The organism is Bradyrhizobium sp. Ai1a-2 (assembly GCF_000426245.1).
Lineage (GTDB): Bacteria > Pseudomonadota > Alphaproteobacteria > Rhizobiales > Xanthobacteraceae > Bradyrhizobium.
The window spans coordinates 15,001-71,422 of sequence record NZ_AUEZ01000020.1 but is presented as its reverse complement, the minus strand read 5'-3'; the positions used below and the strand labels follow the sequence as shown (position 1 = coordinate 71,422).

General features: G+C 62.0%; 57 protein-coding genes and 1 tRNA gene (2 of these 58 running past the window's edge). 21 read left to right on the top strand and 37 right to left on the bottom strand.

The window, feature by feature from the left end:
• The 9 genes from K288_RS0115995 to K288_RS0115950 all read right to left on the bottom strand — a co-directional run.
• Positions 1-53, bottom strand: partial view of a GTP-binding protein gene (locus K288_RS0115995; protein WP_027580471.1) — the 5' portion only. 1,000 nt of this gene lie to the left of the window's left edge; 53 of the gene's 1,053 nt are visible here — the first part of the coding sequence; the start codon lies at positions 51-53; its stop codon lies beyond the left edge, outside the window.
• Between the two features lie 61 nt (positions 54-114).
• Positions 115-987, bottom strand: coding sequence for a zinc ABC transporter substrate-binding protein (locus tag K288_RS0115990; protein ID WP_027580470.1), 873 nt, complete (start codon positions 985-987; stop codon positions 115-117).
• A gap of 5 nt (positions 988-992) precedes the next feature.
• The gene (locus K288_RS0115985; protein ID WP_027580469.1) at positions 993-1,862 is read right to left on the bottom strand and encodes a metal ABC transporter permease; all 870 of its coding nucleotides are present in this window, start codon (positions 1,860-1,862) and stop codon (positions 993-995) included.
• 175 nt (positions 1,863-2,037) lie between these two features.
• Positions 2,038-2,790 carry an ABC transporter ATP-binding protein gene (locus tag K288_RS0115980; protein WP_027580468.1) on the bottom strand — a complete coding sequence of 251 codons (753 nt, stop codon included), beginning with the start codon at positions 2,788-2,790 and terminating at the stop codon, positions 2,038-2,040.
• 3 nt (positions 2,791-2,793) lie between these two features.
• Positions 2,794-3,003: a hypothetical protein gene (locus K288_RS45605; RefSeq protein ID WP_043159961.1), complete on the bottom strand. Its 210-nt coding sequence runs from the start codon at positions 3,001-3,003 to the stop codon at positions 2,794-2,796.
• A 51-nt stretch (positions 3,004-3,054) separates the two neighbouring features.
• Positions 3,055-3,555, bottom strand: coding sequence for a hypothetical protein (locus K288_RS0115965; protein ID WP_027580467.1), 501 nt, complete (start codon positions 3,553-3,555; stop codon positions 3,055-3,057).
• Entirely contained in the window at positions 3,552-4,154 is a 603-nt protein-coding gene (locus K288_RS0115960; RefSeq protein WP_027580466.1) for a permease, read from the bottom strand. Before K288_RS0115960 ends, K288_RS0115965 begins: the two co-directional genes overlap by 4 nt.
• Before the next feature lie 238 nt (positions 4,155-4,392).
• Entirely contained in the window at positions 4,393-4,779 is a 387-nt protein-coding gene (gene crcB / locus K288_RS0115955) for a fluoride efflux transporter CrcB (protein WP_027580465.1), read from the bottom strand.
• A gap of 250 nt (positions 4,780-5,029) precedes the next feature.
• The gene (locus K288_RS0115950; protein ID WP_027580464.1) at positions 5,030-5,626 is read right to left on the bottom strand and encodes a superoxide dismutase; all 597 of its coding nucleotides are present in this window, start codon (positions 5,624-5,626) and stop codon (positions 5,030-5,032) included.
• Between the two features lie 273 nt (positions 5,627-5,899).
• Here K288_RS0115950 and K288_RS0115945 point away from each other — a divergent pair, with 273 nt between their 5' ends.
• Together K288_RS0115945 and K288_RS0115940 are read left to right on the top strand one after the other, a co-directional pair.
• Positions 5,900-6,427: a GNAT family N-acetyltransferase gene (locus K288_RS0115945; protein WP_027580463.1), complete on the top strand. Its 528-nt coding sequence runs from the start codon at positions 5,900-5,902 to the stop codon at positions 6,425-6,427.
• Between the two features lie 199 nt (positions 6,428-6,626).
• Positions 6,627-7,070 (top strand): DUF2147 domain-containing protein, encoded by a 444-nt coding sequence (locus K288_RS0115940; protein WP_027580462.1) that lies wholly within the window; start codon positions 6,627-6,629, stop codon positions 7,068-7,070.
• Positions 7,071-7,313: 243 nt separating this feature from the next.
• Here the strand turns inward: K288_RS0115940 and K288_RS0115935 are convergent, their stop codons facing one another.
• From K288_RS0115935 to rnk, 6 genes are all read right to left on the bottom strand, one after another.
• The gene (locus K288_RS0115935; protein WP_027580461.1) at positions 7,314-8,486 is read right to left on the bottom strand and encodes a DUF3095 domain-containing protein; all 1,173 of its coding nucleotides are present in this window, start codon (positions 8,484-8,486) and stop codon (positions 7,314-7,316) included.
• Positions 8,487-8,603: 117 nt separating this feature from the next.
• Entirely contained in the window at positions 8,604-10,466 is a 1,863-nt protein-coding gene (gene htpG, locus K288_RS0115930) for a molecular chaperone HtpG (protein ID WP_027580460.1), read from the bottom strand.
• Positions 10,467-10,602: 136 nt separating this feature from the next.
• Positions 10,603-11,406, bottom strand: a complete 804-nt coding sequence (locus tag K288_RS0115925; RefSeq protein ID WP_027580459.1) for an MBL fold metallo-hydrolase — start codon at positions 11,404-11,406, stop codon at positions 10,603-10,605.
• A gap of 153 nt (positions 11,407-11,559) precedes the next feature.
• Entirely contained in the window at positions 11,560-11,850 is a 291-nt protein-coding gene (locus K288_RS0115920; RefSeq protein ID WP_027580458.1) for a hypothetical protein, read from the bottom strand.
• Positions 11,851-12,132: 282 nt separating this feature from the next.
• Positions 12,133-12,318, bottom strand: coding sequence for a hypothetical protein (locus K288_RS0115915; protein WP_043159980.1), 186 nt, complete (start codon positions 12,316-12,318; stop codon positions 12,133-12,135).
• Positions 12,319-12,537: 219 nt separating this feature from the next.
• A complete protein-coding gene (gene rnk, locus K288_RS0115905; protein WP_027580456.1) occupies positions 12,538-12,936 on the bottom strand; it encodes a nucleoside diphosphate kinase regulator in 399 nt (132 codons plus the stop codon).
• A gap of 668 nt (positions 12,937-13,604) precedes the next feature.
• On the opposite strand from rnk, the gene zigA reads away from it, so the two are divergent.
• Complete coding sequence (zigA, locus tag K288_RS0115900) at positions 13,605-14,810, top strand: zinc metallochaperone GTPase ZigA (protein ID WP_027580455.1); 1,206 nt, start codon at positions 13,605-13,607, stop codon at positions 14,808-14,810.
• Between the two features lie 23 nt (positions 14,811-14,833).
• On the opposite strand, the gene K288_RS0115895 is transcribed toward zigA, so the two are convergent.
• From K288_RS0115895 to K288_RS50600, 11 genes are all read right to left on the bottom strand, one after another.
• Entirely contained in the window at positions 14,834-15,343 is a 510-nt protein-coding gene (locus K288_RS0115895) for a methylated-DNA--[protein]-cysteine S-methyltransferase (protein ID WP_027580454.1), read from the bottom strand.
• 132 nt (positions 15,344-15,475) lie between these two features.
• On the bottom strand, positions 15,476-15,961 hold the full coding sequence (locus tag K288_RS0115885; protein WP_152535535.1) for a hypothetical protein: 486 nt from the start codon (positions 15,959-15,961) through the stop codon (positions 15,476-15,478).
• A 39-nt stretch (positions 15,962-16,000) separates the two neighbouring features.
• Entirely contained in the window at positions 16,001-16,750 is a 750-nt protein-coding gene (locus tag K288_RS0115880) for a 2OG-Fe(II) oxygenase (RefSeq protein ID WP_027580452.1), read from the bottom strand.
• Positions 16,747-17,304: a methylated-DNA--[protein]-cysteine S-methyltransferase gene (locus K288_RS0115875; protein WP_043159959.1), complete on the bottom strand. Its 558-nt coding sequence runs from the start codon at positions 17,302-17,304 to the stop codon at positions 16,747-16,749. The genes K288_RS0115880 and K288_RS0115875 overlap by 4 nt, the downstream gene beginning before the upstream one ends.
• Positions 17,305-17,475: 171 nt before the next feature.
• Positions 17,476-17,922 (bottom strand): hypothetical protein, encoded by a 447-nt coding sequence (locus K288_RS45600; protein WP_043159957.1) that lies wholly within the window; start codon positions 17,920-17,922, stop codon positions 17,476-17,478.
• Entirely contained in the window at positions 17,919-19,010 is a 1,092-nt protein-coding gene (gene ada / locus K288_RS0115865) for a bifunctional DNA-binding transcriptional regulator/O6-methylguanine-DNA methyltransferase Ada (protein ID WP_027580449.1), read from the bottom strand. Before ada ends, K288_RS45600 begins: the two co-directional genes overlap by 4 nt.
• Before the next feature lie 197 nt (positions 19,011-19,207).
• Positions 19,208-19,657, bottom strand: a complete 450-nt coding sequence (locus K288_RS0115860) for an ester cyclase (RefSeq protein ID WP_027580448.1) — start codon at positions 19,655-19,657, stop codon at positions 19,208-19,210.
• A gap of 210 nt (positions 19,658-19,867) precedes the next feature.
• Entirely contained in the window at positions 19,868-20,845 is a 978-nt protein-coding gene (locus K288_RS0115855) for a nitrilase-related carbon-nitrogen hydrolase (protein ID WP_027580447.1), read from the bottom strand.
• A 71-nt stretch (positions 20,846-20,916) separates the two neighbouring features.
• Positions 20,917-21,342 (bottom strand): MarR family transcriptional regulator, encoded by a 426-nt coding sequence (locus tag K288_RS0115850; protein ID WP_027580446.1) that lies wholly within the window; start codon positions 21,340-21,342, stop codon positions 20,917-20,919.
• A gap of 126 nt (positions 21,343-21,468) precedes the next feature.
• Entirely contained in the window at positions 21,469-21,882 is a 414-nt protein-coding gene (locus tag K288_RS0115845) for a cupin domain-containing protein (RefSeq protein WP_027580445.1), read from the bottom strand.
• 304 nt (positions 21,883-22,186) lie between these two features.
• The gene (locus K288_RS50600) at positions 22,187-23,080 is read right to left on the bottom strand and encodes a helix-turn-helix transcriptional regulator (protein WP_160168974.1); all 894 of its coding nucleotides are present in this window, start codon (positions 23,078-23,080) and stop codon (positions 22,187-22,189) included.
• A gap of 441 nt (positions 23,081-23,521) precedes the next feature.
• On the opposite strand from K288_RS50600, the gene K288_RS0115830 reads away from it, so the two are divergent.
• From K288_RS0115830 to K288_RS45590, 3 genes are all read left to right on the top strand, one after another.
• A complete protein-coding gene (locus K288_RS0115830; protein ID WP_152535533.1) occupies positions 23,522-24,925 on the top strand; it encodes a hypothetical protein in 1,404 nt (467 codons plus the stop codon).
• 37 nt (positions 24,926-24,962) lie between these two features.
• The gene (locus tag K288_RS54710; RefSeq protein WP_244443153.1) at positions 24,963-26,072 is read left to right on the top strand and encodes an HD domain-containing phosphohydrolase; all 1,110 of its coding nucleotides are present in this window, start codon (positions 24,963-24,965) and stop codon (positions 26,070-26,072) included.
• A 193-nt stretch (positions 26,073-26,265) separates the two neighbouring features.
• Positions 26,266-32,265 (top strand): DUF4082 domain-containing protein, encoded by a 6,000-nt coding sequence (locus K288_RS45590; protein ID WP_244443155.1) that lies wholly within the window; start codon positions 26,266-26,268, stop codon positions 32,263-32,265.
• Positions 32,266-32,352: 87 nt separating this feature from the next.
• Here K288_RS45590 and K288_RS0115815 read toward each other — a convergent pair whose 3' ends face one another.
• From K288_RS0115815 to K288_RS0115795, 5 genes are all read right to left on the bottom strand, one after another.
• Positions 32,353-32,754 carry a cytochrome C oxidase subunit IV family protein gene (locus K288_RS0115815; RefSeq protein ID WP_027580441.1) on the bottom strand — a complete coding sequence of 134 codons (402 nt, stop codon included), beginning with the start codon at positions 32,752-32,754 and terminating at the stop codon, positions 32,353-32,355.
• 9 nt (positions 32,755-32,763) lie between these two features.
• Positions 32,764-33,486 (bottom strand): heme-copper oxidase subunit III family protein, encoded by a 723-nt coding sequence (locus K288_RS0115810; protein WP_027580440.1) that lies wholly within the window; start codon positions 33,484-33,486, stop codon positions 32,764-32,766.
• A gap of 14 nt (positions 33,487-33,500) precedes the next feature.
• On the bottom strand, positions 33,501-34,205 hold the full coding sequence (locus tag K288_RS0115805; protein ID WP_027580439.1) for a cytochrome c oxidase subunit 3: 705 nt from the start codon (positions 34,203-34,205) through the stop codon (positions 33,501-33,503).
• The gene (ctaD, locus tag K288_RS0115800; RefSeq protein WP_027580438.1) at positions 34,202-35,977 is read right to left on the bottom strand and encodes a cytochrome c oxidase subunit I; all 1,776 of its coding nucleotides are present in this window, start codon (positions 35,975-35,977) and stop codon (positions 34,202-34,204) included. The genes K288_RS0115805 and ctaD overlap by 4 nt, the downstream gene beginning before the upstream one ends.
• Positions 35,978-36,051: 74 nt before the next feature.
• Positions 36,052-36,885 (bottom strand): cytochrome c oxidase subunit II, encoded by an 834-nt coding sequence (locus K288_RS0115795; RefSeq protein WP_027580437.1) that lies wholly within the window; start codon positions 36,883-36,885, stop codon positions 36,052-36,054.
• 543 nt (positions 36,886-37,428) lie between these two features.
• Between K288_RS0115795 and K288_RS0115790 the strand changes: the two genes are divergently transcribed.
• Together K288_RS0115790 and K288_RS49565 are read left to right on the top strand one after the other, a co-directional pair.
• A complete protein-coding gene (locus K288_RS0115790; protein ID WP_027580436.1) occupies positions 37,429-38,328 on the top strand; it encodes a DUF2189 domain-containing protein in 900 nt (299 codons plus the stop codon).
• 263 nt (positions 38,329-38,591) lie between these two features.
• Positions 38,592-39,407, top strand: a complete 816-nt coding sequence (locus K288_RS49565; protein WP_051334550.1) for a 4'-phosphopantetheinyl transferase superfamily protein — start codon at positions 38,592-38,594, stop codon at positions 39,405-39,407.
• 214 nt (positions 39,408-39,621) lie between these two features.
• Here the strand turns inward: K288_RS49565 and K288_RS0115775 are convergent.
• Positions 39,622-39,698: transfer RNA gene (locus K288_RS0115775), tRNA-Met, on the bottom strand.
• A 615-nt stretch (positions 39,699-40,313) separates the two neighbouring features.
• On the bottom strand, positions 40,314-41,075 hold the full coding sequence (locus tag K288_RS0115765; RefSeq protein WP_027580435.1) for an SDR family NAD(P)-dependent oxidoreductase: 762 nt from the start codon (positions 41,073-41,075) through the stop codon (positions 40,314-40,316).
• Positions 41,076-41,159: 84 nt separating this feature from the next.
• Here K288_RS0115765 and K288_RS53635 point away from each other — a divergent pair, with 84 nt between their 5' ends.
• Genes K288_RS53635 through K288_RS0115755 form a run of 3 tightly spaced genes read left to right on the top strand, consistent with a single transcriptional unit; the run spans position 41,160 to position 43,096 of the window.
• Positions 41,160-41,309, top strand: a complete 150-nt coding sequence (locus K288_RS53635; protein ID WP_160168973.1) for a hypothetical protein — start codon at positions 41,160-41,162, stop codon at positions 41,307-41,309.
• Positions 41,310-41,327: 18 nt separating this feature from the next.
• Positions 41,328-42,110, top strand: a complete 783-nt coding sequence (locus tag K288_RS0115760; RefSeq protein ID WP_027580434.1) for an SDR family oxidoreductase — start codon at positions 41,328-41,330, stop codon at positions 42,108-42,110.
• On the top strand, positions 42,107-43,096 hold the full coding sequence (locus K288_RS0115755; protein ID WP_027580433.1) for an NADPH:quinone reductase: 990 nt from the start codon (positions 42,107-42,109) through the stop codon (positions 43,094-43,096). Before K288_RS0115760 ends, K288_RS0115755 begins: the two co-directional genes overlap by 4 nt.
• A gap of 35 nt (positions 43,097-43,131) precedes the next feature.
• Here K288_RS0115755 and K288_RS0115750 read toward each other — a convergent pair whose 3' ends face one another.
• The gene (locus K288_RS0115750; RefSeq protein ID WP_027580432.1) at positions 43,132-43,560 is read right to left on the bottom strand and encodes a DUF3775 domain-containing protein; all 429 of its coding nucleotides are present in this window, start codon (positions 43,558-43,560) and stop codon (positions 43,132-43,134) included.
• Positions 43,561-43,676: 116 nt separating this feature from the next.
• Here K288_RS0115750 and K288_RS0115745 point away from each other — a divergent pair, with 116 nt between their 5' ends.
• The 4 genes from K288_RS0115745 (at position 43,677) to K288_RS0115730 (ending at position 47,205) form a co-directional block, all read left to right on the top strand.
• Positions 43,677-44,531 (top strand): MBL fold metallo-hydrolase, encoded by an 855-nt coding sequence (locus K288_RS0115745; protein WP_027580431.1) that lies wholly within the window; start codon positions 43,677-43,679, stop codon positions 44,529-44,531.
• A 194-nt stretch (positions 44,532-44,725) separates the two neighbouring features.
• Positions 44,726-45,568: a fumarylacetoacetate hydrolase family protein gene (locus K288_RS0115740; RefSeq protein WP_027580430.1), complete on the top strand. Its 843-nt coding sequence runs from the start codon at positions 44,726-44,728 to the stop codon at positions 45,566-45,568.
• 139 nt (positions 45,569-45,707) lie between these two features.
• Complete coding sequence (locus tag K288_RS0115735; protein ID WP_027580429.1) at positions 45,708-46,322, top strand: glutathione S-transferase; 615 nt, start codon at positions 45,708-45,710, stop codon at positions 46,320-46,322.
• A gap of 13 nt (positions 46,323-46,335) precedes the next feature.
• Positions 46,336-47,205: an MBL fold metallo-hydrolase gene (locus K288_RS0115730; RefSeq protein ID WP_027580428.1), complete on the top strand. Its 870-nt coding sequence runs from the start codon at positions 46,336-46,338 to the stop codon at positions 47,203-47,205.
• Positions 47,206-47,388: 183 nt separating this feature from the next.
• On the opposite strand, the gene K288_RS0115725 is transcribed toward K288_RS0115730, so the two are convergent.
• Positions 47,389-47,931 carry a methylated-DNA--[protein]-cysteine S-methyltransferase gene (locus K288_RS0115725; RefSeq protein ID WP_027580427.1) on the bottom strand — a complete coding sequence of 181 codons (543 nt, stop codon included), beginning with the start codon at positions 47,929-47,931 and terminating at the stop codon, positions 47,389-47,391.
• Between the two features lie 113 nt (positions 47,932-48,044).
• On the opposite strand from K288_RS0115725, the gene K288_RS0115720 reads away from it, so the two are divergent.
• Positions 48,045-48,854, top strand: coding sequence for an alpha/beta hydrolase (locus K288_RS0115720; protein WP_027580426.1), 810 nt, complete (start codon positions 48,045-48,047; stop codon positions 48,852-48,854).
• A gap of 117 nt (positions 48,855-48,971) precedes the next feature.
• On the opposite strand, the gene K288_RS0115715 is transcribed toward K288_RS0115720, so the two are convergent.
• Together K288_RS0115715 and K288_RS0115710 are read right to left on the bottom strand one after the other, a co-directional pair.
• A complete protein-coding gene (locus K288_RS0115715) occupies positions 48,972-50,705 on the bottom strand; it encodes an adenylate/guanylate cyclase domain-containing protein (RefSeq protein WP_043159952.1) in 1,734 nt (577 codons plus the stop codon).
• Positions 50,706-51,033: 328 nt separating this feature from the next.
• The gene (locus K288_RS0115710) at positions 51,034-51,489 is read right to left on the bottom strand and encodes a carboxymuconolactone decarboxylase family protein (RefSeq protein ID WP_027580424.1); all 456 of its coding nucleotides are present in this window, start codon (positions 51,487-51,489) and stop codon (positions 51,034-51,036) included.
• A gap of 110 nt (positions 51,490-51,599) precedes the next feature.
• Here K288_RS0115710 and K288_RS0115705 point away from each other — a divergent pair, with 110 nt between their 5' ends.
• From K288_RS0115705 to K288_RS0115685, 5 genes are all read left to right on the top strand, one after another.
• The gene (locus tag K288_RS0115705) at positions 51,600-52,466 is read left to right on the top strand and encodes a sigma-70 family RNA polymerase sigma factor (RefSeq protein ID WP_027580423.1); all 867 of its coding nucleotides are present in this window, start codon (positions 51,600-51,602) and stop codon (positions 52,464-52,466) included.
• A 93-nt stretch (positions 52,467-52,559) separates the two neighbouring features.
• Entirely contained in the window at positions 52,560-53,234 is a 675-nt protein-coding gene (locus K288_RS0115700; protein WP_027580422.1) for a GntR family transcriptional regulator, read from the top strand.
• Positions 53,235-53,273: 39 nt separating this feature from the next.
• Positions 53,274-54,074 carry a phytanoyl-CoA dioxygenase family protein gene (locus tag K288_RS0115695; RefSeq protein ID WP_027580421.1) on the top strand — a complete coding sequence of 267 codons (801 nt, stop codon included), beginning with the start codon at positions 53,274-53,276 and terminating at the stop codon, positions 54,072-54,074.
• Between the two features lie 141 nt (positions 54,075-54,215).
• Positions 54,216-55,556: a Gfo/Idh/MocA family oxidoreductase gene (locus K288_RS0115690; RefSeq protein ID WP_027580420.1), complete on the top strand. Its 1,341-nt coding sequence runs from the start codon at positions 54,216-54,218 to the stop codon at positions 55,554-55,556.
• Between the two features lie 233 nt (positions 55,557-55,789).
• On the top strand, positions 55,790-56,422 hold the 5' portion of the coding sequence (locus K288_RS0115685; RefSeq protein WP_027580419.1) for an ABC transporter substrate-binding protein. Its footprint extends 456 nt past the window's final position; 633 of the gene's 1,089 nt are visible here — the first part of the coding sequence; its start codon is at positions 55,790-55,792; its stop codon lies off the right edge, out of view.

The window sequence follows — 56,422 nt, the reverse complement described above, 5'->3', positions numbered from 1 at the left end:
AGATAGCCCGTCAGCACGGTCACAGGGATCTTTTGCGAAGAAGGCTCTGGCATGGCAACTCCGGGGGCAAAACTAAAAAATGCGCTGCCCGGGCCGGCAGGGAGGGCCCCCGCCCTAGTGGCCGAGCGCGCTGGTCAGGGCCTTTATATTGTGCCTTACCATCGCAATGTAAGTGGGTGCCTCGCCCTTTTCGGCAGTAAGGCTGTCCGAATAGAGGGTCCCGCCGATGCTGGCCCCGGTCTCCTCCGCGACCCGCTGGATCAGGCGGGGATCGCTGATATTTTCGAGAAAAATCGCCGGAATTTGCGCCTTTTTGATCTGGGTGATGATTGCAGCGATATCGCGGGCGCTGGGCTCGGATTCGGTCGAGACCCCCACCGGGGCAATGAACTCGACGCCATAGGCGGCCGCGAAATAGCCGAAGGCACGGTGGGTTGAGATCACCTTGCGGTGCGCTTCCGGGATGGCGGCGACGGCCTGCCGCACGTCGCTGTCCAGCGCGTCGAGCTCAGCCAGATAGCTTTCCGCATTGGCGCGGAACGCAGCCGCGTTCGCAGGGCTCGCGGCCGCAAGCGCATCGCGGATATTGGCGATATAGATCTTTACATTGGCAACGGACTGCCAGGCGTGGGGATCGGGGGCCGCGCCGAGCTTGAGCGGCGTAATCCCGTCTGTCGCGGTGACGATGGTCGCCTTGCCACCGGCGGATTGGACCAGCCGGGGCAGCCAGCCCTCCAGCCCGAACCCGTTGATGAAGAGCAGCTTCGCTTCCGCGACCTTCCTGGCGTCCGCCGGCGTCGGCCGGTACACATGGGCATCGCCCTCAGGGCCAACCAGCATCGCCAAGTTGACGCTGTCGCCGCCGACATTGCGCACGAGGTCGGCGAGGATCGAGAAGCTCGCGACCACGTTGAGGCGCTCCTGCGCGCGCGCCGGACCGACAAGCGCGACGAGCGCGAGCAGCGCGAGCCAGAACCACCGTCGCATCGCCGCTACGCCTCCAGATGCCGGCCGGGGAACATCTGGCGGACCAGCCCACCGACAGTGCCGAACAGGAGCGAGGCCAGATAGAGGCCGGCGGCGACCAGGATGATCGCGGGGCCCGAGGGAATCCGCGTCTGGAACGACAGCACCAGCCCGGCATAGCCTGAAAAGATCGCGCTTGCGACTGCGATGCAGATCATGCCGGTGATGTCGCGCGACCAGAACCGCGCGATGCCGGCCGGCAGGATCATCAGTCCGACGCCGAGCAGCGTGCCGAGCGCATGAAAGCCGTTGACGAGGTTGACCACGACCAGCGCCAGGAACGCCAGATGCGCCGGCGCGCCGGCGCGGCTGACGGTGCGCAGGAACACCGGATCGACGCATTCGATCACCAATGGCCGATAGATCACCGCGAGTACCAGCAGCGTGATGGTGGCGTTGAAGGTGATCACCAGAAGCGTCTGGTTGTCCATCGCGAGAATGTCGCCGAACAGCACGTGCAGGAGGTCGATATTGGTGCCCTTGATCGAGACGATGGTGACGCCGAGCGCCAGCGAGACCAGGTAGAAGGTGGCGAGCGAAGCGTCCTCCTTCAGCTCGGTGTTGCGTGCGACCAGGCCCGCGAGCAGCGCCACCGCAAAGCCCGCGACCAGGCCGCCAATCGTCATCGCGAACAGATTGAGCCCGGAGAGGAGGAAGCCGATCGCCGCCCCCGGCAGGATCGCATGCGCCATGGCGTCGCCGACCAGGCTCATCCGCCGCAGCATCAGGAACACGCCGATCGGCGCCGCGCCAAGCGACAGCGCCACCACGGCGGCGAGCGCGCGTCGCATGAACTCGAACTCGGTGAAGGGCGCGATCAGTGCGTCAGTCAGCATGGCTTCACTTCACCTCTCCCGCTTGCGGGGGAGGTCGGCGCGCTAGCGCCGGGTGGGGGCTCTCTCCCCACGGATAATCCCATCGTGGAGACACCCTCACCCCGGCCCTCTCCCGCAAGCGGGAGAGGGGGCGCAGCGTGCATTGCGGATGCAATTTGACTGATCTCATCATGCTCTAGGCGGCGCGCGAGGTGTCCACGGCGCAGGCGGCGGCGCGGTCGTCGAAGGCTTCGCACATCCGCATCGCCACCGTCAGATTCTCCGGCGTCAGCACCTCGGCGGTCGGCCCCCATGCCACCGGCCCGCGCGCGAGCAGCAGCGTTTCCGGGAAATTGGCGCGCACCATGTCGAGGTCGTGCAGCGCCGCCAGCACCGTACGCCCCTCGCCATGCCAGCGCTGGACCAGCGCCAGCAGGTCGGCGGTAGTCTTGGCGTCGATGGCGTTGAAGGGCTCGTCGAGCACGATCAATCGCGCGTTCTGCAGCAGCACGCGTGCGAACAGCATGCGCTGCATCTGGCCGCCGGAGAGCGTGCCGATCGGACGGTTCTCGAAGCCATTGAGGCCGACCGCGGCGATCGCAGCAAGGATCTTCTCGCGCGCGTCCTTGCCGATGCCGCCGAACAGGCCGATGCCGCGCCACAGGCCGGTGCCGACGAAATCGAACACCGAGATCGGGAAGCTGCGGTCGATCTCGGCCGACTGCGGCAGGTAGGCGATGTCTCTGTGGTCGAGGCCGCCGACGCCGATCGAGCCGGAGAGCGGCTTCAGGATGCCGGTGATGCCTCGCAAGAGCGTCGACTTGCCGGCCCCGTTCGGGCCGATCACCGCGAGCAGCGCGCCCGAGGCCACTTCGCCATTGAGGTGATGCACCGCCGGGTGGCGGTCATAGCCGAGCGTGACGTTGCGGAATTGCAGTTGCGCCGGCATGGCTCACCTCATCGCGAGCAGCACGAAGGCCCACAGGCCGGCACAGACCGCGAGCGCCGCGACAAGGCGGGCAGCGACGGTCATGCGCAGGATCGACCAGGTCGCTGCCTGCGCCGGATGCGGCGTTGCCGCACCATGGCTGTGGGCGTGCTCATGGGCATGTCCATCGACGTGGTCGTGGTGGCCGTGGGTATGGGGGTGTGCAAGAGACATTTGTCGTGAACGTTACATTATAACATTACGCGAGTCCACCTTCGCAGCGGTTCACGGTTTGCCGATCGCCATCGCGATCGCGGCGGCCAGGAACGGAAACGGCACCGAGACCGCGGCGCGGAACCAGACGAAGCGGGCCGGCATGAACGGGATTTCCCACAGGATCACCCGCTGGAAGGCGAACAGCGCCCAGGCGACCACATAGGCGGTCACCTGGGGCGGACCGCCGCCGGCCTTCAGCGCCACCGCGCCGATGGAAAAGCCGACCACCGGCCCGCCCGGCGTCGCCGCGCCCGCCACGACGGCAGTCAGCACACCGAGCCAGCCGCTGTCGGGCCTGAGCCAGCCGGTGATGATCTCCTGCGGGATCACCGCGGCGATATAGCCGGACCCGACCACGCCGATCGCGATCCGCGGCATGATGTTGGCGAATTCGAGCGAGCCTTCGCGCAAGGACGACACCAGCACCGTGCGCCCGCGCCGCCAGGCGATGAAGCCCACGCCGGCGACCGAGCCCCACAGCAGGATATCGATCAGGAGCGCCGCGCTCATTCCGGCGCACCGTCCGGATAGACACGGGCATAGACGAAGCGGCCGAGGGCGCCGGCGAGCACCGGCAGCGGCAACGAGATCACGATCCGCCACAGCGTGAACTCCGTGCCCATGATCGGCAACTCCCACGCCACCGCGCGGCCGTAACCGATCAGGGTCCAACTCACCACCATCGCGATCGTCGCGCCGAAGTCCGCGCCGACGGTCAGCAGTGCCGCGGCCACCGGATAGGCGGTGAAGGGACCGCCCGGCAGGATCGCGCCGAAGGCGGTGCCGATCAGCAGGCCCTTCAACCCGGACTTCGGTCCGAGCGCGCGCGAGACTTTTTCGTGCGGCAGAATTTCCGCGATGAACGCACCCAGCAGGCAGCCTGCGAGCACGCGCGGCAGGATGCCGCCGAACAGCGAGAGGTCGTGGCTGAGGATCTCGATCACACCGTCGGCGCCGTCGCGCCGATAGACCAGGCCGGCGCTGATGAGGACCAGCACGAGGATTGAGATCATCGACCAGCCGATCGGCTTGCGCACACGGCCGGGAGGCAACTCCGCCTCCGCGGCGTCATCGGCCGACGGCGGGTCTTTCAGCGGTGCATCTGACAAGGCAATGGAGCCGGGGCGGGATGAGAATGTCCATCCTGCTTAGTCCCGTCACAAAGGCGACGCAAACGGAAGCTGGTCATGCATCCATGCGCGCGCAGGCTATGGCCATGCGTCGATGCGGCAATGGCACGGGACGTAGGATGGGTAGAGCGAAGCGAAACCCATCACCTTCGCAGCCAGGCCCCGAATGATGGGTTTCGCTGCGCGCTACCCATCCTACGATTCCGATTCACAATGCTCACGTCAGGTGACGGACCAGCGCCAGTCCGGCGAACAGGCCGGCGATCGAGAGCACGACCGAGCCGAGCACGTAGAGGGCTGCAAGCCCGAGTTCACCGCGTTCGTAGAGCAGCGCGGCGTCGAGCGAGAACGCGGAGAAGGTGGTGTAGCCGCCGAGGATGCCGGTCATCAGGAACAGCCGCCACGGCTGCGACGCCTCGCCCTTGAAGGCGAGATAGCCCGCAATCAGGCCCATCACGGTCGAACCGGTGATGTTGATGACGAAGGTACCGTAAGGAAAATCGGTGCCGAGGCTGCGGCCGCAGGCGAGATTGACGAAGTGGCGCAGCATCGCGCCCAGGCCGCCGCCGAAGAAGACCAGAAAATAACTTGCTGCCGTTCCCACCACTGCCCCGCGAGGTAGGTCGAGGGGACCGCGCCCCTTACCTGGATTGCTTGCTCATCCTCCCCTGAAAGGGGAGGGCCGGCGCGAATGAAATGAGCGACGGGGCAGGGTCAGGTCTCTCCGCTGAGACGGTGCCCGAGTGGAGAGACTTGACCCCTCCCCGGTTCGCATTCCGCTTCGCTGAATGCGAACCGACCCTCCCCTTTCGGGGGAGGGTCGAGAAGCCCGTGCATGATTGACGCGCGGAAGATCACGCCTTGCCGAACAGCTCGTCGACATAGTCCCAGTTGATGAGGTTCTCGACGAACGCTTTCAGATAATCGGGACGGCGGTTGCGGTAGTCGATGTAGTAGGAGTGCTCCCAGACGTCGACGCCCAGGATCGGCACCGCGCCATGGACCAGCGGGTTCTCGCCGTTCGGCGTCTTGGCGATCTCGAGCTTGCCACCCTTGACCTGCAGCCAGGCCCAGCCGGAGCCGAACTGGCCGGCGCCGGCGGCGGCGAAATCGGTCTTGAACTTCTCGAAGCCGCCGAGGTCCTCGTTGATCTTCTTCTCGAGACGGCCCGGCAGCTTGCTGCCGCCGCCATTCGGCTTCATCCATTTCCAGAAGTGAATGTGGTTGTAGTGCTGGCCGGCATTGTTGAAGACGGCCGCGTTCTTGTTGTACGAGCCCTTCACGATCTCCTCGAGGGACTTACCCTCGAATTCGGTCCCTTTGATCGCGTTGTTGCCGTTGGTCACGTAAGCCTGATGATGCTTGTCGTGATGGTACTCCAGCGTTTCCTTCGACATGTAGGGCGCGAGGGCGTCGTGGGCGTAGGGAAGGTCGGGTAGCGTGAAAGTCATGGTGTGATGTCCAACATGAGGGGAGACGACACTAACGGAGACCTCTTATAGAAGGTTCCATCACAGTTAAACACCGCATTTTCGGCGCAGGCATGCAGGCCGTGCAGGCGAGTTGCAAAACGTCAGCGCAACGAACCAACTCCAAAATATTGTTGGGAATGAAATGCTTAAGATCAACCCGGAGCGTCAGGGCGTGACCCCAGGTGCGTTTCCCCGTTTGTGCGAGTAAGATCGCGCCAACGAATGCAAGGACCCAGCCAAGGACCCGCCAAAGTGAGCGTCGAGATCGAAGTCCTCAACGGCGATGCTTCCTGGAAGACGGTCGAGCCGCTGTTGCAGGCGGTCTGGCCGCGCGACGCGGTTGCGAAATTGCCATGGGGTCACGTCAAGTGGGCCAACCCCGACCTTCGCGTCCTGGTCGACGTGCCGGAGGGCGGCGTCGGCTGCCATGTCGGCATCTATTTCCGCACCATCATCTGGAACGGACACCAGATTCATATTGGCGGCATCGGCGGCGTTGCGACCCGCGACGACTGCCGCCGCCGCGGCTATGCCTCGATTGCGCTCAACGCCGCGGTGGAGACCGTACGCGCCAATGAAGCGGCCCGCTTCGTGCTGTTATTCTGCGAGCCGCACAATTTCGCGTTCTACCAGGCGCGTGGCTGGCGGCCGTTCACCGGCGAGGTCTATTGCGAGCAGCCCGGCGGACGCGTCCGCTTCGAGGCGATGGCGCCGTTCGTGTTCGACATCAAGCGCGCGCCCGATACGGGGACCATGGACCTATGCGGCCTGCCATGGTGACCGCCTGCATGAGCTGCGCTTAGCCTGCCGCGCGCAGCGTAAGATGTCGGATATCATCTAGCGACCTCCAGGACGACCACGCAGCGACGCATAACGCGCGTCACGAAGTGGGGCAAATGATCGCGCGTGAACGCGCGGAAGTGAGATTGCACAAAACCGATTTGTTGCTATGCAGGCCTGCTTTTTTGGGGAACGAATCATGGCTTGCAGATCGGCTCTCATCGCAGCGATGCTGGCGGTATTACTGGCCGCACCGACGGCGCGCGCGCAAGGTGCGGCCGATCCATCCGGCACCTGGCAGACGCAGGCAGGTGATGCCCGCGTCAAGATCAGTAAATGCAGCGGCGGGATTTGCGGCGTGATCGTCTCCCTGCGCGAGCCGATCGATCCCGCGACCGGCAGGCCGCAGGTCGACAACAAGAATCCGAATCCGGCGCTGACCACCCGTCCGATCATCGGGCTGCCACTGTTCTCGGGCATGCGGCCGACCGACGGCAGCAAGTGGGCGGGCCAGATCTACAACGCCGATGACGGAGGCACCTACGCGAGCAGCATTTCGCTCGCCGGCCCGGATACGCTACGGGTCGAAGGCTGCGTCGGCGCGCTCTGCGGCGGCGAAACCTGGACGCGCGTGGGACGCTAAAGCTCTTTGTTTGAGCATGATCTTCTCGGAAAACCGGTCTCCACTTTTCCGGATCATGCTCTGACGGGAGGCAATGGATTTCAGGCGGAGATTCATCCGCTCGGAGTCATATCTCAGCACGCTCACTTCTCCTTCCCCCTGAAAGGGGGAAGGTCGGGATGGGGGTCAGACCACGAGCACAGGTGCTCATGGAGAGAGATCCCCGCCCGGTTTGCGCTGGCGCGCAAGCCCACCTCCCGTTTTTCAAGGGGAGGTGGATAGCAAGCCAGCCATCGCCTTCATGGTTGATGCCGCGGAGGCGTAGCCGCCGCGGGCGCCGTCGATGAAATGCACGTGGTCGCTGCGCATCGCCGACGGCGTGAAGCAGGTCATCATCGCGGCATCCTGCCGGTGCAAGCCGTAACGCGCGACGCCGTTGGTCGAGGCCCGCGCGAGACGTTCGGCGAGCGCCTCCGCGAGTTCCTCGCTGCAGTCGAGGACCATGCGCAAGCCGTCGTCATATTTGCGGAAGTCTGAATTATCGACCACCTGCTGCATGTAGTCCTTCGCCGCGAACTTGCCGATCCTGAGACCGAAGTGGATGACCGCGTAGGCCCACAGCGTGCTCGCGAACACCAGGGCGCGCCGCGCGAACAGCGGACCGCTGCGCTTGGTGCGTGCCTCGAAGTCCAGCCCCTGCGGCGGCCAGCGCAGCGCCGGTCCACCTGCCGGCACCGGGCGGCCCGCGTCGGGACTCTGTTCGGCGAGCGCGATGATCTCCTCGATCACCTTGCGGAAGGCATCGGGATCGCCGCCCTTCGCCGGCATCACCAGCAGGGACAGGATGACGCCGCGCGCGGATGGCATTTCCTCAAAGCGACAGGAGAGCCCGCTGAGATCGGGCTGCGTGCCAGGCGACGCCGGCGCAACCGCAAACTCATCCCGCTTCATCGCGGCTTCTGCGAAGCCAAGCCCGCCGCCCGAGAACATCGCGTAGGAAAGATTGGCTGACGGTCCGAAGCGCGCAACGCGAACGTCAAGGCCTTGCGCACGGATTGCTTTGATCGGCACCAGCGCCACGCGCATGATGAGATCGAGATCGTCCTTCACCCAGGTCGCGGTCGCCGCCAGCGCCTCGCGCGCGGCGTCGAGATCGGCGGGCGCGACCGCAAAGCTCGCGCCGTCACCGCCGAACACGAAGGGGAATTCACGGCCACCGAGCGCATTGGTGACGGCGGCGATGACCGCCGCGCCCGCCATGTTCACCGCCTTGTAGCGCTTCGCGGCAATAGCCTTCGTCGACTCCACTATATCGGCGACGCCGATGGTCCAATCATCAGGCAAAGGGGAATACAGCGACGGCTCCATCAGGCGTGCGAAGCCGCGGAACACCGGAATGCCGCCGTAGAAGATATCGCTGCCGCCTGCCGCCGCCATGAACCGCTCCGCTTTCGGCGTCTGTTTAGCAGATACGAGTGACTTAGGGATCGGTTGCATGGGAACCCGTAGCCCGGATGGAGCGCAGCGCAATCCGGGCTACGGAAGGGAGCGCGCTTACGCTTTCGCGAGCCCGCGCAATACGAGCTGGTTGAGACGGCCGGCAAAGGCCGCCGGGTCTTCCGGCAGTTCGCCCTCGAGGATCTGCGCCTGCTCGAGCAGGAGCAGCGACAAATCCCTCGCCGCATCCTTTTCACGTACGATCGCGGCGACCAAAGGATGGCGCAGATTGACCTCGAGGATCGGCTTGGTCACCGAACCGCGGTTCTGCTGCGCAAGGAGGCGCTCCAGCATGCGGTCGCGGCCACCACCGACGAGGCACGAAGCGCTCGATGTTAGCCGCTGCGAGGCGCGGACATCGGCGACGCGCTCGCCGAGTGCTTCCTTGATCGCGGCGATCGTCGTGGCTTCATCCGCGGCCGGCTCGTCCTTTTTCTCATCCGCCTTGTCGTCCACGAGCGGGATCAGGCTGAAATCGACGTCGCCCTGGCTCAGCGACTTCAGCGGCTTGCCGCCGAAATCGATTGGCGCCGAAGTCCAGAACGCATCCACGGGATCGGTGAGCAGAAGCACCTCGACGCCGCGTGCTTGCGCGGCCTCCAGCTTCGGGTTCGACTTCAGCCGCTCGATGCTTTCGCCGGTGAGATAGTAGATGTCGGTCTGGTTCGGCCTGATGGCCTCGACATATTGCTTGAGCGAACGGTTCTCGCCCACCGTCGTCGTGAAGCGCGCCAGGCCCAGCAGTTTCTCGCGCCGCTCGTAATCTTCCCACAGGCCCTCCTTGAGGACCGGACCGAACGCGTCCCAGATCTTGGCGAAGGTCTCCGGCTCCTTATCCGCCAATCGCTCGAATTCGCCGATGACGCGGCCGGTCACGGCGTTGCGGATTTGCGTGAGCTGCGGATTGTTCTGCAGCATCTCGCGCGAGATGTTGAGCGGCAGGTCCTCGCTGTCGATCACGCCGCGAATGAAGCGCAGATAAGCGGGCAGAAGATCGGCATCGTCGGCGATGAAGACACGGCGAACATAGAGCTTCACCCTGCCCTTGCGCGCCGGCTCGAACAGGTCGAACGGTTTCGTCGACGGCGCGAACAGCAGCACGGCATAGGACTGCCGGCCCTCGGCGCGATAGTGCAGGATCATCGCCGGCTCATCGAAGGCGCCAGCGATCGATTTATAGGCTTCGTTGTAATCCTCCGCCGACAGTTCCGATTTCGACCGCTGCCACAGCGCGCTCGCGGAATTGATCTGGCTTGGCTCGCCCTCTTCCGGCACCAGCTCGATCGGGAACTGGATGTTGTCCGAATAGGCGCGGACGATGCGCTCGATCTCGTAGGTCTCGAGATATTTCGCGGCGTCCTTCTTCAGATGCAGCACGATCTCGGTGCCGCGGGTGACGCGCTTGGCATCCTCCTCGCCGGCCGGAGCGATCTCGAAGCCGCTGCCGCCCGACGAGGTCCAGGTCCAGGCCTCATCGCTTCCGGCGCGGCGGCTGATCACGACGATCTTCTCGGCGACCATGAAGGCGGCATAGAAGCCGACGCCGAACTGACCGATCAGGTTGGTGCCGTCCTTGGCTTCGGTGAGCCGCGCGAGGAACGACTTGGTGCCGGAGCGCGCGATGGTGCCGAGATTGTCGATCAGCTCCTGCCGGTCCATCCCGATGCCGCTGTCGATCACAGATAACGTATCGGCCTTCTTGTCCGGCCTGATCCAGATTTTCGGCGGCGCGCCGTCGGCGATCAGGTCCGGCGCGGCAATCGCCTCGTAACGCAGCTTGTCGCAGGCATCGGAGGCGTTCGAGATCAGCTCGCGCAGGAAGATATCGGTCTCCGAATAGACCGAGTGCACCATCAAGTGCAGGAGTTCGGCAACCTCGGCCTGGAATGGCTGGGATTCAGGGGCGGTCGTGGTGGTCATGGCAAATCGTGTGGCTGACGGGTCAACGAAAGGATGGGAAGCCACTGATATAGCAATGCGGCTTCAGCCGGCAAGGGACCTGTGCAACGGTCGCGGACCGGAATGAGAAGGCGAGATCGGCCGGTCCCCGGCGTCGTCAGGCGATCGCCGCAAGATAGCGCCTGACCGACACATTGAACGCAGCCTTCGCGTCGTGCGCGATGTTGCGTCCCCACCAGGCGCCATAGATTCGATCGAACGCAAATGGCACGATGGCCTCGGCGATGCGGCGCACGGCGACGGCATTCAGCGGCATGTAGTTCGGATAGGAGTACATGAAGCTGAGATGACGGCGATCCATCGCCACCTGCGCGACATCCCCGGTCAGGAGCGCGCCGCGGCCGTCCGCACCCGCGCGCCAATGCAGCACGGTCGCGCCGGTGAAATGCCCGCCGGCGCGGATCAGCCGGAGATCGTCCGATATCGCGAGTTCCTCGCCTCGCCACGGCACGATCGACGGATGCGGCCGCGTGATCCATGGCGCATCGTCGCCATGCAGGTAAACCGGCGCATTGCCGAATGCCTCGCTCCAATCGGCCACCGCGCCGTAATAATGTGGATGCGATATCGCGATCGCTTTCAGCCCGCCGCGCGACTTGACGTAGTCGATCGCCTCGCGCGTCGCGAGCGGGATGCAGTCCCACATCACGAGAGCGTCGCCGTCCGGCACCAGCAACGCACGCTGGCCGATGGCAAAACTCGGATCGAGCGCAATGCCCGTGAGCCCTAGGTCGTCGCGCCAGACGAGATGATGGCGCTTCGCCAGCTCCTCGCGGCTGAGCCAGGCTTGTCCATTCCAGTTCACGAACTGCCGCTCGTCCTCGCAGATCGGGCAGGATGGCGGGGGATTGGCGCTATCGGGAAACTGCGCGCCGCATTGTTCGCAGGTCCAGAAGGGCATAGGGGGCACTCCATTTGGGGCGCAAGTTAGCACGTGTTGGACGCTGGCGGCGCTCTACGTGTCCATATCGGCCTGGATCCAAAGTACCCTGATGATCGCGGCAAAACAAAAGCCCGCCAGAGGCGGGCTTTCACGATAATCAATCGGGAACGATCAGTGCTTGGAGCCAAGACTGACGATGACGCCGGTCGGTTCAGGCTCGTGCGGCATCAAATTCGTCAGGGTGTCGTCACTCCAATGGGCGAGGTTCACGATCTTGCCGATCTGTGTGTCCGTCTCCGTGGATTCGCTGGGCTCGAGAACGTTGAGCCCGTTGGTGTCAAGGAAGTAGGTGTGATCGCCGAACAAGCGGTTCAGCTGGGCGACCGCCGGATGATCGTCGGGGAGGCAGTGGGCATCGAATTGGCTCAAGGCCCGCTCGACCTGCGCTGAGTTCAGTCTCATGTTCCTCGCTCCTCTGGATTGGAGGGTTGCACCGCGCAACGACCTAAGCCGGTCGCGGCCGCCTGCATTCGCGGGACAGCAATCCCGCCAATACAACGACGCACTGGAGCTTCACTTGTGCCGTCGCTGGATGATTTTCTTCGAATTGCCATCCTGTCGCCAGCTCTTCGCCAAACACGATCCGTTTCGAGCGTGGTTCAACGAACGTGAAGTGCGGGACATTGGGTCCGAGCCCGTCTATTCAACCCCGCACTCGCATTAAATTCGCGGGTTCCCCAAGGTTCATTCCTCGGGAACAGGATGCAACCTCGCCAATTCGTCGAGCGAGAGCGCCGCTTCGCGTTCCGTCAGCGTAAAGCGCACGATCACGTCCTGACGATTGACCTGCCCCCAAAGTCCCTCGGTGGACCACTTTTGTGGCGCAGGCCCTCGCGGACCTTCGACCCAGACGAAGTACCACTGCGTCATGACAAGCGCCTCGCCCAAAGCGAGATGACTTTTCTTCGAAGAGCCGTCCCGGATGGGCAATTATAGCGTGTTCCGTTGCAAGAGCGAACCTGCCTCACATGAACAGCCGCGCGAGGTAAGCCAGACCGCCGACAAGCCCGATCAGCCCGATGGTGATGCAGATCACGATCAGCCCCGCTTGCTCAAACACACGGTCGCGCATGGTCGCAAAGCTCCTGTTCAGTGCGAAACCCGCAACACGGTCAGCGCTCGCGTTCGACGATCCGGCGTCTGGAATTCGATGGTCTGGCCGACTGACAGGCCGATCAGCGCGGCGCCGACCGGAGTCAGCACCGAGATGCGCTTGCGCGAGATGTCGGCTTCGTGCGGATAGACCAGCACCACTTCCCTCGCCTCGCCGGTACTGTCGTCGCGATAATCGACCTGGGAGCCCATGCGGACCACGTCTCGCAAATCGGCATCGTCAGGCGCGATGGTCGCGCGCTCCATCTCGCGCGCAAGGAAATAGGCCACGCGTGGAAAACGCTCCATGCTGGAGTTCGCAAGCCCGCTTAACCGCTGCTTCTCCTCTGTTGTCACCAGGATCGGCGGCAGATCGGGTTCAGTCTTCTTGCTCATTGCTGTCACCTTGGCGTTCAGGCGGCGGTTGGGCCGGGGTCGTCGTCAATCGCGTCATCTTTCGTGACCGCAGGGACACGGAACAATGGCACGACATTCGACTCGGTTTGCTTCACGCTTTCGCACGTACGCTCGAGGCGCCGATGATCGGATGCGGTGTGAGCGGTCTTTGATGGAGGCAACACGGCACGTTCCTTCTGCTCAAAGTAAATCAGGCCCCTGCACGGAAGCCACGAACTCGAACTTTCAATTTTCGATGAGAACAGAACCCGGACGGCTCGATCGGCCGTCCGGCTAAGTGCCTGCGTGCAGGCGGCCGGCGTGCAGACAGAAGCGCGCGATGCGCGGATCGATGTCGACGACATAGGTCATGATGGACTCAGCATAGCCGCACAGGGCACCATCGCCATTGCGGCGAAAGCGCGCATTGGAACCATGCCGAGACGCAGAGGCTGCAGATCAACGCAGCCGATAAAATTTTATCGTTTCCGATCAGGAAATGCCGTGCCCGGGAATCGAAGCAGAGCCGGCACGGCGCGGCCCACAGTGAGTGCAGCTTGACAATCGAAAACGGCTCCGTTTATGTAATGTTATAACATTACACAAGGATGCCTCGATGCCCACTGCCGGGCGGAAATTCCTCAAGCTGCAAAGGCTGTTCGACCTCCATGCAAAAACTGCCCGTCACCGTCTTGTCCGGCTTCCTCGGGGCTGGAAAGACCACTTTGCTGAACCACGTGCTCAACAACCGCCACGGCCTGAAGGTGGCCGTGATTGTGAACGACATGAGCGAGGTGAACATCGATGCGGATCTGGTTCGCGATGGCGGTGCGAATCTTTCCCGGACGAACGAGAAGCTGGTTGAAATGACCAACGGGTGCATCTGCTGCACCCTGCGCGACGACCTGCTCAGGGAAGTGCGCGCGCTGGCCGAAGGCGGAAGCTTCGATTACCTGCTGATCGAATCGACCGGCATCTCCGAGCCGCTGCCGATTGCGGCCACATTCGATTTCCGGACCGAGCAAGGCGAGAGCCTGTCCGACGTTGCAAGACTCGACACGATGGTCACGGTCGTCGATGCGGTGAACCTGTTGAAGGACTATTCCTCCACCGACTTCCTTAGCGAGCGCGGCGAGGCCCTCGACAATGATCGGCGCACATTGGTCGATCTGCTTGTCGAGCAGATCGAGTTTGCCGATGTCGTCGTGCTGAACAAGGTGGATGATGCTGCGCCCGCGCAGCGCGATGCTGCGCGCAAGATCATCCGCGCGCTCAATCCTGAAGCCGAGATCCTGGAGGCCAATCACAGCAAGGTCCCGTTCGACCGGATCCTCGACACCGGGCGCTTCGATTTTCAGAAGGCGCAACAGCATCCGCTGTGGTTCAAGGAATTGTACGGCTTTGCCGACCATGTGCCGGAGAGCGACGAATACGGCATCAAGAGCTTCGTCTATCGCGCGCAGCGGCCGTTCGAACCCACGAAATTTCATCACTTCCTTCATGACGCCTGGCCGGGGGTCATTCGTGCCAAGGGACATTTCTGGATTGCCACGCGTCCGCAATGGGTTGGCGAAATGAGCCAGGCCGGCGCCATCACCAAGACCGAGGCGTTGGGATTCTGGTGGGCGGCTATACCGCGCGAACGGTGGCCACAGGATCCCGAGTGGCAACGAATATTGAAGAAGAGCTGGAACGATCTCTATGGCGACCGCCGGCAGGAACTCGTCTTCATCGGCACGAACATGGATGAGACTGCGATCCGTGCGCGGCTTGATGCGTGCCTGGTGAAGGGAAAGCCCGGCATGAACGCGCAGGCCTGGGCCAGCCTTCCCGATCCGTTTCCGGTCTGGAAGCGCGCCGACGAAGCGGCCTGACGCGCCGCCGCCCTCCACAGAGTTCAGGATGCCCCGGAACGTCTTTCGCGTGCCAATAGCTCGCGCTTGCGCTTGACGCCCCATCGATAGCCGGAGATCGAGCCGTCCTTCTTGACGACGCGGTGGCACGGCACCAGGACCGCGACAGGATTGCAGGCGATCGCCTCGGTCACCTCGCGTGCATCACGGGTACCGAATTTGGCCGCCAGCGCGCCGTAGTTCGTCGTTTCGCCGACGGGTATCGCACGCAGCATCGACCAGACTTCGACTTCATACGGCGTCCCGCGCAAGTCGAGTGGAATTGCGGGATCGAACCCCGGCGCTTCGATCACGCGCTGCACCTTCGACAGGACATCGGTTAATTCCGGCTCGCTGCCGATGATGTCGGCCTCCGGAAAACGGACGCGCAATGCGTCCTCCGCCGCTGAGCGATCCGAGCTGAATTCGAGGGCCACGAGCCCCTTGTCGGACATGGCCACGATGAAATCGCCGAGGGAACTGCTTCCCCAGGCAAAGCGGATGATTTCGCGCATCTTGCGCTCCTTTGAATCTGTTTCTGACGAGAAGATAGAGACCCGTGATGGCGCGGCCGATCCGGTCCTTGCTTTCAAATCGAAAAATGGAAAGTGACGGGCGACCGCTATCCCTCCAGCGGCACCTCGAAGTCAGGCATCGCCCATCTGTTTGTGATGCGAGAAGTCAATGACCTGCGCGGCTCCCGCTGTCGGAGGCGCATCGCGCCCGATCTTGTTCTCGTGAAGCTCGCTGAACTGTCGCGCCATGGCGCGCCGGCCCGTTGGATCCTGCCCTTCGAGGGGTTCAGTGTCAGTTATATCGATTGCAACAATCTGATCGACAGCATCGTCGATTTGAAATTGTTCCTTGAACGGCCGCATGGCCAAGCGCGAATGATCTGGACTTGCTGCAGCGAGGTTCGCCAGCCTTTTGAGCGGCGATCGCAAGTGGGCCCAATGCTTGACGATCAGCGACCAGTCGCAACCACCTTTCAACGCGCCGTTCAGAACACCGTTCGACAGGGGATCATGAGGCGCAAATACACCCAGACTGTCCGCGATGTCGATGACATGTAGGCCGCTCGGAAGAGGCACCAGGAGGCCGACTTTCCGCTCGCTCATCCTGACCAGTTTCATGGTCTTCTCCATTCGGCAGGCGCACGTCTGCCCCCGCCGCTAGGTCGCATCGTGAAAAATAATCCCGACGGTGTGCCGCATGCCGGAACGCACGCGGCTCACACCGTGACGAAGGTTCACGCGGTAATTACCTTTCGATCCCTGCACCGGCCGGTTATGGACCGCGAAGGCCACAGCGTCGCCCTGCCGGAGCGGCACGACTTCGACGCGGCTCTGCATGCGCGGCCGCTGCTCGGTCAGAACGAACTCGCCACCTGTGAAGTCCGTGCCGGGCTGCGAGAGCAGAATCGCGACCTGGATCGGGAATGCGAGATCGCCGTAGAGATCCTGGTGGAGGCAGTTGAAGTCACCCGGGACATATTGCAGCAGAAGCGGCGTCGGGCGCATCTGGCCGGCGCCGTGGCATTGCTTGAGGAATGACGCGTGGTCGCCCGGATAGCGCTCGCTGATGCCCATCCGCGCGTTCCATTCGTTGGCGACGCCCGCGAGGCGCGGGTAAAGCGCCGTTCGCAGAGAGCCTATGAGGTCCGGCAGCGGATATTTGAAGTAGCGGTACTCGCCCTTGCCGAAGCCGTGCCGCGCCATGTGGATATGACTTCGGAAATGGCTCTCGTCCGGATACAGGCCCGCAATGGTGCGGCACTCTTCGGGCATGAGCAGCTTTGGCAAGACGGCGCAGCCGTAATTGTCGAGCTCGACTGCGAGCGCCTGCCAGTCGTAAGCGGCAACCCGTGCCTCTGCGGGCGTAACCGCCGAGGCACGGGAGATGATGGACGAACGAGTTGTCATGCGATGGCTTCCTTCCTGATCAGTTCACGCTTGCGTTCGATGCCCCAGCGATAATCCGCCAGATCGCCGTCAGTGCGAATGACGCGGTGGCAGGGAATAGCGAGTGCGATCGGATTGGCGGCGCAGGCACCCGCGATCACGCGGGCCGAGGCCACGGGGCTGATCCAGCGAGCAAGTTGCATGTAGGTCACCGTCCTGCCGACAGGAATCGAGCGCATCTTCTCCCAGACGCGGCGCTGCAGCGGGGTCCCGCGCATATCGAGCACAAGATGAAGCCCTTTGGTGGGCTTGTCCACGAAACGGATCACCTTCGCCAGGTCATCGCGGACGGTGACCTCGTTCGCGACCAGCATGACATCGGGGAAACGGGCGGCGAGATCCGCTTCCAGTTCGTCGGAGCCCGCGCCAAGCAGAATGGCGCAGACACCCCTGGCGCTGCGGGCCACCAGAACCTTACCCAGGCCGCACTCGCCGATCGCATGGAAAAGAATCTCACCGGCCGCATCGGTACGCTTTGCCATCAGTGCAAGCCGCAAGGCGGCTTCGGAAATCATGAGGTTCACGGTTCAACTCCTGATCTGTCCTCATGATCGAAACTATTCGGCGGCGTGCTTGTCTGAACTCCGGTGCTTGCTCTCAAATCGAGAAAGCTTTCAATTGCTGCTTGCTGACACGAAAGAGCTGGACGCTCGGCGCAAATCAAGTCCATCAGAATTTCGGCCTGATCACGCGATGCGGATGATCGTCGTACTTGCGAGAAGATAGGTCTCGCCGGTGCGAAACCGCAGGCGGATGTCTCCGTTCTCGAGCATCTGCCATTCTGCATAGCCGTCGGCCACGAGCCGGCGGAAATAGGCCATCACCCGAGCCTTCGCCGGATCGGTGTGAACGAGGCCTGCGATCGCATCGGGAATTATCCTGGTGCGGCGGCGCTTCTCGCGCTTGGTCCTTGCGTCCAATGCACCCCGAGGAAACATCGTCTGAAGCGTTCCTTCCGCCAGTCGATCGGCGTCGGCGATCACCAGCGAGTTCAATAGGCACGCATCGACCACCTGAATGATCGAATAAGTGCACGAGACCGCAACCCGGACACTCCGAATATTGCTTTCAAACTCGCAGACACCGGCCGGGGAATGCGCTCCGGGGGCCGCTTTGGCGGCGGCGATGTTCATTTGCCTCGCGGGGATTCCCGCTCGAGCAGTGCACGCCTGCGTTCGACGCCCCAGGCATAGCCCGAGAGCGAGCCGTCTTTCCGGACGACGCGATGGCAGGGAATGGCGACAGCGAGCTTGTTCGCCGCGCATGCGCCGGCCACCGCGCGCACCGCGTTCGGGGAGCCGATACGCTGCGCGATTTCGGCATAGGAAACCGCTTCGCCGACGGGAATCTCCTGCAGCGCCCGCCACACGCGTTGCTGGAAGGCGGTGCCGCGGACGTCGAGCGGAAGGTCCAGGCCGATCCCCGGCGCTTCAACAAAGCCGACGACTCGGGCAACCAGCGCCTCATAGTCGCGATCACCGCCAATGAGATGCGCTTTCGGGAAACGATCCTGGAGATCGCGGACGAGCTCGTCCGGATCGTCGCCCAAGAGGATCGCGGCCACGCCCTTTGTGCTCGAGGCGACCAGGATCGCGCCGAGAGAGGTCTGCCCGACGGCGAACTTGATCTCCTCGTTCGTACCCCCGGCGCGGTACCGCGACGGCGTCATGCCGAGCATGTCCGTCGACTTCTCATAGAAGCGTCCGCTGGAATTGAAGCCGGCGTCGTAGATCGCCTCGGTGACCGAGTTGCCGGCGGCCAACCCCTGACGAACCTTCCTGGCGCGGCGGGCAGCGGCGTATTCCTTCGGTGTCAGGCCGGTCGTGGCCTTGAACATGCGATGAAAATAACTCGGACTCCGGCCGATCGCCGCCGCCAATTGCTCCAGCGAAGGCTCTTCTTCACTCTCCTCGATGATCCGGCACACCTTCGACACCAGCGCCGCGTTCTCGGCTTCAGTCGAAAGGCCGTCCGGATTGCAACGCCTGCAAGGGCGGAAACCTGTTGCCCGGGCGCTTTCCAGGCTGTCGTGGAACTGCACATTCCTGGGGTTCGGGATCCGGGAGGGACAGGAGGGCCGGCAATAGACGCCCGTCGTTGCGACCGAGTACCAAAGATGGCCGTCGGCCGTCTTGTCACGCGCAACAACGCGTGCCCATCGAGGATCATCCACCACCGACGGGCGCGTTGACTTCGGGATATTGGCCGGCGTCGCAGTCATCTTGTTTCTCATATGGTGCTGGATCGATCGTGCCGCCAATTCCCGCTTGATGCACTCCGATCCTTGCTTTTGAATTCGATTGCGTGTGCCGACAGCCGAATCATCATCGGCTTGACGGGTTCCGCGGCGGCAGGGCCCAAAGCAAATAAGGCCCGCACGGCCGTGCGGGCCTTATTCAATGGCCGGGCGTGAGCCACCTAGGCCGCCTTGAGAAGCCCGAGCTGGGTCAACGCGGTCACGCCGTCGTCGAGGCCGACCTCCTGGACAATCTTGCCGTCGATCACCTTCAGCACCGTGGTGCCGGTGAAATGCATCTTGCGGCCCGTCGCGGCCGGCAGGCCGCCGACCAGGAAGTCATTGAAGGCCGGCCCGGTATGGGTGCCCCCACCTTCCCATTGGCCGACGACGTAGTCACCCTCGGCGATCAGATCCGCCGTGCCCCAGAAATTGAGATCGGGGAACGCAGCACGGAAATCGGTCATGAATGCCTTGATGTCGGCGCGGCCACGCCGGGGTTCATGCAGCGAGTATTTGAGCAGCATATCGGACGCGGCGATCTCGTCGATGACCGCAAGATTGACGTCCTTGCCCCAGAACTCCGTAAACCAGCGACCGACAACGGCCTTGTTATCTTCTTCCTTGCTCATTGGAATGGCTCCTGTGTCTCGAAGGGATCGCCGACATCGATCGGCGACCTGAACGAAGACCTACGCTTGACTGAAGGAAGCCAAACTCCGGTTCTTGCCCTGAAATCGAAAGCGGAGACGGCGCAGCTGCCGGCGCGATGCGGACAGACATCACGGCCTGCGCGAGGTTGGAAAGATGCGGCGGCCCGAGCCTGACCTCGTTGGGCCGTGCTACGCCTCAACGATCTCCTGAACGACGGGCACGCGCGTATGCATGCCACGTTCATGGAGATGCTGCGTTGGGGTGCGGTCCACAAGCAGGCTGAGCAGTTCCGGCCGGCTGTAGTGACCGCGGGAATCCATCAGGCGTTTTCGCTGACCGATCAGCGCGAAGTCGAGATCCGCGATCACCTCACCCTCGCCCGAGCGAAGCGGTTCTCCGATCAATTGCCCATCCGGAGCCACAATTGCGGTGAAGCAGCCACCCGAGATCGGCCCGATGCTGCAGCCGGTATCCTCCATGATTCGTGCCTGCTGATCCGGGCTGAGCCAGGCGGTCGCATTTACCACGAAGCATGCGGATTCCAGCGCATGTTGCCGGACATTGATCTGCGTTTGTTCGGAGAACAGGTCGCCCGCAAACGAGCCGGGGTACATCGAAGAGTGGATTTGCTCGCCATCGGCTATCAAGGCATAGCGCGCGAGCGGATTGTAATGCTCCCAACAAGCGAGCTGTCCGATACGACCCACTGCGCTGTCGACGGCACGCAGCCCCGACCCGTCGCCCTGTCCCCAGATCATACGCTCATGGTAGGTTGGGGTAATTTTTCGGCGGCGTTGAATCAGCGTTCCGTCGGAGTCAAACAATAGTTGCGTGTTGTACAGGCTTCCTCCGTCACGCTCGTTGACGCCGATCGACGCCACCAAACCCGCCTGCCGGCACGCCTCGCTGATCGCGCTTGTAACTTCCGAGGGAACGGTGACCGCCTGGTCGATCAAGCGAAGGTGTTCCTTACCGACATTGAGCTGAAAAGCCGACTGCACGAACGAGAAGTACGGATAGTAAGGAACGACCGTTTCGGGAAACGTCGCGAACTGTACACCTCGACGTCCGAGCTCGGCGATTTTCCCGATGACTTTTTCGACCGTGCCCGCACGGCTATATAGGACCGGGCTGATTTGCACTGCGGCAGCTCTTACTTTTCTCATGGTCTGGTTCCTTATATTGTATATACAACATCAACTGGTAGAAGCTTGCCTAGTATACGCTTCGCACGTCGTCAGAGCGCCTTGGCAATGCTCTTGACAGCCGCCACGCCACTCTCGCCCAGCAGGTCCTTTCCGAGCTTTTGCGCAGCACGCCATGCTGGCGCGGCGTCGCTCAACAGCTTTCTGCCCGCCTTGGTTATCGCAATAGCCCGGCTGCGCCCCCGAGAATTGGGCGCCGTTTCCGTGATCCAGCCCTCCGACAGCATCAACTGAAGATTTCGCGTTAGCGTCGATCTTTCCTGATGATTTTGCCGTCCGATCTCGGCGCGGCTCGCCTCGCCAAGCCGTGCGATCACAACCAGAAGCGAAAACTGAGGTGCGTTGATGCCGAATGGCCGAAGCTCCTGATCATAGATACTGGTGATGACCCGTGAAATCTGCCGCGTCCGCGTCAGAAGGCACTCCCGGTTTATCTCGTTTGTCAAAGCGTCGATCATTAGTGTTCCAGCTTGCTACGTCCTAAGTATAGTGTATATGCAACATGACGCAACGATTGTTCTCCGCCTTATGAAGATGTTGTCGCAGTCGTCGCAACTCATTGGAATCCTGAAGCCGCTGGTCGATCATTTGCGGACCTCGATGTTTTTCTGCCCTTTTTCAACCTGGTCAATGACAAGCAACTTGACCGGCGCCGACCCCTCAGCCTTGCCTGTGTGCCATTGTCCCACCGCCTCAATGACAAACGCGCCAGGTCCGTACAGATCGCTTCTGCCGGTTGCGGTGTAGGTTACACGAAGCTTCCCGGACAACACATAGCCATATCGCGGGTACATGTGCCGATGTTCCGGCAGAACGGTGCCTGGAGCGATCTCGTACACGGACACATTTACCTGCGGGTCGGTGAGCGACAGGACCAGCGGTTGGCCAATCGCGGTTGCCGATGTCGCCAAGATCGGCTTCTCCACGACGCCGCCCTCAGCTGCTTGCGATGGCGCGGCTAACATCATTAAGACCGAACTTAGCTGTGCGAATTTCATCGTGTTCTCCCGTCGGCGTTTCGTCGACGCATATTGTTGCATCTACAACATTGCAGCGTAACGTCGACGCCATGCATTCCCACCCGGCCCCTTTCGATAACGTGGATTATGTGTTGTATCTACAACATCGTGTCAATACTCTTGAGGATTTCTGCAATCACCATTCAGTGTAGCCGAAGATGCTGTGCGCCAAGCGCTTGTTACGACCCGCAGGCGAACCCGGACGGCCGCGTGCACACGGCGTGAAACTTCCGGCGGCCAACAGCATGCTCAGACCGATGGACCCTCTTTGGTTCGGCACAGATCAGCCATTGCGCCTTCGCACTCCGGCAAGCTGGGATGGAAGAAGACCGTAGGTCTTGCGATATATCTCCGCAAAACGTCCCATATGCGTGAAGCCCCATTTCAGGGCGACTTCAGAGACAGGCAGAATGTTGTCCGAAGACGTAAGCTCCAGATGCGCGGCCTCGAGCCGGATGCGACGCAAGTAGGCGACCGGTGTTGCACCGTAGTGCGCCTGGAAAGCCGTCTGCAACGTCCGTACGCTAATACCCGCTGCGGCTGCAGCGTCGCTCATGGTAAAGGGTCGATGAATGTTGGAATGCATGTAATCGACCGCCCGCCGAAGGTGGCGCATGGTTGGTTCAGATGGCTCCCGCAATTTGCCGGACGTCAGTCTCTCGAGCACCAGCAAGAGCAAGGACTCGCTCAGCAGCGCCATCGCGATGGGAGAGCGCCCCTGAAGATCTTCATCAAGAACGGCGGACACTACCGCTTGCGCGGAGTGATAAAGTGATTGCGTCATCGTCTCCGTCAGATGATGGAGCATCAGCGGAGTGAGGTCCTGAAAAGAGAGCTTTTCGTCGAATGTCGAAAGAGCCTGCATCAATTCCGGGCGCTCGAACCGTAGCGCTCTCATTGCATGAGTCCCCTCGGTGGAAATTCGGCTTGGCGCATCCGTCAGATGCGTAAATAGAGATCCTGGAAACGCTCGGCAGGCACCGTGCCTACCAATTGCAGCAACAGTGCCAATGACCGGCTGCGAGACGTGCAAGGTCTCCGCGGAGTAATTGAGTGTTATGGAGTAGCCGTGGCTACCCTGCACTCGCCAGCAGGTCAGGCCGTTGACCGTGGCGAAGTTGGCTCGCCACGAGAATTGCCGCCCGGCCTTCTCCGGCTCGGCCGAAATTTCAGGCAAGAATATCGAGAGACAGTCTAGATATGTATCGAAACCAACCCCACGCTTGTCTTGGGAACCAACACGCGAAAACGAACTCATAATTGCAAACAGGCCATACCGTAATTGTTTCGCGATTAGTTGAAATTCTCCGGTTAAGCAACGCGGTGCCACGAGCTGTCAATTTTAACGGTGGCTATCCAATTCACGCGAGATATGGCCAAAACGCGCAGCGCCCGCGCGTTGGTAACATCTCATTTAGTAACGCTGCGTACGGAGGCTCTGCATACGTGGCAGCTGACGTAAATGGCGGCCCCTGCTTACGTTCGCCGACAACCCGGGAAATGTTGGCATCATCAAGATCACAAGCAAACGGATGCATCTTGAACAGGGACGCGACTCTCTGTTCGTCTCGAGTCGACAGGCCATCAAACGATCGATGGCGGCAGCAGGAGAAATGAGGTGAATGTTCGCAATATTGTGAAAGCAGTTGCCTCCCTGTTTGGAAACGAATCCGAGGAACGAAGCGCTCGCGAAGGACATCTTCGTCGAAGCGATCAACAACATCTGCATCCGCCGGCCACGGCTCGGGAGAAGGTGGCCCGGCAAGGACAAGAATCCGCTGACGATGAAAACGTCAGGTTTGATGAAGCTCTCTCGGCTCTGGTCGACGCGCGACAGAGTCTTGTTGCCGGTTCCCTTGAACTCATCGGACTTGATGACGTTCGCGATGCTCTCGGGACGCAATGGACGTTATTCCAGGATATCGTGATCGAGCTGGCGCAGGAGGAGCTTCGCCGGTCTCTCGATCCTTCCGACACTTTTCGCAAGCACGGCGACGCCAGCTTTCTCATTCACTTCGGCCGCCTCGACAGGGAGGCCGCGGAGGAGCGGTCGAGGTACATTGTCAGCCAGGTAAAACGACGCATTGTCGAGATGATACCGGAACTTGCTCAATCCATTTCAATTCGATCGTTCGTTGCGGCTATCGATCCATCAGAGATTGATCAATCAGGAGTCGGGCTGGCTGACGCGCTGTTCGCGCGGCTCACAAATATGCGTTTTGACGTCATTGCCGATCTTCGACGGCGCAGAAGGTCTCTCGATCAGAACACAACGATTCTGTTCTCGCCCATCTGGAGCGTGCAACGAGAATTGGCGCTCCTGCATCACTGCCGCGCGAATGTATTGCGGCAGAGCCATGTATCGGCACGCTGGCAGGAATTGGTGGATCCCCAGGAAGCTGCAAGCATCGTGGCAGAGATCGACTATCTGGCGTTCACGAAGTCGGTGGAGGTTCTGCACGGGCTACAACGGTACAATCGCCCCACTCCTCTCCTCATCCCCGTGGACATGCGGACTGTCCTGTCCGACACGACCGGCCACGAATATTTCAGGCTATTGAGTGTCGTTCCAGACGCCTACCGGAAATACGTCTTACTGGAGGTGTGCAAGGTCGACGCAGACAAGACCATTGGCGATATCTACGACATCATCAAAAGGTTCCAAGCACATGTAAACGGTGTCGTGGTCCGTCTCCCGCTCGACGACAGACGGATAACCGAAATCGCAGCGAGCGGGGCCTGGGGACTATCAACCAGTATTGCTGATGTGGACGTCCTGGACCGATCTTCAATCGATCTATTAGAACGATTTGCAACAGCAGACGGCGTCAAGGGCGTGAACGCGATCGCCTGTGGCGCAAATTCCATTGGACTCACGGTGGCAGCCCTCAATGCCGGCTTCGCTTTCATCGAGGGAGCCGCCGTGAGCCCTCCTGCCAAGGAGCCCCGGGCCACATTCCGTTTGCGCGCACAATCGCTGTCGCTCGCTCAGGTAAGAGCACACCAAAAGACGGCTGGATAATTTAAGAACAGGCGAAATCGCCAGGAAAATGAATTTCATGATCGAGGCAGCGACAACTGACCGACAACTTCATATTGCCCTCATTACCGAGACCCCTGAACGGACAAGACCGCTCGCATCCATACTGAGCCAAACCTGCGACGTTCACTTGCTGCCGCCGGCGATTGATCCTCTTGTCATCGATAATTTCGCTTCTTGCGTCGTCCTCGACGTTGATCTTTCGTCAACGCAGGTCATCCGAGAGCTTCAACCTGCTCGCTCGGCAATTCTTGCACGTTCGCTGCCCAGCGTCCTCGTTATCGACAAGAGCATCGGAGAACGCGCTCTTGCCGAAAAGATACGTCTCGCAAAGACGTTCGGCGTACGCAATTACATCGATCATCCATTCGATGCCGATCAAGTTCGACGGATATTTGCTCCAATACATGACGCGCACGCCAGGTCCGAAGCGGCGTCGCGAAACAAGATCGTGCTACGAGGCGTTTTCGCTGCTCAGAATGAGCTGGCGCGGATAATGGAGGCGCCGCACAACAAGAGCTCGTTTTCATTCGGAACTCTCGAAGCCAACACTCCGCTTATCCTGGAGGCGCTCGATGCCTGGGGAATTGGTTCTTGGATCGAAACTGTGCGGAGGCATCACGGCGGCACCTACAGACACAGCCTGTTAGTGACCGGATTTGCCGTTGCGTTCGCGCAGAAGCTGAAGATGCGCCCCAAAGACCAACAACGGATCGCGCACGCAGCGCTGCTGCACGATGTCGGAAAATCGTTCATTCCAATTGATATTCTCGACAAGCCGGGAAAACTGACCGACGACGAGATGGAGCTGATAAGGAAGCATCCCCGATACGGATATGACCTGCTCACGCAACAGGGCGGTTTCCCGGTCGAGATCCTTGATTGCGTGCTCCATCACCATGAGTTGCTCGATGGATCCGGTTATCCGGATCATCTTCGCGCCGCGCAGATTGCAGATCTCGTACGCATCATCACGATTGCCGATATTTTTTCTGCACTGGTGGAAGATCGACCCTACCGCCAATCGCTGCCGCCAATGAAGGCCTTCGGCATCATGGAGGATATGGGAAACAAGCTCGACGGTGATCTACTCAACGCATTCCGTCCCGTTGTCGAGGATACGGCGTGATCTGGCCGTAGATTGCGCGCACAAGCCTCCACCCGGGGGCGCCGATCGGAGACCTTGCGGGCTCCTAACATCGTCCCTTTTTTGTGATCGACAACATTTAAATGTTTAATTGACGTTCTAATTAAACAACTTAAATATTTTAAATAAATATCACTCCGGATGTTACTTAATCGATTTTTCGCGGGTGATTGCCATGCTCCCAGAGAAGCCGAGCGTTTCATCTGTGAAGGCCCAGCCGCACCTCGCGGAGACCAATTATAGCCTTCATGATCTCACCGCTACAGTGGCCGGCCTTCCGACCGCCGGGATTGTCCTGAAAGCCGATCAATTCACGGCCGCGGAAACCGCGGCGCTGAGCTTCGCGCCGATACCGCAGCTGTCCGGAGACGCGTCGCCCTGGAACGGGGTGGTGTTTTACGTTCCGCAAGACTGCGGTCGGCTGCCGATCGCGCCGCTTGCCGACCTACCTGCCGGCTTGACCGGGGACACGCCTGTGGCGATCACGGAGCTGCCCTCTAACGGGTCAGTATTCCTGGCCAATGCAAAGATCGCCGTCGCCCGCGGTCAGGTCATCACCGCTGCGCAACTATGCGGTTTGACGTTCAGCCCGGCTGCGGACGCGGTCGGACAGATTTCTCGGCTGCGCTATTGCAGCGCGGACCAGGGATTCACGGGAGAAGTTCTGCTGGTTGTTGGTCCCGATGCGGCCACTGCCAGTCGAACGAAGGCCGATACGGCGGGCGGCAGCAACTCGGTCGCGCCGCTGGCTCTTGCTCTGCTGCTGGAGACAGGTCTTTCGTCCCTGAGCTCGACGCAAGCTGCGGCTGCGGTCGATCCTAACGACCGCTTGCCACCGGCTTCCCCGGCGCCCTCGGGCCGGTCGGCCGAGTTGGCGGGTCAAGTCTTTCATCAAGCGGCAGCTCCCGTGCCCGGCCACAGCGTCGGTGCGGCATCCGCAATCCTGGCGCAGTCGGCGACAACAGACACGACGAGTTCGACCGGAACGAATGCGTCCCCGCCCGACCAGACACCCCACCATCGTATCGGTTCGAGCACTCCTCCAGATTCCGGCAGCCTTACATTGGCGCCGCTGCCGTCGAGCGATCTGCCGAAGACGACGTTGCTTAACCCACCGACGGCAACGACGACGTCAGCGTCGACGTTCAATCCCGCTGCGGCAGTAACGGCGAGCCTCCTGAATCAAGACCCGAAGATCGGTCCGATGTTGTCCGCAGCGTCGGCGCGCACCCCTGCGAGTACAACCACGCATTGGACCAATTCCGGCGGCGGGTCCTGGAATGTCGCGACGAACTGGAGTGCCGGTGTCCCTCGGCTTGCCGATAACGTGGTGATGGATGCGGCTGGAGCTTATACCGTCACGAGCACGGGCAATGTCGACATAAATAGCCTGGTCGTCGATGCGGGTGTGACTTTGTCGTCCAATCCCGGCGCGCAATTCACTGTCGAAGGCAGCGTAGTCGACAACGGGATCATCCAGGCCGGCCCGTTCAATGGAAATCAAATTTCCCACGTAGATATCAAAGGCAATATCAGTGGCACCGGATCGTTCGATATTTCAAACCAGGCTGTCCTCGAGATCGGAGGTGCTGTTTCCGGACAACTAACAAACGGATCGTTTTCCGGGATAACCGTATCTTTCGACTCAGGAAATGGTGAGCTCGTCCTCGATCATTCGGCGCAGTTCCGCGGCATGATCGCGAGCTCGTCGCAGGGGGCGCCGCTTTCGGCAAATCAGCTCATCGATTTGAAGGACCTTGCGTTCACATCGTCGATGTCGACATCTGTTCAGTACGACATTGCCTCAAATACCAGCACGGTAGACTTCAGCAACGGTTCTGCCACGGTCTCCTTGCTATTTGCTGGAAAGGATCCAAGCTGGACTCCGAGTAGCGACGGGCATGGCGGCACTGTTGTCGCCGATCCATCTGGCACGAATCCGATTGCGCTGGAGAACGCGTTACCGGGCACGCCGATGAGCGTCTGGTCGGTCGCTCCCGGTGCAGATTCGACTAAGCTCGAAGGATTTACGTCCGCGATCAGCACCAATATCGGCGCCGCGGTGCAGTTCAAGATCGATAATCTGACGGGCAGTCCGAACTATCAAATCCAGATCTATCGACTGGGGTACTACGGAGGAGACGGCGCCCGTCTCATCACAACCCTGCAGCATCAGGGTGCGTCATCGATCGTCCAACCGGCACCGATCACGAATGCTGCGACCGGGGAGGTCGACGCCGGCAATTGGAGCGTCACCGATACATGGACCATTCCGACCACGGCCGTGTCGGGTGTTTATGTCGCCGACGTCGTCCAAGGCAATCAGGTTTTCCAGATTCCCTTCATCGTCAAGGATCCCAACTCCACAAGCGACATCGTCTTTCAAACATCTGATGAGACCTGGCAGGCTTACAACGGGTGGGGCGGCGCCAACCTCTATGGAGGCAACGGTCCGTCCAATCCTCCTGGCCAAGCCGCCGGCGCGGCCTACGCGGTCAGTTACAACCGCCCGATCATGACCCGGGACGGCGTAGGTCAGTATGCGGATGCAAATGATACGTTGTTTGGAGGCGAATACCCCGCAATCTACTGGTTGGAAGAAAACGGTTACAACGTAAGTTACATTTCGGGCATGGATACAGCGACCAATGGCGCGTTGCTGCTCAACCACAAGGTGTTCATGGATGCCGGACACGATGAATACTGGACCGATAGCCAGGTCGCGAATGTTCAGGCCGCTGCGAACGCTGGCGTCAACCTCGTGTTCCTCAGCGGCAACGAGATCTTCTGGCAGACCCAGTTCGCACCGAGCATAGATGGCAGCAGTACGGCCAATCGTACGCTGGTCTCCTACAAGGACAGCCACGTTGAGAAGCTAATCAACCCCACCGGAAAGGGAACGGGCACCTTTGAGGCCCCCACCAATTGGGGCGGCGCCGCCATGCCGTCCAACGCGCTGACAGGAACCGTGTTCTCGGTTGACGAGAACGGGAGTCTTGGGACGATCAAGATTCCCTACAGCATGACCCAGTTGCGTTTCTGGCGCAATACAAGCGTCGCGGCCACGGCATCCGGCCAGACGGCTTCGCTGGAAAACGGCCTTCTGGGATATGAATGGGACTCCTCTCCTGATAACGGCTTCATGCCTGCCGGCCTGATTGACCTCTCTTCGACGACAGTCCAGGAACCTTCAGCGTTCAACACGGAGTTCGGGAACGTCGACACAAGCGGTACCGCAACCCACAATCTGGTCGAGTACCGTAATCCCACCAGCGGCGCGCTGGTGTTCGGAGCGGGCACTGTCTTCTGGTCATGGGGCCTGTCAAACCAGCACGACCCTTCGTCGGATGGCAATCAGACAAACAGCGACCCGAACGTCCAACAGGCAATGGTGAATCTATTTGCGGACATGGGCGTCCAGCCCCAGACGCTGCAGGCAAGTCTGCTGATCGCGAGCCAGTCGACCGATCACACCGCGCCCACGTCCAAGATCACCAACGTGTCATCCACGTCCGTGGTCGAAGGCCAAACCGTGACCGCGAGCGGTACCGCGACTGACGTCGGCGGCGTGGTTGGCGGCGTTCAGATTTCGACCGACGGTGGAAAAACGTGGCACGTGACGAGCGGTCAAATTGGCACGCAAACTGTCAATTGGAGCTACACTTTCAATGCGCCGGCCTCGGGGACGTACAGCATCGAAACCCGAGCGGTCGATGACAGCCTAAATCTCGAAACACCGGGTCCCGGCGTGTCGTACAAGGTTTCACCGTCCACTTCCCTCAGCCTGTTTAGCTCCAGCGCTACGCCCGCTACGGCGGACGCAAATGATACGAACGCCGTGGAAGTCGGCTTCAAGTTCACGTCAAGCAGCAACGGCCAAATCACCGGGATCCGCTTCTATAAGGGGTCCCTGAACACCGGCGCCCATGTGGTCGATCTTTGGAGCGCCAGCGGCACGCTGCTGGCGACCGCCACATCCACCAACGAGACCGCCAGTGGCTGGCAACAGGTCAACTTTTCCAGTCCTGTGAGCATTAGTGCAGGCTCGACCTATGTCGCCTCGTACCACATGACCAAGGGCGAATACTCCGATACGCCCTACTATTTTGACACTCTCCAAAATCCGACAAACGGATCTCTTTCCGCAACGGCCGATGGTCTGAATGGCGTTTACGCCTATTCCTCAGGGAGTATCTTCCCCACCAATATCCCTGTCTCGGGCGACAACTACTGGGTCGATGTCGTCCTTAATGATACTGGCTCGACGACCGAAACGCCGCCGGTGCTCGTGACCCAGACCGCGAACCAGAATGCGGTCGTCGGCTCGGCCTTCTCGCTGACGCTAGCTGGCACCTTCAACGATCCCGATGGCGGCGCCCTCACCTACTCGGCAACCGGCTTGAACGGCGCGGCGCTTCCCTCATGGCTGACATTCAACGCGGCGACGCAAACGTTCAGCGGCACGCCGGCATCGGCCAATGTCGGCACCCTTGGCGTCCAGGTTTCGGCCACCGATCCCGCCGGCCTCTCTGCCAGTGAGACCTTCAATATCGCCGTGACCACGACACCCACGACGGTGAGCCTGTTCACCACGTCGAACACCCCGACGCAGACCAGTTTGAATGATGGCTCCGCGCTCGAGGTCGGGATGAAGTTCACCTCGTCCACTGCCGGCCAGATCACCGCGCTCAAGTTCTACCGCAGTCCCGGCGATACCGGCACCGATCTCCTCGACCTGTGGAGTTCGACCGGCACCAAGCTTGCCAGCGCAACCTTCACCAACACCACCGCAAGCGGCTGGCAGACCGTGACCTTGGCGACGCCGGTCTCGATCACCGCCAACACCACCTATGTCGCGTCCTACCACACAAACGGCGCGTACGTAGCGACCAGCAATTTCTTCACCAACGCCGTATCGAGCGGCGCGCTGACGGCGCCCTCCTCCGCCTCGTCCGGCGGCAACGGGGTTTACTCCTATGGCGGCACCAGCACCGCCGGCATCTTCCCGACCAGCACCTTCAGCGCCTCCAACTACTACGCCGACGTGGTGTTCTCGCCTGGCTCGACGACCGACACGCCGCCGGTGCTCGTGACCCAGACCGCCAACCAGAATGCGGTCGTCGGCTCGGCCTTCTCGCTGACGCTGCCCGCCGGCACCTTCAATGACCCCGATGGCGGCGCTCTCACTTACTCGGCAACCGGCCTGAACGGCGCGGCGCTTCCCACATGGCTGACCTTCAACGCGGCAACGCGAACATTCAGCGGCACGCCCGCATCGGCGAATGTCGGCACTCTCGGCGTCCAGGTTTCGGCCACCGATCCGGCCGGCCTCTCCGCCAGCGAGACTTTCAATATCGCCGTGGCGACCGACACGCCGCCGGTGCTGGTGACCCAGACTGCCAACCAGAATGCGGTCGTCGGCTCGGCCTTCTCGCTGACGCTGCCCGCCGGCACCTTCAATGATCCCGATGGCGACGCCCTCACCTATGCGGCAACCGGCCTGAACGGCACAGCGCTGCCCACATGGCTGACGTTCAACGCGGCGACGCGAACGTTCAGCGGCACGCCCGCATCGGCGAATGTCGGCACCGCCGGCGTCCAGGTTTCCGCCACCGACCCTGCCGGCCTTTCTGCCAGCGAGACTTTCAACATCGCCGTAACTTCGACACCCGCGACGGTGAGCCTGTTCACCGCCTCGAACACCCCGACGCAGACCAGCTTGAACGACGGCTCGCCGATCGAGGTCGGGATGAAGTTCACCTCGTCGACTGCCGGCCAGATCACCGCGCTCAAGTTCTATCGCAGTCCCGGCGATACCGGCCCCGATCTCCTCGACCTGTGGACCTCGACCGGCACCAAGCTGGCCAGCGCCACCTTCACCAACACCACCGCAAGCGGCTGGCAGACCGTGCCCTTGGCGACGCCGGTCTCGATCGCCGCCAACACCACCTATGTCACGTCCTATCACACAAACGGCGAGTATGCAGCGACCAGCAACTTCTTCACCAACGCGCTCACGAGCGGAGCTCTGACGGCGCCATCCAGCGCTACGTCAGGCGGCAATGGCGTCTATGCTTATGGAGGAACGAACTCGGCCGGACTCTTCCCGACCAACACTTTCAGCTCCACCAACTACTACGCCGATGTGGTGTTTCAACCTCAGCTCGCCGCGTGAAGATGTTTCGAGTTCGTTGTGACCACTGCTGAGGTGATCGCGACGCCCCCGCGCCTCGATAATCTCCCGAACGACGAGGTGCGCGAGCTACGCTGTTGGAGCGAAGAACACGACCCGGAGCAGATGCGTGTAGTCGGATTCGAACACCATGATCGCCACGAATACCAGCACCAGCACCGGCGGAAGCAGGATGGCATAGGCCAAGGCCAGCCGCTCCCAGGCCATGTGCATGAAGACAGCGACGATCAGACCGGCTTTCAAGATCATGAACAGCACGATCAGCGACCATCTGAGATGGCCGTGGATGCCAAAGTAGTCGACCAGATAGGAGCAGGTACTGAGGACGAACAGCCATCCCCAGACCATGAGGTAGAGCTTGATCGGGTGCTGCTGGCCCTTTGTTTGCGTGGCTCCCGGCGCATGGGCCTCATGGGCGTGAACGTGCAGCGAAGGTTGTTGGCCTTCCACATGTATCGCGGCTTCTGTCATGCACCGACCTCACCAAAGATAGAAAAAAGCAAAGATGAAGACCCACACGAGATCGACGAAGTGCCAGTACAGGCCGGTGATTTCGACGATCTCGTAATGTCCTTTCCGGCTTGTGAAAAAGCCGCGCCTTTCGACATCGAAGTCTCCCCGCAAGACCTTGCGTGCGATAGCGATCAGGAAAATCACGCCGATGGTCACGTGGGTGCCGTGAAAGCCGGTGATCATGAAAAAACTGGCACCAAACTGCGGCGCGCCCCACGGATTGCCCCATGGCCGGACACCCTCCATGATCAGCTTGGTCCATTCGAAAGCCTGCATTCCGACGAACGTTGCGCCAAATGCGGCGGTGGCCAGCATCAAGGCTGCCGTTCTGACGCGATCGCGGCGATAACCGAAATTGACGGCCATCGCCATCGTGCCGCTGCTGCTGATCAGGACGAAGGTCATGATGGCGATCAGGATGAGCGGGATGTGCTGACCGCCGATGTTGAGGGCAAAGACTTCGCTAGGGTTGGGCCACGGTACCGTCGTGGACATTCGCGCCGTCATGTATGACAGCAGGAAGCAACTGAAGATGAAGGTGTCGCTCAGGAGGAAGATCCACATCATGGCCTTCCCCCAGGAGACATTCTTGAACGCGCGCTGATCCGAGGACCAGTCGGCAGCGATCCCGCGCCAGCCTGGGAGCCGCGCGGGCGATGCTCCGATGTTTGTCAGTGCGGTCTCTGCCATCGGTCCCTGCCTCCCTAGCCGAGCAACTGGCGACAGATGTCGACGAAATTGTCTGTCCAGCCCGTCAGCAGGCCAAGCAAGACCAGCCAGACCAGCAGCAGGAAATGCCAGTAGATCGCGCAGAGCTCCACGCTCAAGCGTACCTGCGCGACTTCAGCGCCGCGCCACACCCTGGCGGTCGTTCTGCCGAGCGCCACGAGACCGCCCATCAGATGCAGCCCGTGCACCGCGGTGATCAGGTAGAAAAAAGAATTGGCCGGGTTGGACGCTACGAAATACCCGGCGGCATTCAGCTGTCGCCAGGCGAGAAGCTGCCCAACCAGGAACGTAACGGCGAATGCTGCCCCACCGAGCAGGCCGAGAATGACGCCTTCCATGTCGTCGCGGCGCGCGGCGATGTACGCCCATTGCAACGCGACACTGCTCAACACCAGCACGCCCGTGTTGAACCACAGCAGCGTCGGCACCGGCAGCGTCCGCCAGTCCACCATGGTCATTCGCATGGAGTAAGCGCTGACGAAGAGTGCGAACAGCGAGCCGACGACCGCGAGAAACACCCCCAATCCGATCTTCGCCACCTGCGGCGATGATCTGCTTTCCTCGCGAAGATCGACGAGCACTCCCTCCTCCAGCCAGGGTTTGGCTGTCAGCCGTTGCTGCGAGAGCCACCATCCCGCAATTGCCGCTATTCCAACCATGAACAGGATAATGGCACTCACGGATGGGCCCCCTGCGCCGACAGCCTGGCTGGCGGTTCATTTTGCGGCACGAAGTCCCTGGCGGCGCCGGGTACGCTGTAATCGTAGGCCCAGCGATAGACGATCGGGAGCTCCTTGCCCCAGTTGCCATGCCCCGGCGGGGTCTCTGGTGTCTGCCACTCCAGCGACGTGGCTCCCCAGGGATTGCCACCCGCCTCTTTCCCTTTGAACACGCTCCAGATCAGATTGAATATGAAGACGAGCTGGGCGAAGCCGACAATCAGGGCCGCCACGCTCATGAACGCATTGAGGTCATGGGCAGATGCCGGGATGAAGGCGGTTTCGCCGATGTCGTGATAGCGGCGCGGCACGCCCAAAAGGCCCAGATAGTGCATCGGGAAGAAAACAGCGTAGGCGCCGAGGAACGTGACCCAGAAGTGGAATCGTCCGAGCGCCTCATTGAGCATTCGTCCCGTGACTTTCGGATACCAATGGTAGATCCCGCCAAACACGGCCATGATCGGTGCAATGCCCATCACCATATGGAAGTGGGCGACAACAAACATCGTGTCCGACAGCGGAACGTCCACGACCACGTTGCCGAGAAACAGGCCGGTCAGTCCGCCATTTACGAACGTGATGATGAACGCAAGCGCGAACAGCATCGGGATGGTGAGATGAATATCGCCGCGCCAGAGGGTCAGCACCCAGTTGTAGACCTTGATCGCGGTCGGGATGGCAATGATGAGCGTCGTGGTGGCGAAGAAGAACCCGAAATACGGGTTCATGCCGCTCACATACATGTGGTGCGCCCATACGACGAAGCTGAGCGCGCCGATCGCCACGATGGCCCAGACCATCATGCGATAGCCGAAGATGTTCTTCCGCGCGTGGGTGCTGATCAGATCGGAAATAATGCCGAAGGCCGGCAAGGCCACGATATAGACTTCGGGATGGCCGAAGAACCAGAAAAGGTGCTGGAACAGGATTGGGCTGCCGCCGCCATACTTCGTCAGCTCGCCCATCTCGACCAGTGTCGGCATGAAGAAACTTGTCCCTAAGAGGCGGTCAAGCAGCAGCATCACCGAGGCGACGAACAGCGCCGGGAAAGCCAGCAGCGCCATGACGGTGGCGGTGAAAATGCCCCACACCGTCAACGGCATCCGCATCAACGTCATGCCGCGCGTGCGCGCCTGCAGCACCGTCACCACATAGTTGAGCCCGCCCATCGTAAAGCCGATGATGAACAGGATCAGGGAGGCCAGCATGAGAAGGATGCCCCAATCCTGGCCGGGGGTGCCGGAGAGAATCGCCTGCGGTGGGTACAGCGTCCAGCCGGCGCCGGTGGGACCGCCGGGCACGAAAAAGGTCGAGGCGAGCACCAAAACCGCGAGCAGGTAGACCCAATAGCTCAGCATGTTCACATAGGGGAACACCATGTCCCGGGCGCCGACCATGAGCGGAATAAGGTAGTTGCCGAAGCCGCCAAGGAACAACGCGGTGAGCAGGTAGATCACCATGATCATGCCGTGCATGGTGATGAACTGGAGATACTGGTTGGCATCGATGAAGGAGAACGTGCCGGGAAATCCCAGTTGCAGTCGCATCAGCCACGACAGCACCAGCGCGACCATTCCGATCGACATCGCCGTGATCGAGTACTGGATGGCGATAACCTTGGCGTCCTGCGAAAAAACGTACCTCGTCCACCAGCTCTTCGGATGATAGACTTCGACGTCAGGCGCCTCAGCAGGCGGAACGCCTGCGATTGTGTCAAACGGGACATCGACCATCGGAATACCCTCCCTGGTCTTCCGTTCAGCGAGGAGTTCGCCTCACGATCGATCGCGCCTCCTCGGCGGTATCTTCATTCGCTACCTGTCTTGTACGCCGCCTTCGCGACGTTGCGCTGGCCTGACAACTCAGCGAATGTCCGCTGTTTCTCCAGCCACGCGTGATATTCTTTCTCTTCCTCGACGACGACCTTGCTGCGCATTTGCGCGTGCGCGGCACCGCAGAGCTCTGCACAGAGAACCTCGAACGTTCCGGTGCGGGTGGGCGTGAACCAGTAATAGGTGACCGAGCCCGGTATCATGTCCATCTTCGCCCGGAACTCGGGCACATAGAAATCATGCAGGACATCAATTGAGCGGAGCAGCACCTTCACCGGCTTCCCGATCGCCAGGTGCAGATCGTCGTTTTGAATGACGATGTCGTCTTTTCCGTTCGGATCGTCGGGATTCAAGCCCATCGGATTGTCGGCAGTGATAAGGCGGGCATCGGAGGTCCCGAGCCGACCGTCTTTTCCAGGAAGCCGGTAGCTCCATTGCCACTGCTGTCCCATGACCTCGACCTCGGTCGCACCGGCCGGAACGGTAACGAACTGGTGCCAGACGACCAGTCCGGGTGCCAACATTGCCGCGACGCCGATTCCAGTCCCGACGCTGAGCCACCATTCGAGCCGCTTGTTCTCGGGATTGTAATCCGCCTGCCTTCCCTCCTTGTGGCGAAAGCGGAAGACGCAGTAGGCCATGAACGCGACAACCGCGACGAAGACCGCCCCGGTGATCCAGAATGTCAGGGTGATGGTGTCGTCGATGTAGCCCCAGTTCGAGGCAAGTGGCGTCCACCACCACGGGCTGAAGAGGTGAAACACCACCGAGGCGATCGCGACCAGAAGCAGTATGATTGCTACAGCCATCCCTCATGCATCCTTGCCGCTAAAAGGCTGCGGATACGAATCGGAGGGCGGAGCTCACGTCTGTCGCGACGGCGGACTCGCATCCGCTGTCGTCGTGCCTCTTGCCTCGCCCATTCCACTTCAATCGGTCGCGACGCCGAATACACGCCACGACCGCAAGTCTCATCGGAGCTGGGGGCGTTATCATCAAGATGGTACGCGTCGAGCCGGGCGTCAATAGTGGAGGACGCCGCGCCCGGTTCCCGCGCGCGTCACCCACATCGCGTGAGCCGGCAATTATCGGCCAGCACCACCGTCCGATGATGCGGCGCAACAGAGGAAGTGTGCAGACGCACAATTCGCCCGACCGTGAGCACTGTCTTGCTTCTATCGCGTATCGCGCTAACCTCTGTGCACCGGTCGCGGCAGGAGTCGCCCGGCAAAACTCCTTCCGGTTGAATCTGGTTTGCCGGGCTCGGTCGCGATTTTCGCGCACGAGGCGAATGCGCGCGAGTTGAAGGCCGCGCCGTTCCCCCTGCGATCACGAGCAAGGAGGCCGGAGCCATGGCCACTCAGTATTTTGCAAGACCGCACCTGCAATTCTTCGGCGTCTCCACCGCGTATGCCGTTCGCAAGATCAGCCTTTCGGACTTGCGCGACGCGCTGCGCCTGGGCTGGGAAGACTTCCAAGCCATACCAACTCACGCCGTCGTCCTCTGCGCGATCTATCCCGTTCTCGGTCTTGTCCTGTTCAGGCTGGTCCTTGGCTATTCGGTGTTGCCGCTGCTGTTTCCGCTGGCGGCCGGATTTGCGTTGATCGGTCCGTTTGCCGGGCTCGGTCTCTATGAGCTCAGCCGCCGCCGCGAGCGCGGCGAGGAAGCCGCAGCATGGCATGTGATGGACGTGCTGAGCGCACCATCCTTCGGCGCCATTCTCGGCCTCGGCGTGCTCCTGCTCGTCTTGTTCGGGGTCTGGATCGCCACCGCGGATGCGATCTACGTTGCCATCTTCGGCTATGCCCCGGCCGCGAGCATCCCTGATTTCGCAACACGCGTGTTGACGACGCCGGAAGGCTGGTCGCTCATCATCATCGGCTGCGGCGTCGGCTTCCTGTTCGCCGTCTTGTCCCTGTGCGTCAGCGTCGTATCGTTTCCGTTGATGCTGGACAGACATGCCACTGCGATCGACGCCATCCGGACGTCGCTGCGGGTCGTAAAGGAGAATCCATTCGTGATGGCCGCATGGGGGCTGATTGTTGCGGCACTGCTGGTGATCGGTTCGGTGCCGTTCTTCGTCGGTCTCGCTGTCGTGCTGCCGGTGCTCGGTCATGCCACCTGGCATCTTTATCGGAAGGTGGTGGAGCCCGACCCAAATCCTCCACAAGAGGAGCCCCGCACGCCGATAGGTCATCGGTACGCTGCAGATTTCCCGGCGTCGCTGTTCCCGTGGAGCCACGAACGCTAGTCAGCAACGGACGGCCGCGCCGTCATTGTGTTCGCGGAACCGGATCTTCCCCGGGAACGCTGAACGTCGCCGCGTTTGCGTGCATGGGCACGTGATCGTAGACGCTTTCTCGGGGTGGATGCGATCGCGGCGTGGGCGGTCACGCGCGTGACAATGCTGGATATCATGCTCCGTAAAGCGGTATGCCTTTCCAATCCGCGCTTGCCATAGCCAATTGGCGGGGAGCATTGAATGGGGGCAGCTTTCCGATTGATCAACCTTGCATGAGAAACGCCGTCTACACCGGGCGGGAAGGTTTCGCCTCGTCGCTTACCGCGTCGCAGGCAACAACGGCGGTCGCCTGGGCAATCGCTGTCAAGCATGTCACGCCGCGCGACGATGGGTTGCGTCTGCGATGGTTGCCTCATCCGAACCCGCCGGTTGCGGGCGGAGCACCAATGCCGGGAGAAATCGTATTCTGGCTGGCTGCGGTCTTCCCACCTGAAGAAGGCGCCACGCCCGGCCCCACCGCGCTTCCTCTCGAGCAGGGTAGCACGCTGCTTGATGCGCAGGAGACGGACTGCCTGACGCGGCTCCGGCATCATGAGGACCGGCGCAGCTATCTGGCCGCGCATGCCGGAGCGCGGCTGATCCTTGGACATGTAGTAGGTCGGCCGCCGAGTGCGCTGCGGTTTGGAGCGTCGGCGAATGGCAAGCCGGTCCTTCTCCTCAATCCGCAGGAAATCGACTTCAGCCTCAGTCATGCCAGGGGCGCCGTTGCCGTTGCGGCGGCACACATGCCGATCGGGGTCGACGTCGAACCCATGCGTGAAATGGACCAGCTGGATTCGGTGAGCGAGCTGGTCCTGGCTGCGGAGGAGCAGGCTGTCCTGCGGAAGGCGTCGAAGGCATCTCGATCCCGACTGTTTCTCCGCTATTGGACTCTCAAGGAGGCATTGCTGAAGGCGGCTGGACTAGGCTTCGCAGCTCCGCCGAATGAGGTCATTATCGATGCAGGACCGATCCCAACGGTGCTCTCGGTGCCTCCTGCGCTTGGATCTGCCGCGCAATGGCATCTCATCGCCCCTTCCGATACCTGACCCCTCGCCCAGGCAATAAGCGCGCGTCGAGACATCGTCAGCAGGAAGTCGATGACGGCATTTGGCTCGTCAACTTCATGCAATATGATCTGGGATATTTCGACCTGGAGCAGAAAACCCTGCAGCCCCTCGACAACCCGTTCGGCACGAGGTTGTCACCTATGTCCTAGGTACGTTCTGTTACCTATCTGTCCGGGCTGGACAAGGTATCGGTTGGTTGCGGGGATAGGATTTGAACCTATGACCTTCAGGTTATGAGCCTGACGAGCTACCGGGCTGCTCCACCCCGCGTTAAACCGATTTCCGCCTTGCATGGAGAGAGGCCGAACGTGAAGCGGACAACGCTTGAAAGGGCGCCGCTCGATCCGTTCGAAAACTTCCTGAGAAGGCGACCCGGGGCCGAGGGCAACCGGGCGCGAGGCGTATGTATCAATGCTGATCCGCTTTGGAAAGCCCTTGGACACAGGTTTTTTGAGGTTTTGTGACGGCCAAATTGACCCGGATTCGTGCGCGAACCCGGCCATTGGAACCGCTCTTGCCAGAAAGGCCGCAAAAGTGGAGCCTCGGGCCAAGAAAATCGGGGGATGGCGGTCATTTCGATGACGCGCGCACGCTTCCCGGAATGACACGCGGCATCGGCTATGTCGGCACCCAGGGTGCGGTCGTGTTCATCATGACGCTGGTGCAGGGCTGGGACCGCCCGCCAGCATCATGGCGGGGATCGAGCGCTTTGTGGGCATCAGCGGCGGATTGCTGATCATCTTCGCGGTGTCGATGGTCACGGCGCCGGCGCTCGCCGCGCCGAACCGCTGGAATTCGTAGCCCGGGTGAAGCGCAGCGAAACCCGGGGTCTGCCCGCAAAGATTCCCGGGTTACGCTGCGCTTCACCCGGGCTACGGATGGTGCTCAGTTCAGCAGGAAACCGCCGTCGACCGTCACCACGCTGCCGGTCATGTAGCGCGAGGCTTTTGAGGCCAGCAGCAGGATCGCGCCATCGAGGTCGGATTCGGCGCCGACCCGGCGCTGCGGAATCCGTTTGGTCAGTTTCTCGCCGGCGGGCGTCGCCCAGAAGTCGTGGTTCATCTCGGTGTCGATATAGCCGGGCGCCAAAGCGTTGACGCGGATGTTGTTGCCGGCGAGCTCCAGCGCCATCACCTTGGTGGCCTGGATGATGCCGGCCTTCGAGACCGTGTACGGCGAGAGGAATTTCATCACGCTAAGGCCGAGCACGGAGGCGATGTTGACGATATTGCCCTCCTGCTTGCGCGCGATCATCCGCCGCGCCAGTTCGGTCGCCAGGAAATACGCGCCCTTGAGATTGGCGTTGATCACGGCGTCCCAATCCGCTTCGGTCTGTTCAGTCGACAATTTCTCGATGGCGATGCCGGCATTGTTGATGAGCACGCTGACCGGGCCGAAGGCGGCTTCCGCGGCATCAAGTGCCTTGCCGATGCTACCGATGTCGGTGACGTCCATCTGCACGGCGGCGGCGCGGCCGCCCTTGCCCCGGATCTCCTCCTCCAGGCTCTTCAGCTTGCCGGTCTGGCGCGCAGCAAGGACGACGGCGGCGCCATGCGCGGAAAGAACGCGGGCGAATTGCCGCCCCAGCCCCTGGCTCGCGCCGGTGATCAAGATGGTTTCCTGGCTGACATCGAACAGATCGGACATGGTGCGTTCCCTAAAGCATGATCCGGAAAAGTGGGTACCGGGTTTCCGAAAAGATCATGCTTAAAAACGAAGAAAGATCAGATCATGATCCAATTCAACCAATCGGATCATGATCTGGACACTGATATGCGCGCATTCATACCTACGATTTCGGCCGGTGCAACGCCGCAGGGCTTATCAGGCCGCTTGGCGTTGGCTAAAGTGGCCGGATCGAACATTTTAGAAACCACCTGACATCACGGGAGTGAAACAGTGGATCTTGGGATCAAAGGCCGCCGTGCCATCGTCTGCGCCTCAAGCAAGGGTCTGGGCCGCGCCTGCGCCATCGCGCTCGCCAATGAGGGTGTCCACGTCACCTTGACGGCGCGCGGCGCGGAAGCGCTGAAGAAGACCGCCGACGAGATTCGCAAAGCGAACCCGGCCGTCACCGTCACCGAGATCGCCGGCGACATCACGACGCCGGCGGGCCGGGAGGCCGTGTTGAAGGCCTGCCCGGAGCCGGACATCCTGGTCAACAATGCCGGCGGCCCGCCGCCCGGTGATTTCCGCAACTGGACCCGCGACGACTGGATCAAGGCGATCGACGCCAACATGCTGACCCCGATCGAGCTGATCAAGGCCACCGTCGACGGCATGATGGCGCGGAAATTCGGCCGCGTCGTCAACATCACCTCCGCCGCGGTGAAGGCGCCGATCGAGATTTTGGGACTTTCCAACGGCGCGCGCGCCGGCCTCACCGGCTTCATCGCGGGCCTGTCGCGCAAGACCGTCATCAACAACGTCACCATCAATGCGCTGCTGCCGGGGCCGTTCGAGACCGACCGCCTGCTCGGCACCGCGAAGGCCGAAGCCGAGAAGCGCGGCATCACGCCCCAGCAACTGTTGGCCGAGCGCGCCAAGCTCAATCCGGCCGGCCGCTTCGGCGATCCCGAAGAGTTCGGTTACGCCTGCGCGTTCCTGTGCGGCGCCAAGGCCGGCTTCATCACCGGCCAGAACATCCTGCTCGACGGCGGCGCGTTCCCGGGCACGCTGTGAAGGCGGTCTGGTACGAGCGGACCGGGCCGGCGCCGGAGGTCCTGACCTTCGGCGAGATGCCGACCCCGGTGACGGGTGCGGGCGAGGTGCGAATCCGCCTGGAAGCCTCCGGCGTCAATCCCGCCGATGTCGGCCGCCGCGGCGGCAATTATCGGGCGATGGAATATCCGCGCGTCATCCCGAACAGCGATGGCGCGGGGATCATCGACCAGGTCGGCGACGGCGTGAAGCGGTTCAAGGTCGGTGACCGGGTCTGGCTGTTCAATGGCCAGCGCAATGGACGAGCTTTTGGCACGGCCGCGGAATTTATCACCTTGGCCGAGCACCTGGTGACGCCCTTGCCGGATCATCTCTCATTCGCGGAAGGCGCCACGCTCGGCATCCCCGGTATGACTGCGTGGTGCTGCCTGTTTGCGGACGGGCCGATCGTGGGCAAGACGGTGCTGGTCACCGGCGGTGCCGGCGCGGTCGGCCACTATGCCGTGCAACTGGCGAAATGGGGTGGCGCCGAGGTGATCGCGACCGTCAGTTCATCGCACAAGGCCGAGCAGGCGCGGCGCGCGGGCGCCGATCTCGTGATCAACTACAAAGAGGAAGATGTCGTTGCAAAGGCGATGGCATTCACCCATCAACGCGGCGTCGACCGCGTGGTCGATATCGATTTCGGCGGCAATCTCGCGACGACGCTGAAACTGATGGCGGTCAATTCCACGATCGCCGTCTACGCCACCAACGGCAACCGCAACCCCGTTGTGCCAATGCGCGAATTGATGGAGAAGTGCATCTCCTTGCGCGCGCTGGTGCTGTTCGCGCTGCCGCCGCCGCTGCTTGCCGCAGCCCAGACCGACATCACGAAATGGCTCGCGGCCGGACCGCGCCTTCACAACATCGCCGGCCAGTTTGCGTTGTCGGAGACGGCGCAGGCACACCTCGCGGTCGAGAAGGGCGACAAGCTCGGCACCGTTATTGTTGATTGCGCTCGCTAGAGCATGGTCGGGAAAGAAAGAAAGCTCATCGGGCTTTAGTCGCTGTCGCTCGACGAGTCGGGCGTGGTGCGCTCGTCGGCCCAGGGACGATCGAACTGCTCGAGCCCCTCGGCCAGCAGATCACCCAGCATGGGCTCCCCGAGCAGATAGCCCGCGGTGCGGCCGTTATATTGATCGGCGGCCTCTCGCCGAAGTTCGTCCCATTCTTCGATCGGACGATCGCCGCGGCCAAGCCGCATCAACGCGACAAGATCGATCTGTTCGTCCTCGGAAAGCGCGCGGATGAAGCCCCTGATTTCTCCCTCGACCGGGTCCTGGCCATCATCTTCCAGCACATCGACCATATCATCGTCGGCAGCATTCGAGCCGGAATCCGGGTCGGATGCCGCTTCCTTGACATCGAATTCCCGCGCCTTCTCGATCAAAAAACCGACTTTATCGGTCGATATCGACAGTTCGGGCATTGCGCGCTCCTGTTCTCGCGATCCGATAACGCCGGATCATGCGAGATGATCCATTGCGCGGACAAGCGGAAATCAGCATCTTCGCGGTAACGAGCGTTTTAAGAAGGAAGCGGTGGATGGCGTGGAAAGTAGGCAGGGTCAAGATCACGAAGGTCGTCGAACTGGAGACAGTCGGGCATACCCGTTTCATCCTGCCGCTCGCGACCAACGAAGAAGTGCAGAAGCTGCCTTGGCTCATTCCCCATTACGCTACCGACGAGGGACGCCTGAAACTGTCGATCCACTCGCTGGTAGTGGAGACGCCGACGCGACGGATCATCGTCGACACCGGGCTCGGCAATGACAAACAAGGCCGCAACGTACCGAGCTGGAACAACCGCAAGCATCCCTTTCTGGAGACGCTGACCGCGGCGGGCTTTCCCCCTGATAGCATCGACACCGTGCTGTGCACGCACCTGCATGTCGACCACGTCGGCTGGAACACGAAGCTTGTCGACGGCCAATGGGTGCCGACCTTTCCCAAAGCCCGCTATGTGTTCGGCCGGACCGAATTCGATCATTGGCGCGACCACGGCAAATCGCCCGACCAGAGCTCGGTGTTCACGGATTCCGTGAAGCCGATCGCGGATGCCGACAGGGCCGACCTCGTGCCTTCCGACCACCGCCTGACGGAGGAGATCACCCTGATCCCGACGCCCGGCCACAGCCCGGGCCATATGAGCATCCACATCCGCTCCGACGGCGAGGAAGGGCTGCTCACGGGAGATGTCGCCCATCATCCCTGCCAGATGGCCCATCTGGACTGGTGCTCGACGGCGGATTCGGACCCCGAGCAGTCGGTCGTGACGCGGCGCGAATTGTTCTCCGGCTTTGCCGATACGCCGACGCTGGTGATCGGCGGCCATTTCAACGCCGGTCACATCAAGCGTGAGGGCGAGGCCTTCAAATTCATCGCGCTGGAGAATGGGTAGGCCGTAGGGGCAAAGCGCAGCGTGCCCGCCACTGCGGGCGATGCGCTTGATGGTGGGCACGCTTCGCTTTGCCGACCCCACCTAGGTTTGCCCACCCTCCCCCCGTTTTCGGCAGTTGAATTTCGCCCCGCGCTGCTCCATGAAGCGTCCCAAGTCCGTAAAGCCCAAAAAACCCGTTTAGGGAGTGATCAAAAATGAAGCTTGTTCGTTACGGTGCGAAGGGTGAGGAAAAGCCCGGCCTGATCAATCAATCCGGCCAGTTGCGCGACCTGTCGGCGCATCTGAAGGACCTCACCGGCGAGGCCTATTCCCCGGAATCCCTGGCCAGGCTTGCCGCGCTGGATCCGTCCAAGCTGCCTGCGGTTCCCGGCAACCCGCGCCTCGGCGCACCGGTGACCGGCATCTCGAAATTCGTCGCGATCGGGCTGAACTACAGCGACCATGCCAAGGAAACCGGCAATCCGATTCCGTCCGAGCCGATCTTCTTCCTGAAGGCCAACACCGCCCTCTCCGGCCCGAACGACACCGTGGAGAAGCCGCGCGGCTCGACCAAGCTCGATTGGGAAGTGGAGATCGCAGCCATCATCGGCACCCGCGCCAAATATGTTTCCGAGGCCGACGCGCTGAACCATGTCGCCGGCTATTGCGTCTGCAACGACGTTTCCGAGCGCAATTTCCAGATCGAGCGCCTGGGACAGTGGACCAAGGGCAAGTCGCACGACACCTTCGGCCCGCTCGGCCCCTGGCTCGTCACCAAGGACGAGATCCCGAACGTGCAGAGCCTGTCGATGTGGCTCGACGTCAACGGCCAGCGCCGGCAGACCGGCTCGACCTCGACCATGATCTTCTCGATGGCGAAGTGCATCTCCTACGTCTCGCAGTTCATGACGCTGTTGCCCGGCGACATCGTCACCACCGGCACGCCGCCCGGCGTCGGCACCGGCATGAAGCCGCCGCAATACCTCAACGTCGGCGACGTCGTGACGCTCGGCATCGAGAGCCTGGGCGAGCAGCGCCAGGAGATCGTTGCGGCGTAACTTTTATTGGTGGCGAAGACCAGAGCCACTGTCATTGCGAGCGAAGCGAAGCAATCCATACCGCGTCCGCGGCGAAATGGATTGCTTCGTCGCTTGTGCTCCTCGCAATGACGACACAGCATTTACTTTGAGGCATCCCATGAAGCTTACCTTCTCGCCGGCCTCGCCGTTTGCCCGCAAGGTGCGCATTGCTGCGATCGAGACCGGGCTGATCGACAAGATCGAGCTGGTCCCCACCACGGTCGCGCCGGGCACCGCGAACGATGCCTACACGCGCGATATCAACCCGCTGAAGAAACTGCCGGTGCTGATCCTCGATAACGGCGACGCCATCCTCGATTCCTACGTCATCGTCGAATATCTCGACGATCTCGCCGGCGGCGGCAGATTGATCCCGGCATCCGGACCGGCGCGGTGGAAGGCCAAGACCGATCACTCGCTGCTGCAGGGCATGCTCGATTCCATGCTGTTGTGCCGCTACGAGAAGATGGTGCGGCCGCAGGGCTTGCAGTGGCAGGCCTGGTATGACGACCACTGGAACCGGGCCTGGGCCGGCATGGCGCGGTTCGAGCAGCGGGAGGATGTACTCTCCGGCCCGTTCAACATCGCCCAGATCGGACTGGTTTGCGTGCTCGGCTATGCCGACCTCCGCTTCCCCGACTGCGGCTGGCGCAAGGCCTATCCGAAGCTTGATACGTTCAACCAGAAAATGCTGGAGCGGCCGTCGGTCAAGATCTCGGTGCCGCCAGCCTGAAGCGGAGTCTGCCATGAGCCTCACCTTCTCGATCGGAGACCTCACCATCCACCGCATCATCGAGCAGGAGACGAGCTTCCTGCCGGCGCTGGATATGCTGCCCGGCCTGACGGCGGACGTGCTGACCGAGAACCGGGCGTGGATGCGCGAGGCCAGGGCGCTCGACGAGAGCGACGTCCTGCTTTTGTGCTTCCAGTCCTATGTCGTGAAGACGCCGCATCACACCATCCTGATCGACAGCTGCATCGGCAACGACAAGCCACGCCCGCAGCGGCCGAAATGGAACATGAAGACCGACGACACCTATCTACGCGGCCTCGCCACGGCCGGGTTCGCAGTCGAAGACATCGACTATGTGATGTGCACGCATCTGCACGTCGACCACGTCGGCTGGAACACGCGATTGGAAAACGGCCGCTGGGTGCCGACGTTTCCAAAAGCGCGCTACGTCTTTGCCAAGGGTGAGTTCGACTACTGGACCGCGCAGAACGAAAAAAGCGAAGTGCCACCCTTCGCCGACAGCGTGCTGCCAATCGTCGAGGCAAAGCGCGAGGCGATCGTGAGCGACGATTTTACGATCGGCGACCACGCGCGTATCCTGCCGACGCCCGGGCACACGCCGGGCCACGTCGCTTTCATTCTCGGGCGCGGCAGGGACGACGCCGTGTTCTCCGGCGATCTCATGCACTCGCCGCTGCAGACGCGTTATCCGGAACTGTCGGCGAAGTTCGATGTCGACCAGGCGCAGGCGGCGCAGACACGGCGCAACTTCCTGGAGCGCTATTGCGATACCGACACGCTCTGCTGCACCGCGCATTTCCCCTCGCCCTCCGCCGGCAAGATCCGACGCAGAGGCAATGGGTTTACGTGCGAGACGGTGTAGCTGTCGCAAGAGAACTGCGGCTCGGTCGCGTTCTCCTCACCTCTCCCATAGGGAGAGGTCGGCGCGCAGCGCCGGGTGAGGGGCTACGCTCTATCGAGGGACCTGAACCCCTCACCCGGATCGCTGGTGCGATCCGACCTCTCTCTATGGGAGAGGTGTTCGAACTCGCGGCTCCGTCAGGGCTCAATCGAACAAGCTTGGCGTGTGGTTGACGATCGCGCCCTCGATCTCGAGCATCTTCAGCTTCGTCACCACACCGCCATTTGCCGAGAAGCCGCCGGGCTTGTTGCCGGCCGCAAGCACGCGGTGGCAGGGCACCACGATCGGGCACGGGTTGCGGCCGAGCGCCTGTCCGACGTCGCGCGACAGCTCGACCCCGCCAAGCTGCTTGGCGATCTCGCCATAGGTCATGGTCTTGCCCGGCGGGATCCTGCGCGCGATGTCATAGACGCCACGGTTGAAGTCCGGCACGCCGTCGAGATCGAGCACGACCTCGGCGAGGTCGTTCGGCTTGCCCGCGAGCAGTTCGGTCATGGCCTCGATCGCGCTTCTCACGTCCGCGGGCGGCGTGGCTTCCGTCGCCTCGCCGCTCCTCTGCTGGATGCGCTTGCGGGTCTTTTCCTCACTTCCCATCGGCAGTTGCACGCCGGTGATGCCGTGCTCGCCCCACACTACGCCGCAAGCACCGATCACGGTGTCGAAGATCGCAAAATGCTGACCGGTCATGGCTTGCTCCATCTCTCGGGCTCGACAGGTCGAGCTTTGTCCTTGCAATGGAATCTAGGCTTGGAGAATGTTGCTATCCACCCGAATCCTGCGGGAACTTTGAGAGCATCCCCATGCAAACCCTTCGCGTCAACGGATACGACATGGCCTATCTCGAGGTCGGCGAAGGGCCGCCGTTGGTGTGCGTGCACGGCTCGCTCTGCGATTTCCGCATCTGGTCGGCGACGCTGGGACCTTTGTCCCGCAGGCACCGCGTGATCGCGGTCAGCCTGCGGCATTTCTTCCCCGACCGCTGGGACGGTGCCGGCGACACCTATTCGATCGCCCAGCACGTCGAAGATGTCATCGCCTTCATCGAACAGATCGAGCCGAAGCCGGTCGACCTGATGGGCCACTCGCGCGGCGGACACGTCTCCTTCCGCGTCGCGCAACGGCGGCCGGATCTGCTGCGCAGGCTGATCCTGGCCGAGCCCGGCGGCGAGCTGGATGAAACCCTCGATCCCGACTTCAAGCCGGGCCCGTCCCCACTGGCGGCGCGGATCGCCGCCTCCGCCGATGTCATCGCCAAGGGCAATATCGATGGCGGGCTGCAGATCTTCATCGACGCGCTGGAGGGCCCTGGCGCCTGGAAGCGGTTGCCGGCGGCGGTGAAGGAGCCCTTGCGCGACAACGCAGCGACGCTGATCGGCCAGACGCGCGATAAGCGGCCGCCGTTCTCGAAGGCGGACGCCGAAGCAATCCGCACGCCGACCCTGTTCATCGGCGGCGCCAACACCAAGGGCGCGCTGCCGAAGGTGCTGCACACACTGGCCGCCCATGTGAAGGGCTCACGCACGGAGATCATCCCGGGCACGACGCATCCGATGTTCGAGCAGGCCCCACAGCGCTATTGCGAGATCGTGCTGGATTTTCTGGCGACGTGACGGCCCATCATCTCAGCCGCCGCCACGTCATTGCGAACGCAGCGAAGCAATCCATTTCTCGGGTCACAGAGGCATAGATTGCTTCGCTGTGCTCGCAATGATGGGTGGAGAGCTGCTTCACTTGTGGTCGAGATACCATGAGCCATCCCAGGCACCGGCGGGCGGATTTGCCTTGAAGCCATCGATGCGTTTGACAAAGGTCATGGATGGACCGTCGGCAGGGACGGCTTCAAGTGCCTCGTTGAACGCCGCAAGCGCGTCGTCCCAATGGCGGACGCGATAAGCGGCAAGTCCATCGGAATATCGCTGCAACAATGACAGTTGTGCCGGGCTGAGCTCGCCCTTGCGCCCGATGATCTCGAACACCGTCACCGGCCGCGTCTGGCCAACGACGACCAGCCGATCGACCTCGCGAAACTCGATCGCATCGGCTGCCGCTTTCACGGTCGCTTCGGAAACCAGGGCATGGCTGCCGTATATCTTGTTCACGCCTTCCAGGCGCGAGGCAAGATTCACCGCATCGCCCATGACGGTGTAGCTCATCATGAATTCCGAGCCGATGCTTCCCACCAGCACCTCGCCGGTCGCAACGCCGATGCGAACGTCGCATTCGCTCGGCACCGACCGCACGCCGAGCAACTCGGGGAGTTCCGTCCGCAACGCCGTACCACGATCGGCCATGTCGATGGCGGCAAGGCAGGCCAGCCGCGCCTGGTCGGCATCTTCGTTAAATGGCGGGCCCCAATAAGCCATGATGGCGTCACCGATATATTTGTCGATGATCCCCTGTTGGCTGCGGATCGGGCCGGACATGGTCGAGAGGTAGTGATTCATCACCTTGACCAATCCCTGCGGCGTCATTCCTTCGCTGAGGCTGGTGAAGCCTTTCATGTCGCAGAACAGCACGGTCATCACGCGGCGCTGACCGTCGGTCGCGGTCAATGATTGTCTCTCAATCAGCCCTTCCGCAACGCGGGGGTCGATGTATCTGCCGAAGGTCTCGCGCATCCGCTCCTTGTGGCGCAGCTGCTCGACCATCTTGTTGAACGCCGCGGTGAGCTGGCCGATCTCGTCCCGCGTCGTGACGTCGATCGAGCCATCGAGCCGGCCGGCTTCGACCGCCCGGGTCCCCTCCAGCAGGCGCCTGACCGGCCGCGTAATGCCGGTGCTTACGAAGAACGAGAACAGCAACCCCAGGATCGCGGCAAGTGCCGTTAGAATGACAGAGATCAAAATAGCCCTCTGCTGATCTCTCATCGTCACCGCGGCGTCCGCGCGCACCTGCGCCAGCATGTCCTTGCGGACTTCGTCCAACTGCTGATTGAACTCGTCGCGCAGTGTTTCGGTTCGGGCAAGGCTGGCGCTGACTTCGGAGAAATTTCCGGCTTCAAGCAACGACAACAGCCGTTTGTGCTCGTCACCCAGATAGCGGCGGAGGTCGTTGTTTACGGTCTCGATTCGATCGTCGATCCGCCCCAGCCTCGCGTTGTCGGATTCGGTGGAAACGTCGTCGATGATCGAATTGACGAGGCCACGCGCAGCCTTTGCTTCCTGATCGACTTGCAGACTCTTGGCCTCGTAGACTTTTTGCTGCTCGGCCACGGCGGCCTGATCCGGCGACGGTTGCATCCTGGCGATCACCATCCTGCGGAGCGCCAATGCCTGCTCGAGCGAACGGACATTCATCCGAGCCAGATGACCGTAAGCCTCAACATACTTCGTCGTTAGCTCATCGAGCTGATGGGCAATCCTCCTGGCCATCACCGACGACAGCACGGACGTGACGGCCATCAACACGATGAGCCCCATGGCAATGCCAAGGATCTGTTTTCTGATTGTCGGTTGCAGCATTACCCGGCGCTCTGGCATGACAGGCGGATTCTTCGAACTAAGAATGGGATGACGCGAGAATGGGAAACACGATCGATCGAGACCTGACCAACGACGCAGGCGTCTGATCAGCCTCGGCGAATGTAGCACAGTTCCAGAGATTGGCTTGGGTAGCGTTTTCAGCGCCACCAAGACTGGCGGGCTTTTTCTGCGCGGACCTTAAGCGCTCAATAATGAATTCAGGAAAAGGCGATGCGGCCAGCGAGGAGGCTTCGGAGAAGCTCCTCACCGGCTGCACAGTGTCGCACACTCTCCCCAAGGCAAGAGGCAGGCAAGAGGCGTGCGTCGATCACACCTTCCACGCGCCGACCGGCTGGCGGACGGCGACATTCAGGCGATTCCAGACGTTGATGACCGCGATCGCGAGGATCAGCGACGCCAATTCCTTTTCGTCGAAATGCCTGTCGGCTTCGCGCCAGATTGCATCCGGCACCCCGTCCTCGCGGTCGTTGAGCCGGGTCAGCGATTCCGTCAGTGCAAGCGCGGCGCGCTCGGCGTCGGTGAAATAGGGCGTGTCGCGCCAGGCGGCGACGCAGAACAGGCGTTCGTCGGTTTCCCCTGCCCTTTTCGCGAGCTTCGGATGCATGTCGACGCAGACGCTGCAGCCGTTGATCTGGCTGGCGCGCAGCTGCACGAGTTCGATCAGTTTCTCGGGCAGATTACCCTGCGGCAGGCTGCTGAGCGTCTGCATCGTCTTCATGGCGTCGGGAATGACCATCACCGGGTGATTCATGCGGGCTTGCATCATTTGTTCTCCATAGCATTGGCTTTGACGCGGGCCGGCCGATTTGCTGTCACACCGGCCGGATTTGCTTCGTCATGGCCATGACGGACCCGAGAATGAGAGTGTGACCGATGGACGAAAAAAATTTCCTGGCCGAACAATTCGAAGCCAATCGCGGCCATCTCCGCGCAGTGGCCTACCGCATGCTCGGCTCAGCGGGCGAGGTCGACGACGCGGTGCAGGAAACCTGGCTGCGGCTGAGCCGCACCGATGCCTCTGCGGTCGAGAATCTGGGAGGCTGGCTGACCACCGTGATCGCCCGCGTCTGCCTCGACATGTTGCGCGGACGCAAGGCGCGCCGCGAAGAGCCGATGGGGCCGCAGGTGCCCGAACCGGCCGCGCACGACACGCATGAGCGCGACGCCGAGATGGCCGATTCCGTCGGCGCAGCGCTGCTGGTGGTGCTGGATGCGCTCGCGCCGGCCGAGCGGCTGGCTTTCGTGCTGCACGACATGTTCGCCGTTCCGTTCGAGGAGATCGCGCCGATCGTCGGCCGCACGCCAGCGGCGGCGCGCCAGTTGGCAAGCCGTGCCCGTCGCCGCGTCCAGGGCTCGCGGGAGGCCGCCGATGGCGACGCGCCGCGGCAGCGCAGGATCGTCGAGGCCTTCCTGGCAGCCTCGCGCGATGGCGATTTCGAGGGCCTGCTCGCGGTGCTCGACCCAGATGTCGTGTTCCGCGCTGATGTGGCGGCGCAGCGATTGGGATCGCTGGCGGAAATCCGCGGCGCGCCGGCGGTTGCCGAAACCTTCAAGGGACGCGCGCAGGCCGCAACGCCGGCGCTCGTCGACGGCCGGCCGGCGCTGGCTGTCATCCTCGACGGGCAACTGCGGATCGTCCTGCAGTTCACCATTGCCGGCGACAGGATCGCGGCGTTCGAGGCCATCGCCGATCGGGAGCGGATCGCAGCATTCGACGTCGAGGTGCTTCCAAGCAATTAACGCGAGGGCAGCCAGGTTCCGCCTTGACCGCATCTCGGGTCGGGCGTAGCCTCTCCGAATACGGAATTCCGTATTCCGAAGGAAACGCCCGGCATGCTGCCGCTCGAGCCGCTACCCAACCTGATCGACCAGGTCTATGCGCGCATCCTGGAGGCGATCATCGACCGCACGCTGCCGCCGGGACAGCGCATCACCCAGAACGAGCTTGCCGAGAAGCTTGGCGTGTCGCGCCAGCCGGTGTCGCATGCGCTGCATCTGCTGCACCGCCAGGGATTGGTCGCCGAAAGCGGCCGCCGTGGCTTCGAGGTGACCCAGCTCGATCCGCAGCGCATCCGCCAGCTCTACGAAGTCCGCGGCGCGATTGACGCGCTGGCGGCGCGGCTTGCCGCCGGGCGCAGCAGGACCGATGCTTCCTGCCGCGGACGGCTCGAGGCGGCACTGACGGCCGGACGCGCGATCGACGCGCATACGCCACTCGCAGAACTGATCGCGCGCGATGTCGACTTCCACAGCGCGATCTATGCGCTGTCAGGCAATCCCGCGATCGAGGAGATGATCGCGCCGCAATGGGCGCATATGCGCCGCTCGATGGCGACCGTGCTCGCCGAGCTCGACTATCGCGAGAGCGCCTGGGCCGAGCATGAGCAGATCGCCGCGCATGTCCTCGCCGGCAACGCAAAGGCGGCCGAGGCCGCCGCGTCAGCGCATGCGCAGACGGCGGGGCGGCTGACGGAGGAGAGATTGAGAGCGACCGCCGTGGCGGCGTGATCGACGCGTCGTCAAAGAAAACCAAAAGGAGGAAGCACGATGAAACTGACGCCAGAGCAGATCGAATTCTTCAACCGCGAGGGTTGGCTGTTCCTGCCCGAATTGTTCAGCCAGGAAGAGGTGGATTTCCTCGCCCGCGAGGCGGTTAACATCTACGACGCCAACCGCCCCGAGGTGTGGCGCGAGAAGAGCGGCGCGCCGCGCACCGCTTTTGCAGCGCATCTCTACAACGAGGCGTTCGGCACCCTCGGCGCGCACCCGCGCATGATCGAGCCGATCGAGCAGATCTTCGGCGAGAAGGTCTACATGCACCAGTTCAAGATCAACGCAAAGGCGGCCTTCACCGGCGACGTCTGGCAGTGGCACCAGGACTACGGCACCTGGAAGCGCGACGACGGCATGCCGGAGCCGCGCGCGATGAACATCGCGATCTTCCTCGACGAGGTGATGCCGATCAACGGTCCCTTGATGCTGGTGCCGAAGAGCCACCATGCCGGCGACCTCAAGGCCGCCCATGACCTTCAGACCACCTCCTATCCGCTGTGGACGCTGGACGAGGAGACCGTGACGCGCCTGGTGAAGGATGGCGGCATCGTCGCGCCGACCGGCAAGCCCGGCGGCATGCTGATGTTCCACGGCAATCTCGTGCATGGATCGAGCGGCAACATCACGCCCTATCCGCGCAAGATCGTCTACCTGACGCTGAACGCGGTCTCGAACTACATCCGCACCCCGACGCGGCCGGAATACATCGCCCATCGCGATTTCACGCCGATCCAGCCGGTCGCGGACGACGCGCTGGTCCGGTTGGCGCGTGCACCGCGGCAGGCGGCGGAGTAGTCTCTCACCCTGTCATTCCGGGGCGACGCACGGCGTCGAGCCCGGAATCCATTTCTCCGCCTGCGCTTGCGGCCCAATGGATTCCGGGTTCACGGTTCGCGCGCCCCGGAATGACCAAGCCAATCATCATCGGACTAACCCATGAACCTCCACCATCTTCTCAAAACCCGCGCCGCCTCCGGCAAGCCGGTTCGCGTCGCGCTGATCGGCGCCGGAAAATTCGGCTCGATGTTCCTGTCCCAGGTCCCGCACACACCGGGACTGGAGGTGCCTGTTATCGTCGATCTCGACCGCGACCGCGCGCGCGAGGCGTGCCGCACCGTCGGCTGGGACGATGATCGCATCAAGGCTACGACCTTCACCGATGACGGCGCGCGCGCAATTGCGGGCGGCGCGATGGATGTGGTGGTGGAAGCGACCGGCAATCCCGCGGTCGGCATCAAGCACGCCCGCGCCGCGATCGCGGCGGGCAAGCACGTCGTCATGGTCAATGTCGAGGCCGATGTGCTGGCGGGCCCGCTGCTCGCGGAAGAAGCCCGCAAGGCCGGCGTGGTCTATTCACTCGCCTATGGCGACCAGCCGGCACTGACGGCGGAAATGGTCGATTGGGCACGCGCAACCGGATTCCGCGTCGTCGCCGCCGGCAAGGGCACGAAGTATTTGCCGGCCTATCACGACGTGACGCCGGAAGGCGTCTGGAGTCACTACGGCCTCACGGCCGGCGAGGCGCAATCCGCCGGCATGAATCCGCAGATGTTCAACTCCTTCCTGGACGGCACCAAGTCCGCGATCGAGATGGCTGCGATTGCGAATGCCACCGGCCTCGACGTGCCCTCAGACGGCCTGCTGTTTCCGCCCTGCGGTGTCGACGATCTCCCGCATATTATGCGGCCGCGCGAGAAAGGCGGCGTACTGGAGAAGTCGGGTGTGGTGGAAGTGGTGTCGTCGATCGAGCGCGACGGCCGTCCCGTTTTCCGCGACCTGCGCTGGGGCGTCTATGTCGTGCTGGAAGCGCCGAACGATTATGCGGCCGATTGCTTCAAGCAATACGGGCTCAAGACCGACGCCTCCGGCCGCTATGCGGCGATGTACAAGCCCTATCATCTGATCGGACTGGAGTTGAACATCTCGGTGCTGTCGGCCGCCTTGCGCTTTGAGCCGACCGGCCAGCCACATGGTTTTCGCGGCGATGTCGCGGCGGTGGCCAAGCGCGATCTGCGCGCAGGCGAGGAGCTCGATGGCGAGGGCGGCTACACGGTGTGGGGCAAACTGATGCCGGCACAGGCGAGCCTTGCCATCGGCGCTTTGCCGATCGGGCTCGCCCATCGCGTGAAGCTGAAGAGCAACGTTGCCCATGGCGCCGTGGTGCGCTGGAGCGATGTCGAGATCGACGCGGGTAACGAGACGGTCAAGACGCGCAAGGCGATGGAGGCGGCGTTCGGCGGGACGAAGCCCGCAGGCGCGGAGCGCGTGCCTGCCTGAAGATTCAGCGCGCGCTTCGCAGCTGCGATAGCGCATTGCGCTTGATTATCAGTGCCTGAACGGTCATGCTCCCTGACGGAACCGGAAATTTCGGAATTCCGCTAACAAGAGCCTTTTGAAGGCCTGCGAACGCAATCACCACATCCAGCGTCGGTCACCGACGAAGCCAAAAACGACACTCAAGATCGTTGTCCCTCGTCGAGGTATCGACAGAAGCCAAGAGGGGAAACGCAATGAAACGTCGTGAGTTCTTGAAGACAGGCGGCATCTCGCTCGCCGCGAGCGCTGTTGCCGCGCCCGCGGTCGCACAATCGATGCCGGAAGTGAGATGGCGCCTGGCGGCGAGTTGGCCGAAGGCGCTCGATACGCTCTACGGCGGCTGCGAATTTTTCTGCAAGCGCGTGGCCGAGATCACCGACAATCGCTTCCAGATCCAGCCGTTCGCGGCCGGCGAAATCGTGCCCGGCCTGCAGGTGCTCGATGCCGTATCGAATGGCACCGTCGAGATCGGCAACACCGCGCTTTACTACTACTGGGGCAAGAACCCCGCCTTCACGTTCGGCACATCGCTGCCGTTCGGCCTCAACACGCGCCAGCACATCTCCTGGCTGCAGTGGGGCGGCGGCCAGGACATGCTCAACGATCTGCTCAAGGAATATGGCTGCATCGGCGCCCCGACCGGCTCGACCGGCGCGCAGATGGGCGGCTGGTTCCGCAAGGAGATCAAGTCGACCGAGGATCTGAAGGGCCTCAAATTCCGCGTCGGCGGATTTGCCGGCACCATCATCGCCAAGGTCGGCGGCGTGCCGCAGCAGATCGCGGGCGGCGACATCTATCCGGCGCTGGAGAAGGGCACCATCGACGCT

Excerpts from the sequence above, each read along its gene's own strand:
- K288_RS0115990 (WP_027580470.1), bottom strand. The coding sequence starts at position 987 with ATGCGACGGTGGTTCTGGCTCGCGCTGCTCGCGCTCGTCGCGCTTGTC.
- K288_RS0115985 (WP_027580469.1), bottom strand. The coding sequence starts at position 1,862 with ATGCTGACTGACGCACTGATCGCGCCCTTCACCGAGTTCGAGTTCATG.
- K288_RS0115980 (WP_027580468.1), bottom strand. The coding sequence starts at position 2,790 with ATGCCGGCGCAACTGCAATTCCGCAACGTCACGCTCGGCTATGACCGC.
- K288_RS45605 (WP_043159961.1), bottom strand. The coding sequence starts at position 3,003 with ATGTCTCTTGCACACCCCCATACCCACGGCCACCACGACCACGTCGAT.
- K288_RS0115965 (WP_027580467.1), bottom strand. The coding sequence starts at position 3,555 with ATGAGCGCGGCGCTCCTGATCGATATCCTGCTGTGGGGCTCGGTCGCC.
- K288_RS0115950 (WP_027580464.1), bottom strand. The coding sequence starts at position 5,626 with ATGACTTTCACGCTACCCGACCTTCCCTACGCCCACGACGCCCTCGCG.
- K288_RS0115940 (WP_027580462.1), top strand. The coding sequence starts at position 6,627 with ATGGCTTGCAGATCGGCTCTCATCGCAGCGATGCTGGCGGTATTACTG.
- K288_RS0115935 (WP_027580461.1), bottom strand. The coding sequence starts at position 8,486 with ATGGCGGCGGCAGGCGGCAGCGATATCTTCTACGGCGGCATTCCGGTG.
- htpG (WP_027580460.1), bottom strand. The coding sequence starts at position 10,466 with ATGACCACCACGACCGCCCCTGAATCCCAGCCATTCCAGGCCGAGGTT.
- K288_RS0115925 (WP_027580459.1), bottom strand. The coding sequence starts at position 11,406 with ATGCCCTTCTGGACCTGCGAACAATGCGGCGCGCAGTTTCCCGATAGC.
- K288_RS0115920 (WP_027580458.1), bottom strand. The coding sequence starts at position 11,850 with ATGAGACTGAACTCAGCGCAGGTCGAGCGGGCCTTGAGCCAATTCGAT.
- K288_RS0115915 (WP_043159980.1), bottom strand. The coding sequence starts at position 12,318 with ATGACGCAGTGGTACTTCGTCTGGGTCGAAGGTCCGCGAGGGCCTGCG.
- rnk (WP_027580456.1), bottom strand. The coding sequence starts at position 12,936 with ATGAGCAAGAAGACTGAACCCGATCTGCCGCCGATCCTGGTGACAACA.
- zigA (WP_027580455.1), top strand. The coding sequence starts at position 13,605 with ATGCAAAAACTGCCCGTCACCGTCTTGTCCGGCTTCCTCGGGGCTGGA.
- K288_RS0115895 (WP_027580454.1), bottom strand. The coding sequence starts at position 15,343 with ATGCGCGAAATCATCCGCTTTGCCTGGGGAAGCAGTTCCCTCGGCGAT.
- K288_RS0115885 (WP_152535535.1), bottom strand. The coding sequence starts at position 15,961 with ATGAAACTGGTCAGGATGAGCGAGCGGAAAGTCGGCCTCCTGGTGCCT.
- K288_RS0115880 (WP_027580452.1), bottom strand. The coding sequence starts at position 16,750 with ATGACAACTCGTTCGTCCATCATCTCCCGTGCCTCGGCGGTTACGCCC.
- K288_RS0115875 (WP_043159959.1), bottom strand. The coding sequence starts at position 17,304 with ATGATTTCCGAAGCCGCCTTGCGGCTTGCACTGATGGCAAAGCGTACC.
- K288_RS45600 (WP_043159957.1), bottom strand. The coding sequence starts at position 17,922 with ATGAACATCGCCGCCGCCAAAGCGGCCCCCGGAGCGCATTCCCCGGCC.
- ada (WP_027580449.1), bottom strand. The coding sequence starts at position 19,010 with ATGACTGCGACGCCGGCCAATATCCCGAAGTCAACGCGCCCGTCGGTG.
- K288_RS0115860 (WP_027580448.1), bottom strand. The coding sequence starts at position 19,657 with ATGAGCAAGGAAGAAGATAACAAGGCCGTTGTCGGTCGCTGGTTTACG.
- K288_RS0115855 (WP_027580447.1), bottom strand. The coding sequence starts at position 20,845 with ATGAGAAAAGTAAGAGCTGCCGCAGTGCAAATCAGCCCGGTCCTATAT.
- K288_RS0115850 (WP_027580446.1), bottom strand. The coding sequence starts at position 21,342 with ATGATCGACGCTTTGACAAACGAGATAAACCGGGAGTGCCTTCTGACG.
- K288_RS0115845 (WP_027580445.1), bottom strand. The coding sequence starts at position 21,882 with ATGAAATTCGCACAGCTAAGTTCGGTCTTAATGATGTTAGCCGCGCCA.
- K288_RS54710 (WP_244443153.1), top strand. The coding sequence starts at position 24,963 with ATGATCGAGGCAGCGACAACTGACCGACAACTTCATATTGCCCTCATT.
- K288_RS45590 (WP_244443155.1), top strand. The coding sequence starts at position 26,266 with ATGCTCCCAGAGAAGCCGAGCGTTTCATCTGTGAAGGCCCAGCCGCAC.
- K288_RS0115815 (WP_027580441.1), bottom strand. The coding sequence starts at position 32,754 with ATGACAGAAGCCGCGATACATGTGGAAGGCCAACAACCTTCGCTGCAC.
- K288_RS0115810 (WP_027580440.1), bottom strand. The coding sequence starts at position 33,486 with ATGGCAGAGACCGCACTGACAAACATCGGAGCATCGCCCGCGCGGCTC.
- ctaD (WP_027580438.1), bottom strand. The coding sequence starts at position 35,977 with ATGGTCGATGTCCCGTTTGACACAATCGCAGGCGTTCCGCCTGCTGAG.
- K288_RS0115795 (WP_027580437.1), bottom strand. The coding sequence starts at position 36,885 with ATGGCTGTAGCAATCATACTGCTTCTGGTCGCGATCGCCTCGGTGGTG.
- K288_RS0115790 (WP_027580436.1), top strand. The coding sequence starts at position 37,429 with ATGGCCACTCAGTATTTTGCAAGACCGCACCTGCAATTCTTCGGCGTC.
- K288_RS49565 (WP_051334550.1), top strand. The coding sequence starts at position 38,592 with ATGAGAAACGCCGTCTACACCGGGCGGGAAGGTTTCGCCTCGTCGCTT.
- K288_RS0115765 (WP_027580435.1), bottom strand. The coding sequence starts at position 41,075 with ATGTCCGATCTGTTCGATGTCAGCCAGGAAACCATCTTGATCACCGGC.
- K288_RS53635 (WP_160168973.1), top strand. The coding sequence starts at position 41,160 with ATGATCCAATTCAACCAATCGGATCATGATCTGGACACTGATATGCGC.
- K288_RS0115750 (WP_027580432.1), bottom strand. The coding sequence starts at position 43,560 with ATGCCCGAACTGTCGATATCGACCGATAAAGTCGGTTTTTTGATCGAG.
- K288_RS0115745 (WP_027580431.1), top strand. The coding sequence starts at position 43,677 with ATGGCGTGGAAAGTAGGCAGGGTCAAGATCACGAAGGTCGTCGAACTG.
- K288_RS0115740 (WP_027580430.1), top strand. The coding sequence starts at position 44,726 with ATGAAGCTTGTTCGTTACGGTGCGAAGGGTGAGGAAAAGCCCGGCCTG.
- K288_RS0115735 (WP_027580429.1), top strand. The coding sequence starts at position 45,708 with ATGAAGCTTACCTTCTCGCCGGCCTCGCCGTTTGCCCGCAAGGTGCGC.
- K288_RS0115730 (WP_027580428.1), top strand. The coding sequence starts at position 46,336 with ATGAGCCTCACCTTCTCGATCGGAGACCTCACCATCCACCGCATCATC.
- K288_RS0115725 (WP_027580427.1), bottom strand. The coding sequence starts at position 47,931 with ATGACCGGTCAGCATTTTGCGATCTTCGACACCGTGATCGGTGCTTGC.
- K288_RS0115720 (WP_027580426.1), top strand. The coding sequence starts at position 48,045 with ATGCAAACCCTTCGCGTCAACGGATACGACATGGCCTATCTCGAGGTC.
- K288_RS0115715 (WP_043159952.1), bottom strand. The coding sequence starts at position 50,705 with ATGCTGCAACCGACAATCAGAAAACAGATCCTTGGCATTGCCATGGGG.
- K288_RS0115710 (WP_027580424.1), bottom strand. The coding sequence starts at position 51,489 with ATGCAAGCCCGCATGAATCACCCGGTGATGGTCATTCCCGACGCCATG.
- K288_RS0115705 (WP_027580423.1), top strand. The coding sequence starts at position 51,600 with ATGGACGAAAAAAATTTCCTGGCCGAACAATTCGAAGCCAATCGCGGC.
- K288_RS0115700 (WP_027580422.1), top strand. The coding sequence starts at position 52,560 with ATGCTGCCGCTCGAGCCGCTACCCAACCTGATCGACCAGGTCTATGCG.
- K288_RS0115695 (WP_027580421.1), top strand. The coding sequence starts at position 53,274 with ATGAAACTGACGCCAGAGCAGATCGAATTCTTCAACCGCGAGGGTTGG.
- K288_RS0115690 (WP_027580420.1), top strand. The coding sequence starts at position 54,216 with ATGAACCTCCACCATCTTCTCAAAACCCGCGCCGCCTCCGGCAAGCCG.